The organism is Rhizobium sp. GCM10022189 (assembly GCF_042656325.1).
GTDB lineage: Bacteria > Pseudomonadota > Alphaproteobacteria > Rhizobiales > Rhizobiaceae > Rhizobium.
On record NZ_JBHSOR010000002.1, the window covers coordinates 405391 to 462076 of the forward strand.

The window sequence follows — 56686 nt, forward strand, 5'->3', positions numbered from 1 at the left end:
TGTCCTCGGAAGCCTTCTTCTTCGGAGCGGCCTTCTTCTTCGGCGCAGCTTCTTCGCCTTCGGCAGAAGCCTCGGCCTTGGCGGCAGCCTTCTTCTTGGGAGCAGCCTTCTTGGCGTCGGCCTTTTCGGAAGCTTCGCCCTCTTCGTCGGCGAGCAGCTCTTCCTTCGTCACCTTCTTGTCGGTGACGTCGATTTCGGTCAGCAGGTGATCGATGACCTTCTCTTCGAAGATCGGAGCGCGGATCGAGGCTGCGGCACCCGGCTGGCTGCGGAAGAACTCGAGGATCTGCTTTTCCTGGCCCGGATACTGGCGCAGCTGCTCATAGATGGCGCGCTGCATTTCGTCTTCGGAAACTTCGACGCCGGCCTTTTCGCCGATTTCGGAGAGAACGAGGCCGAGGCGGACGCGACGCTCAGCGAGCTTCTGATATTCTTCGCGTGCCTGCTCTTCGGTCGTGTCTTCGTCTTCGAAGGTCTTGCCGGACTGTGCGAGGTCGTTGCTGACCTGGCTCCAGATGCCGTTATATTCGGCTTCGACGAGCTTGGAGGGGGTTTCGAACTTGTACATCTCGTCGAGCTGGTCGAGAATCTGGCGCTTCAGCTTCTGACGCGTCAGCGAGCCGTACTGGGATTCGATCTGGCCGCGGACGATTTCCTTGAGGCGATCGGCGGATTCGAGGCCGAGCTTCTTGGCGAGTTCGTCGTTGATTTCGACATCAGCCGGAGCGGCAACTTCCTTGACGGTGACGTCGAAAGTCGCTTCCTGACCGGCGAGGTTCTTGGCCGGGTAGTCGGCCGGGAAGGTTACGGTGATGGTCTTCTCGTCGCCAGCCTTGACGCCGACCAGCTGGTCTTCGAAGCCCGGAATGAAGCGGCCGGAACCGAGAACCAGTTCGGCGTCCTGATCGGTGCCGCCGTCGAAGGCAACGCCGCCGACCTTGCCGACATAGTCCATCTTGACGCGATCGCCGTTGGCGGCCTTGCCCTTCTTTTCGGTGTAGTCGCGGGCGCTTTCAGCGACCTTGAGAACCTGTTCGTTGACTTCATCGTCGGAGATGTCGACGACTTCGCGCGTGACCTTGATGCCCTTGTTCGACTTCAGTTCGATCGGCGGGAGAACTTCGTAGGACAGGGTGAACTCGAAATCCTGCTCGGCAGCGAGAATCTTGTCTGCCTCGTCCTTGTCTTCCGTCATGTTGATTTCCGGCTGGGTCGCCGACTTTTCGCCACGGCTAGACAGGATCTGGGTCGGCTGGTCGCGAACGATCTCGTTGACGAGATCGGCCATGATGGACTTGCCGTAGACCTTCTTAAGGTGCGCGGCCGGAACCTTGCCCGGACGGAAGCCGTTGATGCGGACCTTGTCCTTTACGTCGGCAAGGCGCTCGTTCAGCTTGTTTTCCATGTCCTTGGCCGGGATAACGACCTTGATTTCGCGCTTCAGCCCTTCAGCGAGCGTTTCGATAACCTGCATGTCTTCCTACCTTCATTTCAGTGGCGGCCGTGCCCAGACGCCGTTCGTTTCGGTGAGCACGACGCCGGCCAACTGCCGCACGTGGCTTTTTTCTCAATTCCTGTTCGTTCCGCCTGAAGCGGAACAGCACTCGCTTTTCGGGTATCCGAGACTATGAAGTTCCCAGTCCTCCCGCGCTGCAAGGCAGTCTGGTGCGGGTAGAGAGACTTGAACTCCCACGCCTTGCGGCACCAGAACCTAAATCTGGCGTGTCTACCAATTTCACCATACCCGCGTTCGCGAAACCGCATGCATATGCCTGCGCATGAGGCCTTCCGAGCGCGGCGTCTCTATATCACCCGATTTAGAACAGGCAAAGGAAAAATGAACGGCAAATGACAGGGATTTGCGGCCCAAAGCGCGACCTTCCCGCCAGCCGCGCGGGGTCTCAATAGAGAGGCTCCTCATAGGCCGGCTTGCCGTCCACCACGAGGCTGCGGATCTGCGCGGCACCGGAGGAAGACACGCTGGCGGCAATGGAAACGTCGCCCTCGTTACGGGCCTCCTCCAGCGGCTTGCCCTCGCCTTCCGGCACGTAGTAACGCTCTATCCCGTATTCGACCCGGATGGTATCGCCGCTATCGGGACCATAGCTGTAAAAGGGCAGGCTGCGCAGCACGACCGTATCTGCGGCTGCCGGCAGCGGCCCGAACGACGATTCGACGATGCCCCAGAAGCCGTCCTGCTGGCGCCTGAGGCGTACCCAAAGGGTCTGCTCGCCGGCCTGCGCCGGAATGCCACCGGTGATCGTCGAGACCGGGACCGACGATATGTCGTAGTTCAGCACCACATAGTCGCCACGCAGGAAATCGCGCGGATCGACCGGGGCCGTCTTGAGCAGAACTTCCGTACCGTTTGCCAGGATCGAAGCCCTGCTCTGGATCACGTAACCGAGGATCAGCGTCTGCAGCCCGGCGACGAGGATCGCGGCAAGAATATAGAAGCGGCCGGGTTGCGGTCTTGCGAAGGCAAAGCTCATGCGCGTTCCTCCACGCGGCCTGCCGCGAAGCGTTTTTCAAGGCGGATGACGACCCAGGCGACGGCTGCGACCACCAGGCCCGAAAACAGGAAGAGGCTCGACGTGCCGAGGATCGTGCCGACCGTCACCGAGGCCAGATAGAGCATCTCGGCGGCGAAGGCGCCATAGGCCAGGTAGCGGACGGCGCCATTGTCGCGGCCGTGCAGCACGATCGCCGCAACAGCGGCGGCAAGCGTCAGCAGGCCGATCACGACCATGGGGGCGCCTTCGTCCAATTCCGTGTGAAGCAGGAGCAGTCCCATGATTGCGACGAGGAAACTATAGAATGCCGGCGCGGCACCCGCGGTTCCGACGAGCGCGGAAATCGGGCGGACAGGCAAGGCGGTCAGCAGGAAGGCCAGCATGCCGAGGGCCGCGAAGGCGATCGCTACGGAAATCTCGTCAACAACGACGTAGAGCCAGGCGAGCCAGCCGACCACGAGCAGATAGGCAAGATGGCGCGCCCGCTCCGCGCCGGTGAAACGCACGAGCCCGATGACGACAGCTGCCATGACAAGCGGCACATAGGGGCCGAAGCCGAACCAGCGGGTATCGAAATTCTCGAGATAGACCGCGAAGGAGGCCCAGGAAAGAAAGCCGGCGACGACGGTCACGGCCGCAGAGCGGAACAGAATTGCCGAAACGGTGGCGACGGCAAACCAGAGATACATGACCGTCTGCTCGTCGCCGGACAGGTGATACATCTGGCCGACAAGGGAGATGGCACCGCCGAAACTCAGCGCGCCGATGACGAGCAGGCCGCCGGCCGTTGCGAGCGCGCCACGCAGGAGAAGGAGCGCCGCGCCGATGTGAACGGCCCAGATCAGCGCCAGCATCAGGCCGACACGGACAAGGCGCGGGATATATTCCCAATTGGAGGCGACAAGCAGCAACAGCGCCGCGCCGAGCAGCACGGCTGCCAGCCCCATCAATACGCGGCCGAGGCTGAAACTTGCCGGACGCGCATCATATTCGGCAAGCAGAGCTTCAGCCGCCTTCGCCTCAAGAAGTCCCTTCTCCACCCAGAGCGAGAGATCCCGCTCCAACCTGCCGCGATACATGCCCACCCCCGCATCGTTCCGTCATTATCGGCTTTCGCCTTTATAGCGCAGGATCGGCCCGCGGAAACGCCAGCCTTGCAAATATGCAATTTCCTCATTGGCCTAATTCGCATCAGGCGTTAACGAAACACTAACCGCAATATTGGCAATATATAAGGGCCGGCGAAGAGGCATGCATGAACCGCATAGCCCTCATGAAGATATTGCACTGCAAAATCATCAAAAGTCATACTATTTACCTGCATGTCGAAGCACGGGGATGGCGCCCCGGCCCGGTTTTCCGGATGCCTGCGGACCATATGTCCGTGACGAGATTCGCAGACGCGCACTCCTCCTCCCAGCGCCCTGCGATAGACTGGCAACACTCCTCCTCCCAGTTGCCAGTCACCATCATGACGCCCACCGGATCCTCCCCCGGTGGGCGTTTTGCTTAACAGGTGATTAAACGATTAGCGCCCCGCCTTTCCGGGCTTTCCCGCGAGTTATGGTGAAGGCTTCGTTAAGTCGTATCGGCTGCCGGCGCGACCTTGCCGCAACCGCCGGCCCGCTCACGTTCTGCAAAACGCACCGCGAAAAGGCATGTGCAGGAAAACGCTCTTCACGGACCCGAAGCCGGCCAAATATTGCTTCGCGAAAACACCCGTTCGCGAAAAAATCATTCTGCCTATTCGTTGACCAGAAAACGGCCAAAGCGTGTAAATCGAGGGCTGAGGTTTGCGAATCACGCATAGGTGGCTTGAAATCTTGGCTCTGTTAGTTCTTCGCGCCGCAACATATATTCTGGTCATCAAATAGAGGTCAGCGCCGAAGACAGGCTGCTGGCAGGATCAAGCCCTAGGAAAGGGGATTAACATGAACTTCTCTCGCTCGTTCAACAACTGGCGCAAGTATCGTCAGACCGTTACCGAACTCGGCCGCATGACCAACCGCGAATTGCATGACCTCGGCATCGACCGCTCGGACATCCATCGCGTTGCTCGCGAAGCTGCCGCCCGCTAAGTACAGGTAATCGCTGCTCCTCCCAAGCAGATTGCCTTCCCAAAACGCCTGCTGCCCTCGCAGCGGGCGTTTTCTTTTTCCCGGTCGTCCAGATTGCCGCAAAGGTTGCGGAAACGTTAATTCTTAGCCCGCTCAAAAATCGCGCTCTGCATATTTACCGGGCATCCGATTGCACATTTGCATAGCAGACGCCTCTTATTTGCACTGCACAATTTCGGGGACCGCGACTATATAAAGGTCAACCGCAGAGACGGCGATCCTGCCGCCTGCGCAAGACATCTGAGGAAGAGACCATGAACCCGATCCGCATTGCAAAGAGCTGGATTAGCTACCGCCGCACGCTCAACGAACTTGGCAACCTGTCCAACCAGACGCTTGCCGACATCGGCGTCAGCCGCTACGACATCCGCAACATCGCATCGCGTTCGTTCCGCTAATAAACGCGAACGAGACGTTCCCCAAGACGGCGCCATCGGGCGCCGTTTTCGTTTTCGGGTCCTGATCGCACCAATCGCAACCTCGGCAAACCGGCCCGATGCCGGTTCAGTGGGCCGGGCCGATCACGTTACGGTGCCGGAAGCGCCGTTTTTGATTCTGCTGTTGGATCGTGTGGGCTGGCGTGATATCAGCCGCCAATGAGCAAGAACTCCTCCTATTCCCCTATTCATGTCATCGGCGGCGGACTGGCCGGTTCCGAAGCCGCCTGGCAGATCGCCAACGCCGGCGTGCCGGTGATCCTGCACGAAATGCGCGGCGTGCGCGGCACCGATGCCCACAAGACCGACGGGCTTGCCGAGCTCGTCTGTTCCAATTCCTTCCGCTCGGACGATGCGACCAGCAATGCCGTCGGCGTCATCCATGCGGAAATGCGCATGGCCGGCTCGCTGATCATGGCTTCGGCCGACAGACATCAGGTGCCGGCGGGCGGCGCGCTGGCCGTCGACCGCGACGGCTTCTCCGATGCCGTGACCAAGGCGATCCACGAGCATCCGCTGATCACGGTCGTGCGCGAAGAAATCTCCGGTCTGCCGCCCAAAGAGTGGGATCTCGCCATTATCGCCACCGGGCCGTTGACGGCGCCGTCGCTTGCGAGCGCCATCCAGGCGGAAACGGGCGAGGATTCGCTCGCTTTCTTCGACGCCATCGCGCCCATCGTCTATCGAGACAGCATCGACATGGATATCTGCTGGTATCAGTCGCGTTACGACAAGGTCGGCCCCGGCGGCACCGGCAAGGACTATATCAACTGCCCGATGACCGAAGAGCAGTACAACACCTTCGTCGACGCCCTCATCGCCGGCGATACGGTGGGCTTCAAGGAGTGGGAAGGCACGCCCTATTTCGACGGCTGCCTGCCGATCGAGGTGATGGCCGAGCGCGGACGCGAAACGCTGCGCCACGGGCCGATGAAGCCGATGGGCCTGACCAACGCGCATAACCCCTCCGTGAAGGCCTATGCCGTCGTGCAGCTTCGCCAGGACAATGCGCTCGGCACGCTCTACAACATGGTCGGTTTCCAGACGAAACTGAAATATGGTGCGCAGGCGGAGATCTTCCGCCTGATCCCCGGCCTGGAGAATGCCGAATTCGCCCGCCTCGGCGGCCTGCACCGCAACACCTACATCAACTCTCCGACACTTCTCGACCCGTCGCTGATGCTGAAATCGCGTCCGGGCCTGCGTTTTGCCGGTCAGATCACCGGCTGCGAAGGTTATGTGGAAAGCGCAAGCGTCGGGCTGCTGGCCGGCCGCTTTGCGGCTGCGGAGCGCAAGGGCGAGGCGGTTTCGCTTCCGCCGGCAACGACTGCGCTCGGCTCGCTGCTCGGCCACATTACCGGCGGCCATCTCGTCACCGACGAGGAGCCGGGCAAGCGTTCGTTCCAGCCCATGAACATCAATTTCGGCCTGTTTCCGGAATTGCAGCCGGGTTCGATCGTCAAGCCGGAAGGCATCAAGCGCTTCCGCGGCAAGGACAAGACGATCATGAAGCGGCAGCTGATTGCCAAGCGGGCGCTTGCCGATTGCGCCGCCTGGCTGGGTCAGGACGTCAAGCTCGCCGAAAGCGCCTGAGATTACCGCGGTTAATGCCCGTTTGCCGCCGTGCTGTTCGGCGCAGGCAATTCCTTGTCCGGCTCGGCGACATAGTTGCCGAGCAGCCAGAGCGAGACTTCCGACGCCTCCTTGGCCGAGGCGAACTCATAGGTGCCGTTGTGCGAGGGCGCATTGACAAATTCGATGCTCAGCCCCCGGCCCGTCTCGGAGGCGAGAACCCGCACCGTTCCCGGCTCGATCAGATGGCATGCGAAGTGGCGCGACATGTTGCGCATGAAGCCGGCCTTGTTGTCATGCAGACGCACGAAGACGGCCTGGCCGTCCACGGTCGCCTGTAGCTGGCGGATCGCTTCGTTGGGAAATGCACGGCCAAATTCGATGATGGCGAGGCCCGTATCGTGCAGGCCATCCTCCTTGTTCTGAGCAGCCATGCGCGTCGCCACGAAGGCGAAGAAGACGACGATGGCGAAAAGAACGCACCAGACGATAATGCCCACGCGATGTCTCCGTTTAAAATGGGGTCGTCGCAGACATAACGCGCGAGACTTGCGCGAGTTTGACCGTCATCAGATTTTCTTGCGCATGCCGGCAAAAGCCATGCGCAGCTGGCGGCGCCATTGCGGCTGCTGCAGCGAGACCTCCAGAACGGCCGCACCCCGCTTCTGCGCCTTCACCAGCACCGGTTCCGCAAGCGTTGCCGGCAGGAAGGCAGGCAGCACGGACGGCGGAATGGCAGCCGCCCTCGCCTTGGCAAGATGGTCGCGGCCAAGCCCGGCAAAGGCCTCGACGGCTGCGGAAATACGCAGCTTGTCCGCACCGGCCAGGAAGGTTTCGCGGTCGAGGCCCGTCGCCTTGAGGATTTCAAGCGGGATATAGAGCTGGCCGCGGCGGCGGTGCAGCGGCATCAGCAGCAGCATGCCGGAAATGGCCTGCGCCACGCCGGCGTGACCGGCGGCATCGGCGCAGTTCATGGCGTCCTCGGGCGAAAGGATCAGGCCCGCAAGCTGGATGAGGGCCGAAGCCGTTTCGCCCGCATAGCCTTCCAGCGAGGTTCGGCTTTCCATCGGGTCGTCGTAGAGATCGAAGATCCGCGCCTCCGTCATATTGACCAGCGTCTGGCGCGGGAGCCGATGCGCCTCGACAGTCGAAAGAAGGGCCGCGGCGAGCGGATTGGCCTCTGTCGAGCCGCGCGCATTGCCCTCCAGAAGATCGCGCCAATATTGCATGCGGATTTCGCCGGGCAGAGGTTCGTGCACGAGATCGCGGATGCGGGCAAGTTCCGCATTGAACGCATAGAGGGCGGCGAGCGCGCCGCGCTTATCCTCTGGAGACAGCAGGCACGCAAGGTAGCGGTCGCGATCGGTATCGCGCAGCGTCGCCAGGCTGATCTCCTGGTTCGTCTTCGGATCGGCCATGTTTCAGACCGCGATCAGGGCGGCGGCGACGGCACGCTGTTCGGAAAGCATGATGTTGAAGGTGCGCACGGCGGCACCCGTGCTCATCGGGTCGGAAGAGATGCCGCGCGTCTTGAGCGCCGCGCGCAGTTCTGCAGGCAGGCGGCGCAGCTCCGTGCCGGTGCCGACGAGCAGCACCTCGATATCGGCGGCTTCATCGAGCACGCGGCGGAAATTCTCCACCGACAGCGGCTTCGTCATGTCCATGTCCCAGCCGTGAATGCCCGAGGGCAGGCAGAGGATGGAGCCGCGATGCGACATGTCCGCAAAGCGGAAGCCGCCATTGCCATAGGTGTCGATGGGAGCGCGGCCCGGGAAATGGGCGTCGCGGATTTCAATGCCTTTTGCCATGTATCTATACCGCCGGCTTGCCGGATTTCATGCTGATGTCGCCCTCGTCCCCGTCACCGGTCTCCTGGCGCAGCCGGAAGATGATGAGAACGGGCGCCGCTATATAGATGGAGGAGAATGTTCCAAGCGCAACGCCGAAGAGCATGGTGAAGGTGAAGGAGCGGATGACGGCGCCGCCGAAAACGTAAAGCGCAAGCAGCGCAAGCAGGGTCGTGGCGGCCGTCAGAATAGTGCGCGACAGCGTCTGGTTGATCGCCGCGTCGATCAGGATCGGCAGCGGCATCTTCTTGTAGCGTTTCAGGTTTTCGCGCATGCGGTCGTAGACGACCACGGTATCGTTCAGCGAATAGCCGACGACGGTCAGAAGGGCTGCCACGCTCGTCAGGTTGAATTCCATGCCGGTCAGCACGAAGAGGCCGAGCATGATGATGACGTCGTGCAGCGTCGCGACGATTGCGCCGACCGCGAACTGCCATTCGAAGCGAATCCAGATATAGACGAGGATGGCAAACAGCGAGGCCAGGATGCCCGATGTCGCCAGCATCGTCAGTTCGCCGGAGACGGCCGGCCCCACCACTTCCACGCGGCGGAAATCGTAGTCGTCGGCGAGTTCGCCGCGAATGAATGTCGCAACCGACTGCTCGGCATTTTCGCCGCCGTCCTGCGAGCCGACACGGATAAGGGCGTTGGCGGCATCGCCGATCGGCTCGACACGCACCGGTCCGAGGTTCAGTTCGTTGAGGCGGGCGCTCAGATCGGCAAGATCGGCATTGCCCTGCTTCGCCGTGACCTCGATCAGCGAACCGCCGGTAAAGTCGATGCCGAGCTGGAGGCCGACCGTTGCGAAGGCAAGCATGGCGGCGATGCAAAGTGCTGCCGATGCCGTGAAGACATAGCGGCGGATGCCCATGAAGCGGATATTGGCATGCTCGAACAACCCGGTCAGCGCGCTCTTCGGCAGATGGCGCGGATGGCGCCTTGCAAGCCACGCGGCCACGAGGCCGCGCGTCGACGTGAAGGCCGTCAGGATGGTCGTGAGGATGCCGACCGCCAGCGTCACGGCAAAGCCGCGGATGGATTCGCTGCCGACGAAAAACAGAATGACCGCCGCGATGAAGATCGTGACATTGGCATCGACGATCGTCGCGAAGGCGCGCGAGAAGCCACGCCCGACCGCCTGGGCGAAGGTGGCATGCGCCACCCTCTCCTCTTCGCGGATACGCTCATAGATCAGCACATTGGAATCCACGGCCATGCCGACGATCAGCACGAGGCCGGCAATGCCCGGAAGCGTCAATATGGCGCCCGAAAGACTGAGCACGGCGACGATCAGCACCAGATTGAAGGCCAGCGACACGACGGCGATAATGCCGAGCATGCGGTAGAGCGCGATCATGAGCGCTGCGACGAGCACGACGGCGACGATGCCGGCGACGAGACCTGAGAAGACGGATTCGGAGCCGAAGACCGGGCTGACGGTGCGTTCCTCCACCGATGTCAGCGTCGCAGGCAATGCGCCGGCCCGCAGCATGACGGCCAGATCCTGAACGCCCTCTTCGGAGAAATTGGCCGATATTTCGCCGCTGCCGTCCGTGATCGGCGCCTCGATGACCGGGTCTGCCATCACCTGGTCGTCGAAGACGATGGCAAGATGTTTTCCGACATTATCTGTCGTTGCCCGCGCCAGACGCTTCGCGGCCTCGTCGTTCAGGCGATAGACGATCGCGCCGTCCTCAGTCTGCGGGTCCGTCTTCGTATCGACCTCGGCAAAATCGGCGCCTGTCGCGATCACCGTGCGATCGATGAGGTAGGGAACCGGCGGGTCGTCCAGCGAATAGAGCACCTGCGATGTCGCCGGCCAGCGGCCGGCAAGCGCCTGCTGGCCGGTCATGCTTTCATCGATAAGATGGAAGGAGAGCGCGGCGGGCTCGTTCAGCAGGTTCTTCAGCCGTTCGGCATCGACGGCGCCCAGCACCTGGACGGCGATGCGGTCGTCCCCGTCGGGACGAACGACAAAGTCCTGCTTGCCGAAACCGGCGATGCGGCGGGCGACAATATCGAGCGAGCGGGTCCGTGCAACAACGGTGTCGGCATCGATCGCCTTGTCGGAGATCTGCAGCGTCAGTTGGCCGTCATTGCTCTGCTGCAGCGAGATATTGGCCGATGTCAGCGATTTCAGGAGGCCGGCCGCGGCTTCAAGCTGCGCCGTATCCGTGATCTTCACGGTCACGGTCTGCGCGGTCCCGGTAAGGCCGGTATAGCGGATGCCGGCGCCGCGGAGCGCATCACGAACGCTGGCAACAGTTGCCTCGAGCCGATCACGGATGATGTCGGAGCGTTCGAGGCGCAGGACGATATGGGAGCCGCCCTGCAGATCGAGACCGAGGGTGACGCGGGCCTGCCGCAACCAGCCCGGCAGGGAGGAGAGCTGCGCCTGGCTGAGAAGATTGGGCGCAGCGACGATAATTGCGGCAATCGCAACCAGCCAGATCAGAAGTGTTTTCAAGCGGGAAAAATGGTGCATTCTCTCGACTATCTTCCGACCCGGCAGGTGTTGCTATCGCATGTTATGCAGCGTCTGCCTTGACCGGCTCGCCCTTCACGCGGACTTCGGAAATGCCGGTACGGACGATGCGCACACGCACGCCTTCGGCGATTTCGACTTCCACTTCCTTCTCATCGACAACCTTCGTAACCTTGCCGACAAGACCGCCGCCGGTGACGATCTGGTCGCCGCGACGGATCGCCTTCAGGGTTTCCTCGCGCTTCTTGGCCTGCGCGCGCTGCGGGCGGATCAGCAGGAAATACCAGACCACCATCAGCGGCACGAACAGGATGATCATTTCGAGGCCTGAGCCGCCGAAAGCGCTCGTGGCGTCGGTTGCGCTCTGGGCAAATGCCGGGGTGATAAACATGCTAAGCTCCTCAGGCTGTGGGCGGCGGAACCCCGCCTCTCTTTTCAAGTCGCCGGACTATAGTTGCAGCCTTGATGAATGCAACAAAAACAGCCGGAAACCGTACCGATTCCGCTGCCTCATAACCTTTCCGCTGTGGAAAGGCCATGCTACCCGGCATCAAAAACGAAAGCGGATAATCGCTGCGATCTATCAAGGAGGCACCCGATGGCCGAGGAAATCAATAGCGTTCTGCTTCAGGAGCTGAAGAGACTTGCTGATGCGGTCGAACGGCTGGCCGGCCCCGCAGCCGCCGCCAACGACTGGGACGCCGCAGACTGTTTCGTCTGGTCCCCTGCCCGGCAGTATCTGCAGCCCGTCCAGCGCCCCAATCGCGTGGCGCTGAAGCTCATCCGCGGCGTCGATCACGTACGCGACATCCTGCATGAAAACACCGTGCGTTTTGCCGAGGGCTATGCGGCCAACAACGTGCTGCTCTGGGGCGCGCGCGGCATGGGCAAGTCCTCGCTGGTCAAGGCCGTGCATGAAGACGTGCGCCGCGAGAGCGGTGTGTCGCTGAAGCTCGTCGAGGTCCATCGTGAGGATATTGCCAGCCTGCCGACGCTCCTCGACCTGCTCAAGGACACGCCGCATCGCGTCATCGTCTTCTGCGACGACCTGTCCTTCGACCATGACGATACCGCCTACAAGTCGCTGAAGGCGGCGCTCGACGGCGGTGTCGAAGGTCGCCCGGACAATGTGCTGTTCTACGCAACCTCCAACCGGCGCCACCTGCTGCCGCGCCACATGATGGAAAACGAGCAGTCGACAGCCATCAATCCGTCCGAAGCCGTCGAGGAGAAGGTGTCTCTGTCGGATCGTTTCGGCCTGTGGCTCGGCTTCCACAAGTGCAGCCAGGAAGATTATCTGACGATGATCGACGGTTATGCCGAGCACTTCAAGCTCGGCCTGGAGCGCGAGAAAATGCATGCCGAGGCGCTGGAATGGGCCACCACCCGCGGCGCCCGCTCCGGCCGTGTGGCCTGGCAGTATATCCAGGATCTCGCCGGCCGCATGCGCGTCCATCTCGACCGCGCCTGAACCGCCGCATATTTTCGCGATAGCTTCAAAACGACAAAAGCCCGGCGGCTGGCCGGGCTTTTGCATGTTCCTGGGACGCTCTACCTGCTCAGGAAATCTGCGCTCTGACTATTCCAGGAAGGTCATGGGGTTGACCGGAGAGGCATCCTTGCGAACCTCGAAGTGGACCTGCGGCTGCTTGACGTTGCCGCTCATGCCCGAGACGGCGACCGTCTGGCCGCGCTGGATCTTCTGGCCGCGGGCGACGCTCAGCGTATCGGCATTGCCGTAGACGGTGACGGTGCCATCGTCGTGGCGGACGAGAACCGTGTTGCCGAGTTCCTTCAGGCCGTTGCCGGCATAGATGACGACGCCGTTTTCGGCTGCCTTGATCGGCGTGCCCTGCGGAACCGAGATATCGATACCGTCGTTGCGGCTGCCGTTGACGTTGGCGCCGTAAGCGGCGATCACCTGACCGCGAACCGGCCAGCGATATTTGCCGATACCCGTGGCTTCCGGTGCGGCGGCGCTGACGTCGGACTTCTTCTCGACATCGTCGACCGTCTGCGTGGCGGCAGGAGCCTTGTAGGGCGCCGGCTGGGCGGAAGCCGTCTGGACCGGAGCGGCGGCAGGCTGGGCGGGCTTGGCCTGCTCGGCCTTCTGCGCCGGGATGGAGGCGGTCTTGATCGTATCGGCAGGGGCCGCGCCGTTCGGGATCTTCAGTTCCTGTCCGATGCGGATCGAGCTTGCCGACAGATTGTTGGCCGCCTTGATGTCGTCGATATCGGCGCCTGTCGCCTTGGCGATCTTGGCAAGCGAGTCACCCTGCTTGACCGTATAGGTGCCTGCAGCGCCATTCGGATTCTTGCCGCCGCCGGCCGGTGCCTTGCCCAGCGGGTCTGCGCTTGCGACGGTCTTGTCGCGGACGGAGTTGGCGCCGGGAACCACGGCAACCTTCTGCTCCTGGCCCTTCGTCGGCTGCGGCAGGTTGCCGGGCTTGGAAAGATCGGCAGACTGGGCCGCGGCCTTGGCGGCATTGTTGCCGCCATTGAAGGTCGGGATGAGGATCGACTGGCCGGGCTGGGCGGCAGACGCCGTCTTCAGATTGTTGACACGCAGGATTTCCTTTTCCGGAACACCGTAGCGGCGGGAAAGGACGGCGATATTTTCACCGGGACGCAGCGTGACGGAGGGCGCATTGGTCGCCGACCAGCCGGAAACCTTCGGCGTCGTGCCCGTCGTCAGCGTATCGGGAACGACCTTCGGCGCATTTGCACCTGCCGGAGCGATGCGATCGGGCTTCGGAGCGGCCGGGAACGGCTGGGCGAGAGCGACGTCCCTTTCCCGCTGACGGGGCGAGACGGACCCTGCGCTCGGCGGTGCAAGTTCGGAGCGCTGAATGGAAACCGGTGCGGATGCCATCCGCGCAGCGGAGCCGGAGCCGACGGCCGGATCATAGCTCGGACGACCCGGATAGGGCTGGCTCATCGCATCGTTGCGGGCGTAAGCCGGCTGCATGGCCGAGCCGCCGAGATCGGCGCGTGGCACCGGGTCGCCCTGCGGCCCGTTGAAACTCCTGCGCGGGATCGAATTCGTCGTCATCTGATCCTGCCCGGAGGAGGAAAAGAGACTGCCGAAACGTGTTACATCGGAGCTGCAGCCCGTAGCCGCACTCGCCAGCAAGGCGACGACCAGAAAATTGCCGGCCGATTTCCCGAACTTCGGCGAAAGACTGAAACGCATGACTCGACCCACTTAGAACGCAACCATTTGTGAATCTATTAAAGCGCGTTAGTGTTACCATGCGGTTAAGGCGCTGGAATCAGGGCTATATTTTTGAGAACTTGATAACCATAAGTTTGCGGGCGAAAAATCATAGCCCGCCGGGCCTTGCCGCCTGCAGATCTAAAGCTGCGAGGCAAGCCGTGGCACAATCGGCAGATAGGGAGCATCGAAAAGCTCTTCCCGCTCGAAGCGGCTGCCGGTCTTCGTCAGCCGCACCATGCGGCATTCGTTCTCGGAGATCATCAGCGGCGCGATCATGGAGCCGCCGGAGACGAGCTGATCGGCGTAGAAGCGCGGCATGGAGTTGAAGGCTGCCGTGACCAGGATGCGGTCGAACGTGCCCTCGCCCTGCATGCCGTTGCTGCCATCGGCCTGACGGATGATGACGCTGCGCAGGCTGAGGGCTTCCATGCGGCGCTGGGCCGAGAGCGTCAGCGTCTTGTAGCGATCGACCGTCAGCACGCGTTCCGCAATGCGACCGATGACCGCCGCCGTGAAGCCGCTGCCTGTGCCGATTTCGAGCACGCGCTGGCCGGGACGGACCTTCAGATGATGCAGGAGACGGACGGCGAAATCGACGCCTTCCAGAAAGGAGCCGCATTCGATCGGGATCGTGCGGCTGGAATACGCATTCTCGATAAATTGCGGTGGCACAAACAGCGAGCGCGGCGTCTGCTCGACAGCCGTCAGCAGATCGATGTCGGAAATGCCTTCCGCGCGCAGTCTGAGGACCAGCGCTGCGAAGCCTTCCTTCTCGGCCAGTTTTGCCGTCAAGCCTTTACTCCGTTTCCGAGGACCTGCGCCACGCGGTCCGTCACGGAATAATCGGTCAGATCCAGTTTCAAAGGTGTTACCGAAATCTTATTATGCTTGAGGGCGTGGATATCGCTGCCCTCGGTAAAGGCGCCGGCACGTTCGCCGAATTTCAGCCAGTAATAGGGAAAACCGCGGCCATCCGTGCGCGCATCGACCTGCAGGTTGAAGGCGAGCTTGCCCTGCGACGTCACTTCGACACCTTCAACGTCTTCGGGACGACAGTTCGGGAAGTTGAGGTTGAGGAAGGTGCCCTCGGGCAGATCGACCGTCATCAGCTTCTCGAGCAGCGCAGGCGCGTGCGCCTCGCACACTTCCCAGGGCAGAAGCCGGGCGCCATTGTCGTAAACATAGGCCTGGCTGAGCGCGAAGGAGCGTACGCCCTGCATCGTGCCTTCGATGGCACCGGCGATCGTGCCGGAATAGGTGACGTCGTCGGCAACGTTGGAACCGGAATTGACGCCTGACAGCACGAGATCCGGCTTGATGTCGAGCACCTGCTTGATGCCCATGATGACGCAATCGGTCGGCGTGCCGCGCAGCGCATAGTGCTTGTCGGAAATCTTCCGGAGCCTCAGCGGCTCCGAAAGGCTGAGCGAATGGGCAAGACCGCTCTGGTCCGTTTCAGGGGCGACGATCCAGACATCGTCGGAAAGCGCCCTTGCGATCCGTTCCAGCGCAGCCAGGCCTTCGGCATGAATACCGTCGTCATTCGTCAGCAGGATGCGCATTCTCTCAGGCCGCCCGTTCGATCTTCGTCAGGCCGCCCATATAGGGCAGCAAAACGTCCGGAATCGTGACGGAACCATCCTCGTTCAGATAATTTTCGAGAACGGCGATCAGGCAGCGGCCGACAGCCGTGCCGGAGCCGTTCAGCGTGTGAACGAACCTCGTCGCCTTGTCGTCCTTGCCGCGATAGCGGGCGTTCATGCGCCGCGCCTGGAAATCGCCGCAGACGGAGCAGGACGAAATTTCGCGGAAGGTGTTCTGACCCGGCAGCCAGACTTCGAGGTCGTAGGTCTTGCGCGAGCCGAAACCCATATCGCCCGTGCAGAGCGTCATCGTGCGGAAATGCAGGCCGAGGCGCTTCAGCACTTCCTCGGCGCAGGCCGTCATCCGCTCGTGCTCGGCGAGCGAACTCTCTGCGTCGGTGATGGAGACCAGCTCGCATTTCCAGAACTGGTGCTGGCGCAGCATGCCACGGGTATCGCGGCCGGCGGAGCCTGCCTCCGAACGGAAGGAGGGAGTGAGCGCGGTAAAGCGCAGCGGCAGCTTCTCCTGCTCGAGGATTTCCTCACGCACCAGGTTCGTCAGCGTCACTTCCGCAGTCGGAATGAGATATCGGCCATCCGTCGTCTTGAAGAGATCTTCCTCAAACTTCGGCAAGTTGCCGGTGCCGAACAGCGCCTCGCTGCGCACCATCAGCGGCGAGGAAACTTCGGTATAGCCATGCTCTTTCGTATGCAGGTCGATCATGAACTGACCGAGCGCGCGTTCCAGCCTGGCCAGAGGCCCGGTGAGGACCGTGAAGCGCGCACCGGAAAGCTTGGCGGCGCGTTCGAAATCCATATAGCCAAGCGCTTCGCCGATTTCGAAATGCTCCTTCGGCGCATGGTTCCAGCGCGGCCTTTCGCCGACGATGCGGGTCACGACATTGTCGTGCTCGTCCTTGCCGACAGGCACGTCGTCGTGCGGCACATTCGGGATACGCGAGAGCTGGTCGTTGAGCTCGGCGGACAACGCGCGCTCTTCCTCTTCGGCGGCCGGCAGCGTTTCCTTGATCTCTGCGACCTCGGCCTTCAGCTTGTCGGCAAGCTCGGTGTTCTTCTGCGCCATGGCGGCGCCGATCTCCTTGGAGGCGGCGTTGCGGCGGGAGAGCAGGTCCTGCGTCTTCTGCACGGCGGAGCGGCGCTTTTCGTCAAGGGCGATGAGAGATTGCGACAGAGGTTCCGCGCCGCGCTTTGCAAGGGCGGCATCGAGAGCCTCGGGATTCTCACGGATCCATTTGATATCGAGCATCGTCGTTCCAGATCGTTTCAACAGACATGAACCGGTCGGGAAACCCCCGACCGGATGGGAAACGGCAGAACTCGGAGAAATGTCGTGACGCGCTCAGACGCTGTCCGTCTTGGCGACCTCGGAGGATTCACTGGCCTCTTCAAGCGCCTGTTTGGAACGCTGACGCTCCACGAGTCGTGCCGCGTAGATGGAAATCTCGTAGAGAAGGATCGTCGGCAGCGCAAGACCGATCTGGGACATGGGATCGGGCGGCGTCAGCACCGCGGCGACCACGAAGGCAAGCACGATCGCGAACTTGCGCTTTTCGGCGAGCCACTGCGACGTCAGAAGGCCGACGCGGGCCAGAAGAGTGGTGATGACCGGCAGCTGGAAGACGAGGCCGAAGGAGAAGACCAGCGTCATGATGAGGCTCAGATATTCCGAAACCTTCGGCAGAAGCGAGATCGCCACTTCATCATGGCCGGGCGCCTGCTGCATGGACAGGAAGAACCACATGACCATGGGCGTGAAGAAGAAATAGACCAGCGCACCGCCCATGAGGAACAGGATCGGCGAGGCGATCAGGAACGGCAGGAAGGCCTGACGTTCGTTCTTGTAGAGGCCGGGCGCCACGAACTTGTAGATCTGCGCGGCAATGATCGGGAACGCGATGACAAGACCGCCGAACATGGCGACCTTGACCTGCGTGAAGAAGAATTCCTGCGGCGCCGTATAGATCAGCTGTGCCTTGTCGACATCGAGATGCGCCCAGCTGACAGCCAGCTTGTAGGGATAGACGAGGTAGTTGAAGATGTGCTTGGCAAAGATGAAGCACGCGATAAAGGCGAGGAAGAACGCGCCGATCGACCAGATCAGCCGCGTGCGCAGCTCCATCAGGTGCTCGATCAACGGCTGCGGCTTGTCTTCGATATCACCGCTCATGCCTCATCCTTCTTCTTTTTGGCCGCCGGCTTTTTGACTTCGGTCGGCTTCCTGGCCGCGGCGACCCGCTTCGGCTTTTCGGCCGGCGCGGCCACCAGTGCGGCGGCATCGGCCTTGTCCGCCGCCTTCACGCGCGGCTTGCGCACGGGCTTCGGCTTTTCCGCCACGGCAACGGGCGCGACGGTTGCGGCGGCGACCGGCTGCGGTGCAGGCACGACCGGCGGCGTTTCCGGCAGGCTCAGAGACGGCGCCGGCGCCGATACGTCCGCGGGCGGGACTTCCGTCTTGTTCTCCGCGGCCTGCTCTGCCGGCTTGTCGACCCTTGTCGCGTTCTGCAGATCGGCCTTGATCTCGTTGCCCATCTGGCGCAGCGGGTTCATCGCCTCGCGCAGGCTGTTGACCGGATTGAGCTGCTGGGCGTCGCTGATCGTGCGGCGCACGTCGTCAAGTGCGGCTTCGCGCAGCGCTTCGTCGAATTGCGCGCGAAACTCGCCCGCCACCTTGCGGGCACGTGCCGTCATCTTGCCGAAAGCGCGCAGCATCGGCGGCAGATCCTTCGGACCGACAACCACGATCAGAACGACCGCGATAACCAAGAGCTCGGTCCAGCCAATATCGAACATGCAAGGCTCCTGAACGGGCGGCGCGGGGGCTGCGCCCTTTCCCGTACGTGGTTATTTCGTTTCGTCGGCCTTGTGATCGACGGTCTTTGCGGCTTCCGGCGCGTCCTCGTCGTTCATGCCCTTCTTGAAGCTCTTGATGCCCTTGGCAACGTCGCCCATCAGTTCCGGGATCTTGCCGCGACCGAACAACAACAGCACGATGACCAGGACGATCAGCCAGTGCCACATGCTAAAAGAACCCATTACGCATACTCCCTGTTGCGGTGTTCCCTCGATGTAAGAATTTCCGATACGGTTTCCAACATCAATCCTTCTGGATTGAGCTTAATGTCACGGTATCGGCCTTTGTGACAAGCCATTCATCCATCGAAAAGTAGTGATTGACATTGTTTTGCGCGCGCATGGCAAAAGCAAGACCAACCTTCGCTAGTCTTCAGCGGCACCGCCGGGGGCGAGCAGTCCAAGCTCTTCAAGGTCCAGTTGTGTAATCGGATCCTCGTCCTCGGTCAGCTCGTCGTTCATGAGGGGGGACGGTATGTTGAAATTGGCGGGGATGCGGCCGGAGAGCAGGCCGGCGCCCTTGAGTTCTTCGAGGCCCGGCAGGTCACGCAGTTCCTCAAGGCCGAAATGGTCGAGGAAATCCCGCGTCGTGCCGAGCGTAACGGGCCGGCCCGGCGTGCGGCGACGGCCGCGGAAACGCACCCAGCCCGCCTCCATCAGCACGTCAAGCGTGCCGCGCGAAGTCTGGACGCCTCTGATATCCTCGATTTCGGCGCGCGTCACCGGCTGGTGATAGGCAATGATCGCCAGCACTTCGAGGGCGGCGCGGGAAAGCTTCTTCACCTCGTTTTCGTCACGGCGGATGACGAAGGAGAGATCGGCAGCCGTGCGGAAGGCCCAGGCATCGTCGACCTGCACGAGATTGACGCCGCGCGGCGCGTACTGGTCCTTCAGGCGCAGCATGACCGCGTGCGCGTCGAATCCTTTCGGCAGGCGATCGGTGATGAAAGCTTCCGATACAGGCTGGGCGGAGGCGAAAACCAAAGCTTCGGCTATGCGCTCCGCCTCTATCTCGGCCTGCAGATCGCGGACAATGCCCTCGCCCTCGCCTTCCCCGTCCTCGCCCTCAAAATCATCGTCTCGCACGTCGATCAATCCGACTGCTCCTGTTCGACCACCTGCAAGGTGGCATGTTTCGGGCCGCGACGCATATAGATCGGCTGGAAGGCGCCGTCCTGGCGGATTTCGAGCTTGCCTTCGCGCACCAGCTCAAGCGAAGCGGCAAAGGCGCTGGCGACGGCGGTAACGCGCTCGGCAGGGCTTGCAAGGTAGCGCAGCAGGTATTGTTCGAGCGCGGTCCAATCGACGATGTCGCCGATCATCTGGGTCAGCAGTTCGCGGGCATCGGTCAGCGACCAGACATTGCGCCGCTCGATCGTCACCTGCGTGATCGCATGGCGCTGGCGCAAGGCCGCGTAGGCACTCAGGAGATCGTAGAGATTGGCGTCATAATCGGACTGGTGGCGGGCCGGGATGTGCTCAGGCGCACCGCGGGCGAAAATGTCGCGTCCGAGCCGGTTGCGATTGACGAGGCCGTCGGCCACCTGACGCATCGCTTCCAGCCGCTTGAGGCGGAAGGCCAGCGTCGCGGCCATCTCCTCGCCCGAGGGGCCGTCGTCCTTGACCTGCTGCGGGATCAGCAGCCGCGATTTCAGGTAGGCAAGCCAGGCGGCCATCACGAGATAATCGGCGGCAAGCTCGATGCGGATACGCCGGGCGCTTTCGATGAACTGCAGATATTGCTCGGCAAGGGCAAGGACGGAAATGCGCGACAGATCGACCTTCTGGTTGCGGGCAAGGTAAAGCAGCAGGTCGAGGGGGCCTTCGAAGCCGGCGACATCGATCACGAGCGGGGGTTCATGGGTGGCACGCTCCGAGCCGTTCTCCTGCCACAGCTTGTCCATCGGCGTGGACGCCGCCTGTGACCGCTCTGTGCCCTTGATCGTGTTCACCCTGACCCTGCCTTTCCGGCCGCCGTCACGCCGTTGCAAACATGGCGTCGAATTCTGCCCTTATCGCCGCCTCGTCCGTCGCGTCCGGCGCCGGGAACCCGTCCTCGACGATCCGTGCCCGCTTTCGGGCAGCACCCGTGAGCGGCGGAACATTTGCCACGACCTCACGCATCTCGTCCATATGGCCGTTGCAATGCAGCACGATATCGCAGCCGCCTGCAATGATATTCGCAGCACGTTCGCCGATCGTGCCCGAAAGCGCATTCATCGACGTATCGTCGGAAAGCAGCAACCCCTGGAAGCCGATCTCGGTGCGGATCACCTGATCGATCACCTTGCGGGAGGTCGTGGCGGGATTGTCCGGATCGATGGCCGTAAAGACGACATGGCAGGTCATCGCCATCAGCTCATCCTTCATGGCGACGAAGGGCGGGAAGTCATGCGCCTGCAATTCCTCGCGAGAGACGGTGACGACGGGCAGCTCCAGATGCGAATCCGCAAAACCGCGCCCGTGGCCCGGCATGTGCTTCATGACCGGCAGCAGGCCGCCGGCTTTCAAGCCCTCCGCGGCCGCCCGTCCCATCGCCGTGACGGTTGCGGGATCGCCGCCATAGGCTCTGTTGCCAATGACATTGTTGCTGCCTTCGACCGGGACGTCGAGCACCGGCAGGCAATCGACATTGATGCCGAACCTCCGCAGATCGAAGGCATGCAGGCGCGACATCAGCCAGGCGGCGCGCAGGCCAAGGGCACGGTCGCGGCGATAGAGATCGCCGAGCGCCTGCCCCGGCGGATAGTGCTGCAGGATCGGCGGGCGGATACGCTGGACGCGGCCACCCTCCTGATCGATCAGCACCGGCGCATGCCAGCCGACGCATTCACGCAGCTCGGCAACGAGATCGGCGATCTGCTGCGCTTCGGAAATGTTTCGCCCGAAGAGAATGAAGCCCCACGGGCGCTCTGCCCTGAAGAAGGCCTTCTCTTCGTCGGTCAGCTTGAGGCCGCTGCAGCCAAGGATCATTGCTTTTGATTCGCTCATACCCGAATCATAAGGGCTGCACCGCGAATTGCGAGCGAGGTCAAGCGCGATCCCACAAAAAAGAACGGCGGGACAGGCCCGCCGCTCCGATCAGACAGTCGAAAAAGCTCAGCGCGAGATGAGGCAGCTGCCGCCGGCCGCGCGATACTGCTCGCAAAGCGCGGCAGCTTCATCCTTGGAACCGGCCGGGATACGGACGCGGTAGAACGTGCCCTTGCCGGCAATATCGGCCTTGCGGATTTCATAGGCACGGCCACCGAGCACGCCTGCGAATTTCTTCGACAGGCTGGCATAGGACTTCTTCGCCTCATCCTCCGACGGCAAGGATGCGATCTGGATGCCGTAGCCACCGCTCGCGGCGGCCGGAGCCTGCTGTGCCGGCTGGGCGGCGGCGGCCGGCGCAGAGGCAACCTGGGTCGGTTTCTGCGGGGCTGTCGGGCGAACATTGCCGTTTTCCGTTACGGTGCCGACGACATTGACGGGCTGCTCGGCCGGACGGGCGATCGGCACGGGTGCCGTATCCGTCGGCGCAGCGGATGCGGATGCGGCATCGGTGATCGCAGTCGTCGCGACTTCGCGAACCGGCGGATCGACCTGGCCGGCGTTGGCGGCGTTCACTTCGGCCGCCTTTGCCGTGGTCTGAGCCGGCTCGGCCGCAGGTGCGGTTTCGGCAGGGGGAAGCGCCGAAGACGCAGCCTGATTGCCGGCGCTGGCCGGGAAGCTTGCGGCAGACGGTGTTGCGGCAGGCTGACCTGCAGGCGCGGCCGAAGCGACTTCGTCGGCCGGTGCGGATTGCCCGGCAGGCGCCGGCTCTTCGCGGGCGACAAGCGTGCCATCCGGCTTGACGATCATCGTGCGGACCTTGCGCGGCGAAACGGACGATGCGGCACCGTCATCGGCAGAGGAGGCATCCGCGGTCGCATTATGGTCAGGCAGCAGGCGCGGATCCTGCGTCTCGCCGACGGCGGTCGGCAGAACCGGATCGGCGCCGCCCTCATCGTCATCGGGCGAGACTTCCGGCGTCAGCGTTCGCTGGACGACATCGACCGGCTGTTCGTCGGAGGAGACGAGAGCCTTCTGCTTCGGCTCTTCGGCAGCACCCGCAACGCGGTCATAGACGGCCTTGTCCTGGTTCGGCACGGTCTTACCGCCCGGATTTTCGGGCACGACCTTGACCGGGTCCTTATCGGCGGCAATGACGCGCGGCTCGCCCGAGCCGACGATGCTGAGGCCGGGACCGTTGGACAGCCAGCTGTAGACGCCGTAAGCGCCGCCGGCAAAGACGACCAGCATGGCGGCCGCCGCCAGGAGGCGGCGCATGGAGCGGGCGCGATTGAAATCCGCCGTCTGGCTTGCGGATTCGATACGGACTTCGGAAACATTCTCGCGGCGCTCGACCGGTTCACGGACGCTGCGGCGGAAATCCTCCTCCAGCGCCCGTTCGAAATCATCAAGACCGTCGGCGAAGGCGTTGCCCGCCGGCTTGGCCGCAGCGGCGGCCGTTGCAGCAGCAGCCGGGGGCGCCCAGGCAGGGGCAGCCGGCGCCTTCTCCTGCCGCTTGGCAGGCTCGAAGAAGCTTGCGATCTCGGCATCGAGATCGAAATCGAAATCGGCGGTCTTGGCGACCGGTTCCGGGTGCTCGACAGGCGGCAGCGTCGGGACATGCATGTCCTCGACCGTTTCCGGACGATCTTCCGGATCGGAGATCATCGAGGGGTCGAAGGGCAGGTCGTCGGTGGTTTCGCCTGCCGGCGCCGGCTTGGCGCGGCTCACCGGAGCAGGCTGCGGCTCCGGCGCGAAAACCGGCGCAGGCTGCGGACGCGGAGCGGGCTGCGCCGCAGCCACGGGTGCCGCAGCACGCGCGGGCTCGGGCTTCGGCTGCGGAGCCGGTTCGGAAAAGTCGAGATCGGCGAGTTCCAGCTCGATGCCGGCAAGGTCCAGCTCGAAATCATGGCCGGCAAAGGGGTCTTCGGCTTCCGGCTCCGGCTGACGCGCGACGACAGGTGCGGGCGCGATAGGCTGCGAGACCGGCTCGACCGGTTCGCGAACGACCGGCTTCGGTGCTTCCGGCTGGCGAAGAACCGGCGTCGCACGGCTCATCGGCACCGGCGCGATCACCGTCGGCTGCGCAGGCGCGCGAGCGACAGGCGCTTCGAACACGGGTGCCTCGAACACGGGGGCCTCAAAGACGGGCGCCTGGAAAACAGGCGCGGCCGGCTGCGGCGCAGCAGGCTCGGGCGCGGCGGCAACAGGCTCCGATACGATGGGGGCAGCGGAACGCTGCGGCACCGGATAACGCGATACGTCCGCCAGGAGATCGTCGAGATCGAAGGCATCCGCATCGAAGACCGGCTCCGGCGGCGCTTCCGTCAGGGCCGCATCGGCGTGAACATCGCCTTCGGCGGCAGCCGCAACCAGATCGAAACCGGCATTGTCGGGCTCGGACGGCTTCTCGAAAGCAGCGACATCATCAAGGGTTGCGACGGGCTCTTGCGGAAGGGCAATGTCTTCGTGGCGGTCAATCTCGGCCGGGAAACCGAAGGATGCCGCAGCCGGCTCGAAATCTGCCGCTTCAACCGCGGCAATAGCCGGAGCCTCTTCAGCCACATCAGGCGCAACAAGCTCGGGCTCGACCGTCAATTCCGGCTCGGCCACAAACGCGTCAGCGACGGCGAAGGTTTCCACCGCAGACTGAGCCGGCTCAACAACGGGCACCTCGGCAACCGGCAGTTCGGCGACCGGCTCCGAAAGAACCGGCTCTTCGCGACGCGGCGCATGAAAATTGGCAAGCGGCAGGCGAATGCTGGCGGCCGACCACTGCGGCGCCTTCGCCGGCGGCTGGACGACCGGAGCGGCAGGAAGAGCGCTGCCGATCGAAAGCTCAAGCTCCTCGATCAGGTCGCGAGCACCACCATAGGCCGTGAAAGTCACCGGAGGCTCCGCGGAAACGGCGACAGGCTTCGAGGGAGCCGGAGCCCAGCCGGCGGCGGCAGGCGCCTCCCATTCGGCGGCAACCGGTTCCGGTGCGGGCACCTCGGGAGCGGCAGCAACCTCTTCAGGAAATACGGGCTCGACGACAGGCGTCTCGAAATGGGCCAGAACCGAAGGAACGAGCTCTTCGCCGATGGAGGGCACATCTTCCTGAACCGGCTCGACATAGTCGTAAGCATCACCATCCTGAGCGACCTGCTCAGCCGGATGATCGAGGGCAGCCAGGGGACGCGGCGCATCGTAACGCTCGAACTCGCGCAAAAGCTCGTCCTCGAGATCGAGGGCGGGCTCCTGTCGTTCGGGATCACTTACGGTATTGGCGGCAACACGAGGCTCAAAGCCGACGATACGAGCGAGTTCTGCCAACGGATCGTCGTCGGCAAACATATCGTCTTTTCCACGCGTATCATACGCAAGTCGTTTATCAGCCATGCCCATCCCACTCAAAAACGCAAACACTTCAATGCCAGCGCATTGTGGGGAAATGGTGACGTTATCGCATTTCGTCCGGTGCGGCAGTGCCCGTAATGGCAAGTCCCGACTTCAAAACCGACGCGACGGCGTACACCAGCCCAAGTCTGGCAATACTCGATTCTCGGTTCTTATCGTTAACAAATCGTAATTCGGTCTGATCTTTACCTTTGTTCCAGTGGGCGTGGAAGGCGCTGGCAAGATCATAGAGGTAAAAAGCGATGCGATGCGGCTCCTGGGACTGGGCCGCGCTTTCGACGACACGCGGGAATTCCGCGGCCTTGGCAATGAGCTGCAATTCGGCCGAATCCGTAATGCCTGCAACGGATTGCGCCAAAAGCTCGGGCGTCGGGGCAAGATCGGGGAAGGCTTCCTTCGCCTGCCGGAAGACGGACATGCAGCGGGCATGCGCATACTGCACGTAAAAGACCGGATTATCTTTCGATTGCTCCGTTACTTTTGCGAAATCGAAGTCCAACGGCTCGGAATTCTTGCGGTAAAGCATCATGAAGCGGACCGAATCACGCCCGACCTCATCAACCACGTCGCGCAATGTGACAAAATCGCCCGAACGCTTCGACATCTTAACCGGCTCACCATTGCGGAAGAGCTTGACGAGCTGGCAGAGCAGCACGGTCAGCTTGGCCTTACCGTCGGAAACGCCGCGCGCAACAGCCTCCAGCCGCTTCACATAGCCGCCGTGATCGGCGCCGAGCACATAGATCATCTCGTCGAAGCCGCGGTCGAACTTGTTCTTGAAATAGGCGACATCGGCGGCGAAATAGGTATAGGAGCCGTCCGACTTGATGAGCGGACGATCGATGTCGTCCCCGACCTCGGTCGAGCGGAAAAGCGTCTGCTCGCGGTCTTCCCAGTCCTCGGGCAACTGGCCTTTCGGCGGCGGCAGCGTGCCCTTGTAGACATAGCCCTTGAAGGTCAGATCGTTGATGGCGGTGCGGATGGCGGCCGCGCCATTGGCATGCAGCGTACGCTCCGAGAAGAAGATGTCGTGATGGACGTTGAGGGCGGCAAGATCCTCGCGGATCATCGCCATCATCATCTCGATCGCCCGATCCTTGACGATCGGCATCCACTGCTCTTCCGGCATGTTGTGCAGGCGCACGCCATATTCGCCGGCAAGCGATTCCCCGACCGGGACCAGATAGTCGCCGGGATAGAGGCCGGACGGGATTTCGCCGATCTTTTCGCCGAGCGCTTCGCGGTAACGCAGGAAGACGGAGCGGGCGAGCACGTCGATCTGCGAACCGGCGTCGTTGATGTAATATTCCTTGACGACATCATAGCCGGCAAAGGCAAGCAGGTTCGCCAGCGCATCGCCGACGACGGCGCCACGGCAATGGCCGACATGCATGGGGCCGGTCGGATTGGCCGAGACATATTCGACATTGACCTTCCTGCCCTGCCCCAGGCCCGAGCGGCCGTAAGCGGTGCCCGACTGGATCATCGAGGCAAGCAGGCGCTGCCAGTAACCGACGGAGAGCCGGATGTTGATGAAACCGGGGCCGGCGACCGAGACTTCGGCGACATCGGCGTCTTCCTGCAGCTTGGCGATGATGATTTCGGCAAGCGCACGCGGATTGGTGCCGAGCGGCTTGGCAAGCACCATGGCGGCGTTGGTCGCGACATCGCCGTGGCTCGCATCGCGCGGCGGCTCGACGGCAATGCGGCCGAAATCGAGCTCGGATCGCTTTTCCTTGACCAGATCGAGCTGTTCAAGGGCGTTTTTAATCCTGGCTTCAAAATCGGTAAAAAGGTTCATCGCACTCTTCCATGCACAGGCTGTGCCAACAGGTTTGCCGGCGGCTGCCGGGCGCCCGCTGCCTATCGCAAATCCGGAGTGTGGTCAAACAATCGCCTGTGGGCACTGATGGCATAGGTATCCGTCATGCCGGCCAGATAATCGCCGACATGCCGCGCCTTGGGCGCATCCGAAAGGCCGGCGATATGGTCTACCCAGTAATGGCTCTGCATCTCCTTGGGATTGGCCATATAGGCGCCGAAGAGATCCTTGACGATCTGGGCGGCACCGGCGCGGATGCGCATGATATCGGCATTGCGGTAGATGCGCTTGAAGAGCATCGCCTTGATCTGCGTGTCGGTTTCGGCCATCTCATCCGAAAAGGTCGCAATCACGTGATCCGCCCTGCGGATATCGTCGGCGCTTTGCGGCTGCAGCGCCGCAAGGCGCTTCTGCGCCACACCGATCACATCCTCGACCATGCGCGTGATCTGGCGGCGCATGATCTCATGCGTGAAGCGACTCGGCTCCAGATGCGGGTAACGCTCCCTCACCTCGGCCATCAGTCCGGCGAGGAAGGGAATCTCCTCCAGCATCTCGAAATTCAGGTAGCCCGAGCGCAGGCCGTCGTCGATGTCATGGGTATTGTAGGCAATGTCATCGGCAATTGCCGCCACCTGGGCCTCCAGGCTCGCATAGCTCGCAAGCTCCAGATCGTGCAGCTCGCAATAGTCGAGAATCGGCTGCGGCACCGGTCCGCGCGTGCCCACACCATCGGCCGTCAGCAGCGGGCCGTTGTGCTTGACGAGGCCTTCCAGGCTTTCCCAGGTCAGGTTGATGCCGTCGAATTCGGCATAACGCCGCTCGAGCTTGGTGACGATGCGCAAGGATTGGGCATTGTGATCGAAGCCGCCATAGGGCAGCAGTTCCTCATGCAGCGCATCCTCGCCGGTATGGCCGAAGGGCGTGTGGCCGAAATCGTGGACGAGCGCCACACCCTCGGCGAGATCCTCATCGGCCTTCAGGGCGCGGGCGAGCGCGCGGGCGATCTGGGCCACCTCGATCGTATGTGTCAGGCGTGTGCGGTAATGGTCGCCGTCCTGGGCGATAAAAACCTGAGTCTTGTGTTTCAGCCGGCGAAAGGCCGTCGTATGGACGATGCGGTCACGGTCGCGCTGGAAATCGGAACGCGTCGGGCTGCCGCTTTCCGGATAGAGACGCCCGCGCGAGTTCCACGGATCTGCCGCATAGACCGCGCGTTCGCCATAACCGAAACCCAATGCATGCCTGTCGAAGCTCATTCTTCACCGTCACCAACGCGTTGCGGCCTTGCCCATTGACGCCGCTTTCCGCTCTTCATACCTATAGCTTACAGAAACGGCAAAGAGGCGCTTTGTCGACCGCTTCGCCAAATCCTGTCCTTTACGGAAGGATCATGATAAGTTTCTTTGATATCATGCGTTTGAACGTCAAACGTGCAAATCGGATTCTCTCCGGATCTTGACCCCGGCAGGAGGAAAAATGACTGAAGCGAATGTAACCCTTTCCGATGCCGCGGCAAAGCGTATTGCCGCCATCGTCGGCAGCGATCCCGGCAAGAGCGCCTTGCGCGTCTCCGTGGAAGGCGGCGGCTGTTCCGGCTTTTCCTACAAGTTCGATCTCGTGGACACTGCCGCCGAGGACGATGTCATCGTCGAGAAGAACGATGCCAAGGTGCTGATCGACAGCCTCTCGCTGGTCTATATGGCCGGCTCCGAGATCGATTTCGTCGATAACCTGCTCGGCCAGTCCTTCCAGATCAAGAATCCGAATGCGGTGGCAAGCTGCGGCTGCGGCACCAGCTTCGCAATCTGACGCGATACCTGCTTTCCACCGATAACCGGCCGAAGATTGCCTTCCGGCCGGTTTCCCGTCTTGTCCGCCGGCGCCGGAGCGCGATAGAAGAACATTCCGGACAGACACAGGACAGAGCCATGAAGATCGCGACCTGGAACATCAACGGCGTCAAGGCGCGCATCGATAATCTCACGCAATGGCTGAAAGATTCCAATCCTGACATCGTCTGCCTGCAGGAAATCAAGACGGTCGACGAAGGCTTTCCGCGTCTCGAAATCGAAGCACTCGGCTACCATGTGGAAACGCACGGGCAGAAAGGCTTCAACGGCGTCGCCATTCTTTCCAAGAGCTCGCCTTCCGAAGTCAATCGCGGCCTGCCGGGCGATCCGCTCGATGAGCAGGCGCGATTCCTCGAAGCCGTCTTCTCCCTCCCCGGCAACAAGGTGGCGCGCGTCTGCTGCCTTTACCTGCCGAACGGCAACCCGCCGGAAACGGAAAAATATCCCTACAAGCTCGCCTGGATGGAACGTCTGCGCAAATTCGCGACGGAACGCCTCGAATACGAGGAAATTCTTATCCTCGCCGGTGATTATAACGTCATTCCCGAGCCGCATGACTGCTTCGACCCGAAGGTCTGGGCAAGCGATGCGCTCTTCCTGCCGCAGACGCGCGCATCCTTCCGCCGCCTGGAAAACCTCGGCCTCGTCGATGCCGTGCGCTCGGCAACCGATGCGACGGCACTCTATTCCTTCTGGGATTATCAGGCCGGCGCATGGCCGAAGAACAACGGCATCCGCATCGACCATCTGATGCTATCGCCGGAGGCTGCCGACCACATGACCTCGGTGGCGATCGAAAAACATGTGCGCGCCTGGGAAAAGCCGTCCGACCACGTGCCGGTCGTGGCTTATTTCGATTTTGCCGCCTGAGCTTTAGAGATCAGTCGTCAGAACCGCTCGCAATCGTATGCGACAGGGAGACGGCCGTGCGCCGGTCCGCTTCGCTGGCGACGGAAAAGGCATCTTCCTGCAGCGATTGCATCCAGCCGCAATCCTTCGGCTTGCAGCGGTCGAGGGCGGCCGTCATCAGCGCCAGACCGCGGGCAGACTGGCCCTCATCGAAGAGGATGTTCCCGAAGACCGCCATGGCGCCGGGATGGCCACTCTTGCGGGCCTGATTGAGCCATTTCTTGGCCTGGTTGATGTTGGCGCTGCCGCCCTCGCCCGCGAGCATCATCTGCGCGAGCTGGAACTGCGCCTCGGGAACACCGAAGGTGGATGCGACCTGAAAATAGAGCTGCCGGGCCTGGTTGAGGTCGATCTTCACCGGGCTGCCGGCAATGCCGTGCTTGTAGTAGTTGGCCAGCGACAGCAGCGCGTTGATGAAGAAGCCGGTATCCTCCGAGCCAGGCTCCACGCCCTGCTGGGCAATCTCGCTGTAGATCTTGAAGGCTTCGAAATCGTCCTGCGCCACGCCGTCGCCATCGGCATACATGTTGGCGAGCGCCCAGCGCGAACCGGTGTGGCCCTTCTCGGCGGCGTATTTATAGGCCTCTACCGCCTCTTCCTTCTGACCGTTCTTGTAAGCCTTGAAACCGAACTTGAAGAGATCGAAGGGTCCCGATTCCTTCGTCACGCCCGTCTTGATGTCGAATGCCAGGACCGGACAGGCCAGGGCCAGCGAAACGGCCATCGACATGCTGAGCAGCGTGAATTTGAACAGTCTGAACTCGGACGTTACCATCTTTACCGGTTTCTTTCGTTCATCACAGACGCCTGGCGGCGGCTTTTTTTGCCGCTCTGCCCGCGTGGATGCATTCCTTCCAGGCGAGCGATCCCGCGGCGGGCTCCAAGGCCCCTTTGCCCGCGTCGCTTCCAGCCCCATGCCCCTCTTTCAAAACCAGCACACCCTTGTGAACCATCCGGCTTCCGGCACGGCCCACCTGCGATGCCTGTGGCACTCTCCTCGCGATCCGAGTCCTCACCCGACCGCCTTTATCGTCTTCGTAAACAGCAAATGTGACCAAACCGGTATCGCTACCGTCCGTGGAGGACGAAGCCTCATGCCGGCGCAGTGAAAATGATTGAAACGAGTAAATCTGCAACACTACCGAAGGGGTGGATTTCCGGCCTGAAACGCCTTTGGCGAAAAGCGAAACGGCCGCTGCCGCTGGCCTTTCGCCGCTGCTCCCGCGATATCTGGCGTTGCCGGAAAAAATTCGACCCATGCTAATGCTTACGCACACCTTACGCTTGTCATCTCCTCGCCCGCCAATAGCGCTGCGCCCTCTTTGTGGCGGGAAATGGACAAATTCGCCCCGCCGCCACCATACGCGAACCGTCGTAAAAAAGTGTTGCTGAATCGTCACAAAACGAGACGAGAAGATGGGATGATTAAGAGAGGTCAACAAAGAAGAGCCCGGCGCTGCCGGACTCCTCAATTCTTCAAAGCAGGGAATTAAAACTTGACCTTTATGCTGGTCGACAGCGCGGCAACCAGATCGTTGCCGAAAGAATAGGAAACGTCGTCTCCGAACGTGACGCCGTTCTGGGTCACGGCCCCGGACGAGCCGCTCGTCAGCAGGCCGACCGCACCGGCAACGCGCCACTCGATATGTTCGGTCGGCGTGAAGGCCGCGCCCACGCCCAGCGTCCAGCTGTCGGTCTGCGCGCCGTAGCCGTGGCTGGTGCCGCGGTCCCAGGTCAGGCTGACGGCGCCGGCCCACTGATCGTTGAACTTGTGGCCGACACCGCCGGTGATCGTCCAGCCGTCGCGATAGAGAAGGTCGAGCGAGGTCAGTTCCGTCGCCCCGCCGGAGGTGCAGGCGGCCAAGCCCTTTGTCGACGTCGGGCAGAAAGGCACCGATTGCAGGACGCTCCAGTTCGTCCACTTGACCGAACCGAAGGCGAGCCAATCCGGAGCAATGCCGCTCTGCAGTTTCAGTTCCAGAGAATCCGGCGCTTCGGCCGAACCGAAGACAGGCGTGACGCTGCCGTAGGGCGCGGCATTCAATGGCGGAACGGGTGCAGTGACCTGCGTCAGGTCCACCGTGCCGGTCAGGTTGTCGTATTTTACGCGGCTGTTATAGACGAGGCTCATGCGCATCGCATATTCCGGGATCTCGTAAGCGACACCGGCGCGCCAGCCCCAGCCACTGTCCTCGAGATCGAGGCGGCCGATGCCGGTGCCCGTACCGAAGAGAAGCGGAACCGTGGAAACCAGCCGCTCCTTGAAGCCCTCCACTTCCTGGTAGAAGGCGCCGCCAATGATGCGAAGCTGTCCGGGGCCGACATCGAAACGATAGGAGCAGGTGCCGCCGTAGTTGCGGGTCTTGATTTCCGTCTCGATATTGTTGTTGGCGCCCGCCCAGTTCAGGCCCGGATTGGAATGCCCGCCGAAGGGCTCGGAATAGTCGACAAGGCAGTCGATCGTATCGGCAAAACCGGCCTTAAAGCCAATATAAGGAATAGTGTAGTTCGCTGTTTCATCGGCAGTATCCGGGCGGTTGTTCAGATTGCCACCGCCCGGGGATGCCGACGTATCCGTGTCGCGAACGTCCGTCAGCTTGCGTTGCGGCGAGACATAGGTAACGCCCGACTGGAACGAGAAGGGCGAGGTATCGAACAGCTGATCGATATTGTAGCCGCCGCGCTCCAGACCACCCGCAAAGGAGGGTGAGGCGACTGCCGAAAGGATGATGAGCGATGTTACGCCCCTGGAAAACATACGCACTGCCATTGTGTCTCCCCCACTCAAGCAATTGAAGTAGGCACACTGTGCTAGGGAGCTTAACAAATCGCAACGAGACGCCCGGCAGCGTCGCGAAGTTGCATCATGACTAATTTACGTAAGGAATTGACGGGCACGTCAAAAAATCAGATAGATAAAATTCTATTCTTCTATCTGTTGATTTTTAGGGGTCTGTTAGATTCCCATTCCACTAAGGGTGGCAGCTGTATCAAACTGACAACAGTGTCAGTTTTCGCGCACGCCATCCCCCAAACGGGTGATATCCACAGGCGGAAACGGCAAAATGGCCCGTTTTCCGTCGAATCGTCATACTTTTTAACGCAAAAGGCGCGCTCCAACGGAACGCGCCTCCAGAAACGTTATACTCGTCAGCCGCGATTATCCCGCTTCGCTAACTCGCGCCAGAGCAGTCCTCAGGCTTGCGATCTGGCTCGTCAGTTCCGCATGGCGCTCACGCTCGGCCTCCACCACTTCCGGATTGGCGTTGGCGACAAACTTCTCGTTCGACAGCTTGCCGTCGATGCGCGCGACTTCGCCTTCGGCCTTGGCAATCGCCTTTTCGAGACGGCTCCTTTCGGCGGCAAGATCGATCAGGTTGCCGAGCGGCAGGCAGGCGGTCGCCTCTGCCACGACGATCTGGGCGGCCCCCTTGGGTGCGGATTCGACAAGCGAAATGGCCTCGACACGTGCCAGCCGCTTGATGGCCGCGTCGTGGCGGAACAGGCGCTCGCGCGTCAGGCTGTTGGCACCGACGACCACGAGCGGCGCAGTGGCCGACGGCGGAACGTTCATTTCCGAGCGGACGGAGCGGATGCCGGAAACGAGGTCGATCAGCCAGTTGATCTCATCGGCCGCCGCATTGTCGGCATAGGACGGCGACGGCCACTCGGCGTGGCAGAGCAGCCCGTCGCGTTCGGCGCCATCGCCTGCCGTGTGCGCCCACAGCTCTTCGGTCATGAAGGGCATGAAGGGATGCAGCAGCTTGTAGATCTCTTCCAGAACATAGGCGCTGCAGGCCTGGGCTTCGGCCTTGGCGCCTTCATCCTCGCCGCTGAAGACCGGCTTCAGGAGTTCGAGATACCAGTCGCAGAACTGGTTCCAGACGAAACGGTAGAGCGCGCCGGCAGCATCGTTGAAACGGTAGGCTTCGAGCGCTTCCGTTACGTCACGTTCCGCACGGGCAAGCTCCGTCAGGATCCAGCGGTTGATGGTCAGTTCAGCGGCTTCCGGCACAAAATGCGGATCGCTCTTTGCGCCGTTCATTTCGGCAAAGCGCGTGGCGTTCCAGAGCTTGGTGCCGAAATTGCGGTAGCCGGCGATGCGGGCCGGGTCGAGCTTCACGTCGCGGCCCTGCGCGGCCATGATCGCCAGGGTGAATCGCAGCGCATCCGCACCGTATTCGTCGATCAGTTCCAGCGGATCGATGACGTTGCCCTTGGACTTCGACATCTTCTGACCGTTCTTGTCGCGCACCAGGGCATGAACATAGACGGTGTGGAACGGCTCGACTGGATTGTCGTCCTCATCCTTCATGAAGTGCAGCGACATCATCATCATGCGGGCGACCCAGAAGAAGATGATATCGAAGCCGGTGACGAGAACGCTGGTCGGATAGTAGCGCTCGAGCTCCGGCGTCTTGTCCGGCCAGCCGAGCGTCGAGAACGGCCACAGCGCCGAAGAGAACCAGGTGTCGAGCACATCCTCGTCGCGTGTCAGGATCTCGCCTGGCTGGAAGTTTTCCAGCTTGTCCTGAACGAAGGCCTTCATCGGCCCTTCATGCGAAAGATAGTGCTGGACAGCCGCCTGCAGAGCCTCTTCTTCGGTCTTCTCGACGAAGACCTGCCCGTCCGGGCCGTACCAGGCCGGGATCTGATGGCCCCACCAGAGCTGGCGCGAGACACACCAGGGCTGGATGTTTTCCATCCACTCGTAGTAGGTCTTTTCCCAGTTCTTCGGGACGAAATTGGTGCGGCCTTCGCGAACGGAGGCGATCGCCGGCTCGGCCAGCGTCTTGGCATCGACATACCATTGCTCGGTCAGGCGCGGCTCGATCGGCACACCGCCGCGATCGCCATGCGGAACCATGTGCTTGTGCGGCTCGATCTTGTCGAGCAGGCCGGCTTCCTCGAAGATTTCGACGATGACCTTGCGGGCGTGAAAACGATCCTGCCCTTCGAGGCGATCCCAGGCGCCGTGGAGCGCTGCCGGATGATCGAGGCCTTCGAGGAAATCCTCGTTGTCCTTGATGGTGATCGTGCCGTCGATATTCATAATGTTGATGGCGCGCAGACCTGCCCGCTTGCCGACTTCGAAGTCATTGAAATCATGCGCCGGCGTGATCTTGACCGCGCCGGTACCGGCCGTCGGATCGGCATAGTTGTCGGCAACGATCGGAATGCGGCGGCCGACGATCGGCAGGATGACATGCTTGCCGACGATCGACTTGTAACGCTCGTCCTGCGGATTGACGGCAATGCCGGTATCGCCAAGCATGGTTTCCGGGCGGGTGGTGGCGACGACCAGATAGTCGCGGGTTTCCCATTCGGTCGGCTTGCCTTCCTCGTCGAAAGCGATCGGATACTGATAGGTGACACCCGGCTCCAGCGGATAACGCAGGTGCCAGAGATTGCCCTTGATCTCGTGCTGTTCGACTTCGAGGTCGGAGATTGCCGTCAACAGCTTCGGATCCCAGTTGACGAGGCGCTTGTCCTTGTAGATCAGGCCTTCCTTGTAGAGCGTGACGAAAACTTCGAGCACGGCCTTGGACAGGCCCTCGTCCATGGTGAAGCGCTCGCGCGACCAGTCGCAGGACGCGCCGAGACGCTTCAGCTGGTTGAAGATCAGGCCGCCCGATTCCCCCTTCCACTCCCAGACCTTTTCGATGAAGGCATCGCGGCCCATGTCGCGGCGGCCGGGAAGCTGCTGTTCCATCAGCTTGCGCTCGACAACCATCTGCGTGGCGATGCCGGCATGATCCATGCCCGGCTGCCACAGCACATCCTTGCCGCGCATGCGCTCGAACCGTACCATGATGTCCTGCAGCGTATTGTTGAGCGCGTGGCCCATGTGCAGCGAACCGGTGACATTCGGCGGCGGGATGACGATGGTGAAGCTTTCCGCACCCGGCTTGGCGTTGGCGCCGGCGCGGAAGGCATCCGCCTCATCCCATTTCGCGGCGATTTTCGGTTCGACGGCGGCGGAATCGTAGGTCTTTTCGAGCATTTTCTGACCAATTCGAGGTTCGAGGATGGGCGTTTTGTAAATAGGATGGCTACGGCCAAGTCAATAAAAAAGCCGCCCCGGAGACCGGAGCGGCTCTTGTGTAAAAAAGCGGTTCCGATCAGCGGCGCGGGCCGCGCGCCACACGTTCGATTTCTTCCCGCACGAGACGTTCGACGAGCGTCGGCAGGTTGTCGTCGAGCCATTCGCGCAGCATCGGCCGAAGCATGTCTTCGGCGATTTCGTCGAGCGAGCGACGCTCGGCAGCGCCGTCGATTGCGGCGGCAAGCTCTTCGAAGGAGCGGGCAACCTGCAGGCCGGTGTTCTGCGACAGAAGAGACGGCTGAATGTCTTCCGCAGCGCGCGCGGGCGCGGCCTCGGCAGGCTGGTGGGCGGCGGCAGAAACAGACGCCGCCTCTACGATCGCAGGCTGCTGAACCTCGGGCAGGCGCTGCTCGGCAAAGACCGGCGCGGGCTCCGGCGCATATTGGGCAACAGGGGCAATCGGGGCAACGCGGGGCGCCTGGGCCGGTTCGACCGGGCGCGACGCGGCCGCTGCACGCGGCTCGAATTGCGGCTCCGGTTCGCGGAACTGCTGTGGCATATCACGGGGCGTTTGCACCGCGCTGCGCTCGGAAGCGGCACGGACGCGGGCTGCAACGTCGGCAAGCGACATGGCGCGCGCCGGCATTTCCGGCTCGGGTGCCGTGCCGGCGGAATTGGCAGCGACGAAACGCGGATCAGGGCGCAGCGCCGGCGGCTCCGGGAACTCGACACCGGCATAGGTATCGTCAACCGTCAGATGAATTTCGGAGTCGTTTTCTTCCTCCGCACCGTAGACGGGAGGAAGCGAGGCGGAAATCGCCTTTCCGGCGCCTGGCTCATTGCTCTCGATGATCTGGCGAATGGAGGCCAGAATCTCTTCCATGGACGGTTCACGCGCTACACCTGGCTGAGCCATATCTATCCCCGTTATCCCTTAAACAACGACCGGACGGCGTGGAGCATGCATCCGAATCACCGTGACCTTAGAATACCCCATGAGGGAAAAAAATCAGCGCGAATCAAACAAATGCAGCCATGCACAGTTTTGTTACCCAAGTGTAAGCGAAGTCTGTGAAGGCTATTCGGACAGCCGGAACGAAAACGGGCGCCCGTGGCGCCCGCTCGAAAAAAACGGCAGCGGAAACGGCCTAGAATACGAATTCGCGAGCCTTGGCAAAACCGGGCAGCGGCTTGACCGAAGCGTTGAAGAAGACGTTTTCGGAAACAGCGCCGCGCTCGCTGACAAAGACCTTCGCGCGGGCAGCGTTGCCGTAGCCCTGCACGGCGACAAGACGGCCGCCTTCCTGCAGCTGGCCGAGAAGTGCGGCAGGAACCTCCTCCACCGAACCGTTGATGAAGATCAGGTCATAGGGAGCGCCGGCGGCATTGCCCTTTTCAAGCGGGCCGGTCGCCACCTGCACATTCGCATAACCGGCAAGATTTGCCTTGGCCTGAGCAGCAAGGGTCTCGTCCGATTCGAGCGCGACCACGGAGCCCGCGATCAGCGACAGCAGTGCGGACGTATAGCCCGTGCCGGCGCCGACTTCGAGAACGGCATCGTCCTTGGAGATGGCGGCAAGCTGCAGCAGCTTGGCGAGCGGCGACGGCTCCATCAGGAAACGGCCCGGATTGCCGGCGGCGGCCGGAGCAATTTCAATGTCGTAATCGACATAGGCAAGCGCCTTTGCCTTTTCCGGCACGAATGCCTCGCGCGGCACGTCCAGGAAGGCCGTCAGCACGGAATGCGAGGTAACGTCCGTGGTACGGATCTGGTTATCGACCATCTTTACGCGTGCTGCTTCGAAATCCATCATATCCTCTCGCCGATGAAAGCGGTTCTTGTCCTCCGTCTCTTAATCTCCGGCACGGATGCTTTCAAGGCTTGCCGGCAGGCGGTTTGCAGAATCCCGCCCGCCCTTCCCCGCATGCAACAGGTGAAGACCGGAAGCTGCAACTCCTGCGTGGAACAAATGAGCGTTTGGTGATATGATCGCAGGCGGAGGAAATGAGGAGGAGCAGGCGATGTCTGCCATTCTGGAATATTTGACGCTGTTCGACTTTTTCATCCTCGCAGCGCTCGTCGGCATATTCTGCTGCGGGCTGCTGGACGGCGAAAAGACCTGAACAAGATCGCCCCTCGGGCGAAAGTCTCCGGGCGCCGGCACGGTGTCCGACAACGGCTCGACGCCCCCTCGCGGATCAATAAGGCACGGCGGTCCGCGCCATTAACTCTATGTCAACCATATTGTTGCGCCGGCTGCGACTTTCGATAGGTTGGCCGCATGCAAACATTCGCCATTCAATCGCCGGATATCGAAGCGCTCCACTACAATGCGCAGGCGCGGCTGCTGCTCGTGAAATTCAAAAGCGGCGCCATCTGCAGCTTCACGCGCATTCCGGCGCAGGCGCTGCAGCGCCTGCTCGGCCCTGACGTGCGGATAGAGAACGAAACGGCAGAAGACGATGCCGACTATCTGGCGGGCCTGCGCAGCGGCGGATTGCGGGCGCTCTATGCCCTGACCGGTATCAAGCCGGCGCAGTTCGATTTCGCCGCGGTTCCCGGCATCTGGTGATGCGGAACTGCGGGCCGATTTACGTGTCGGTGGAAATATTTGGAGGCCTCGCCCGGAATTGAACCGGGGTACAAGGATTTGCAGTCCTCTGCGTCACCACTCCGCCACGAGGCCTCACAGGCTGTCATGTTAGCCGTGGCGAGCGTTTAGAATGATCGTAAGGAAATCGCAAGAGGGCTTTCCAAAAACATTTCCTGCAATTTCAAACTCCGGCCACATCGCACGCCTCCTATAGAGGCGGGACCGATCCAACCCGGAAAGGTGCTGCCACTGCAGCGGGCGCGGCTGATGTCAAAAGGCTCATTCTGCCGAAAGTTCGCGCTTGCCTGAACAACAATTAGGCTAATAGCTGCTCAGACAGGCCATCAGATCATGCCGACCGCGCAATTGGTAGATGTCAGTGTGTTTATCCCGTCGCCTATACTCACTCAATAGGTGTGTTCTGCAATCGAAGCAACGCTTTCACCGACTTTATATTAGTTATTTCGAAATATAAGACCCGATATCGGCAATGAATTCTTAACTTGACTTTCAGAATCCTCGTTCCATCCTAACCTCTGGGAGAGACAGGAGCAGACATGAATTGGGTGCCTTTGAATTCCAGACAGATTCGCGCTGTCTCCTACGATCCCGAGACCCAGGTTCTGCATGCCAAATTCGCCGGGCGCGGCACAGTCCGGCATGTCGGGGTGCCGCAGCATATTTACGACAATCTCGTCGAAACCAGCGATCCGGAATTCTACTACAAATATTATCTGGAGCCTTCGCGTATCCAGACCAGCTGGTGGCAGAAAGCCAATCTCGGCTCCCATGCGGTGAAGGTCCTGATATTGCTCATCGGCGCACTGGTGATCACGGCGACGGCGCTTGAGGAAAATGGCGAGTTGCCAATCCACCTGTCAGAGATCACCGGGGCCGGAACGGCGGCCGCAGGCTCCGGCGAAAATCCCGCCCTCTCCCAGCAGTGACGGGAGCCCGGCCCAGGCCGCAACGTGCCGGTCCCGCCTCAAGGCAATTTAACCGGCGCCCGCCGTGCCCGGCATTGCCGCCTGCAGCGTCTTTGACGATTTCAGACCGGTCGCTTTCGGCGATGCCACCAGACCGCGACACGGCGGCGCCACCTGCGGGCTACCGACAGGTCGTGAGACAGGACAAGGAAACCCAGCGGCAGCATCCAGAAGCCGAGAATGGGTAAAAAACCCAGGACGCCACCAAAAATAAGCAGCGTTCCGGTGGTCATGCGGGCGATGCGCGAACGCGGCATCGGCAGCCGCAGCGAGCCGAGAACCAGCTTGCCATCCCTGTGATCGATCCCGAAACGCGTCTCTCCGGCCTTTTTCGGCCCATTTTTCCTGCTAGTCATCCACAAGAGATGGGCGCAAGCGCCGCGAATACAAGCTGATTTCATTTTTTTGAAAAAACTGCTTGGCAAATCGGGAAAGCATTTGTATTACCCCGCTCACGCCGCGGCCAAGCGGTGATCCCTGGTAGCTCAGCGGTAGAGCATTCGACTGTTAATCGACAGGTCGCCGGTTCGAATCCGGCCCGGGGAGCCAGTTTCTCGCTAGAGCGCGCCAAAGGCGCGCTCTAGTCGTTTAAGGCCTCTTCTCAGCATAGTCGATCCCGGTTTGCCATCGTTTCGGCGCCCGATGTCCAGGCATGTCGCCGGGCCACGGCAAGATCGATGCGGGCTTGCCCCCTCCAGGCGCTGACGTCGCCAAGTCGGCGGCGATAATCCTTGAGGGTTACGGCACTTGAACTCGCCGGCGTTTTTGTCAAAATCCCGATCCCGATGCGCAGGACCCCGAAGGCAGCACGGACTGCTTCGGGAAACATTCATTGATATATCCAACAGGACTGCCGATTGGCGGCAGCGTGGTACCGGCAAGCGGCAGCCGGCACCGAACAATTCAAATTTTCAGCCCCATCTTCATGGCGAGGATGCGACATGGATTTCGAAGCATCGCAGGGGGACAGGAAATATCGCACCAGCGAGCGGGTGGGCGGGCTTGTCGAATGCTCGTCGCTGCAGGTCGAACTCAGGCGTTTCGATCCGGGCTGGCAGGTCGACCTTACGCTCGAATGCACGGAAATAGCCGTCCTGCTCTCGGGCCAGTCGAAGATCAGGTGGACAGGCGACGGCCACAGGCGGGAAGCGATTGCCCGTCCCGGCGTCGCATGGGTATGTCCGGCCGGCGTGCATGAGAGCGATGTGGAAATCGTCGGCACCATGCCCGAATCCCTGCACATCTTCCTGCCGCCCTCGCTCGTTGCCGAGAACGCGCTTTCGAACTTCGACATCGACCCGGCCAGGGTGCAGCTCGCCTATGCGGGGGCCGTTCCCGATCCGGTTGTCCTGCAGCTTGGGGAACTTTTCCGGGGGGTGCTCAATCGAAAACTGGAGCCGACGGACCGGCTGTTCCTCGACGGGATCCAGCTGGCGCTCGCGGCACATTTGCTTGGCACCTATTCGTCCGCCCGTTGGCGCCCGCCCGTGCGCAAGCCGGCCATCGATCCCAAAAGGCTGCGGCGCGTGCTCGATTTCATCGAGGCTCGCATCGCCGCGGAGATAACGCTTGAAGATCTCGCCGCCGAGGCCTGCCTCAGCCCGTTTCACTTTTCCCGCCAGTTCCGCGCGGCCACCGGTTTTGCTCCGCATCGCTACGTTACCGAACGCCGGATCGAGGCGGCCAAGGAGAAGCTTCGCTTCGCGCAGTCCTCGCTCGTGGAGATCGCCATCGATACCGGCTTCGGCTCGCAGGCAAACTTCACCCGCGTCTTCCGCAAGAGGACCGGCCTGACGCCCGGCCAGTACCGCGCACTCTTCACTGCTTGGTGACATTCGCCGGACGTGGGCGTTCGCCCTCTCCCTTTGTGCCGTCCGAGCGCAAGATCTGCACATAGTGCAGCAAGAGATGGAAATACGAAAACGCGCCTTGCGGCCTACACCTGTCTCGTCGAACGGGGAGCATTCCTCGAACGAAGAGAGGAGACAGGGACATGATCACCATTGAAGACGCTCGCAGGATCATTGCTGCCGGCGAGGCGCGGGCGAAAGAAATCGGCGTTCCGGCCAATATCGCGGTCCTCGACGCCGGCGCCCATATGAAAGCCTTTGTCCGCATGGACGGCGCGCTGCTGGGCTCCATCGATATCGCCGTCAGCAAGGCCCGGACGGCGGCGCTGTTTTCCATGCGCACAGAAGCGATCGGTGAATTCTGCAAACCCGGCGGCACCTCGTTCGGCCTGGAGCAGACCAATGGCGGCCTCGTCGTCTTTGCCGGCGGCATTCCCCTCACCGACAGCAGCAACATCGTGATCGGGGCGGTCGGCGTATCCGGAGGGGCTGTCTCCCAGGACCGCGAGATCGCCGAGGCCGCCGCGGCGGCGGCCACCACCGTTTGAACGCGTTTTTTTCAACCGCAGGCACATCGAAGGGACATTGTCATGAGCAAGACCATCCTCATCACCGGCGCAGGCTCCGGCTTCGGCAAAGCCGCCGGCATCGGCATGGCCAGGAACGGCCACAGCATCATCGCCACCACGCAGGTTTCGTCCCAGGTCACGCCCTTGCGTGAAGAGGCGGCCGCCCTTGGCCTGAAGAATTTTCGTGTCGAGCGCCTCGATCTCACCGACCCCTACGACATCAAACAGGCGCAGGGTTGGGATTTCGACGTGCTCTGGAACAATGCCGGCATGGGCGAAGCCGGTCCGGTCTGGGAAATCCCGGTCGAGCTCGTGCGCAAGAACTATGAAGTCAACGTCTTCCTGCCGCTCACGCTGACCCAGGGCGTCGTCCAGAAATGGGTCCGCGAAGGCAAGAAGGGCAAGGTGGTCTTCACCTCCTCCATGGGCGGCCTGTTCACGCCGGCCAACTGGGGCACTTACGTCTCCACCAAGCACGCACTCGAATCCATCGCCGAAGCCCTGCAGCAGGAACTCGGCCCCTACGGCATCAAGATCCAGACGATCAATCCCGGCGCCTATTACACCGGTTACAACGAGACGATGGCCGACAATCCGTTCCGCTGGCTGGACGACAGCAAGAACTTCACCAAGCGCGCCGACCTGCGCAGGGGCTTCGACGAATTCTTTGCCACACCGGAAGGCAAGATGGACCCGAAGGAAATGATCGACCGGATGATCGAGATCGTCCCTGCCGATAGCGGCCGGTTCCGCAACGTCGTTCCGAAGGTCATCGAAGACATGCTGAAGGACCATCAGCTCAAGGCCTGGGAAAACCAGATCTGACCGGCGACGAACCCGCAAACGGCACCCGCTCGGCGGGAGCCGCACCAGCACCCCACCCCTGGAGGAAGCCATGTCCATGACCGCAAGCGCGACCGTCCGCAGCCCAGCATCCCTCGCCCGCCGCATTTTCCACGCCGCCCTCGGCATTGCCGCCGCCATCCTGGCCCTCGGCGGGCTCGAAACCCGTGCCGCAGCGCAGGCGCTGACCGAAACCGAACGTCGCAACAAGGCCGCCGTCGAGGCCGGCTTCGAAGCCTGGGCGAACGGCACCGGCAGCCCCTACGACCTGCTTGCCGACGACGCCCGCTGGACGATCGAGGGCTATTCGCTGGCATCGAAGACCTATCCCAGCCGCGAGGCATTCCTGCGTGAGGTGATCCGCCCGTTCAATGCACGGATGAAGGCGCCGCTGAAGCCCACGATCCGCAACGTCTATGCCGACGGCGATACCGTGATCGTGTTTTTCGACGCCCGCGGCATTGCCCGCGACGGGAAGCCCTACGTCAATACCTATGCCTGGTTTCTCGACATGCGCGACGACCGCATCGTCCGCGCCTCGGCCTTCTTCGATTCGGTCGCGTTCAACGACTTCTGGACCCGCGTGACGCCGTCCGAATAGGCCGGCCCATTTGACTTCGCTCAAACGACCGGAACTGAAAGCACCGTAATCTCCGTCGGCAATCGACGGAGATTATCATGCCAACGGATACCATCATCATCGTAGCAGGCGTTGTCGCAGCATTTGCGTTTTTCGCAGCCGGCCTCGCCTACGCGAGCATCACGTCCAGCAAATAGAGAACATAAAGCCCATACGCTCAAAATACGGGGCTTGGCAGCAGGTCAGAAAAACGCCCCGCGGACGGGGCGCCTATTGATTCCATCACTCGGTCAGCGCCGCGGCGATTTCAGGCCGTCGGCTGCCTGGTCTTGCGCAGATACGGCAGAACCGTATCGAAGGAGCCGAAGCGGGCAATGGCGTCTTCGTTGGAGACGGCGGCGGTGATGATGACGTCGTCGCCCTGGTTCCAGTTGGCCGGCGTTGCAACCTGATGCTTGGCGGTCAGCTGGATGGAATCGATGGCGCGCAGGATCTCGTTGAAATTGCGGCCCGTCGTCATCGGGTAGGTGAGGATCAGCTTGATCTTCTTGTCCGGGCCGATGACGAAGACCGAGCGCACGGTGGCGTTATCGGCGGGCGTGCGGCCTTCGGAGCTTTCGCCGGCGCCGGCCGGCAGCATGTCGTAGAGCTTGGCGACCTTGAGATCCTTGTCGCCGATCAGCGGATATTCGACATCGAAGCCGGTTGCCGTCTTGATGTCGTTCTTCCATTTGCCGTGGCTTTCGACCGGATCGACGGAAATGCCGATGATCTTGACGCCACGCTTGGTGAACTCGCCTTCGAGACCGGCCATGGTGCCGAGCTCGGTCGTGCAGACCGGGGTGAAATTCTTCGGATGCGAGAAGAGGACGGCCCAGCCGCCACCGATCCAGTCGTGAAACTGAATGGGGCCTTGGGTCGTGTCCGCAGTGAAATCGGGAGCGATATCGTTGATACGTAGACTCATGGTCGGCCCTCCAGTTGCCAATCGTTTATTTCGAACACTTGCAGGCATGCCTGCATGCTGGTGACTATCTACAGACCTGTGCCAAGCGCGGTCAAACCAAAGCCTTCCCCGAAAAGGGCGGCGGCGAAATATTATTTCCCGCCGGCGACCTTGCGTGACAGCGAGCCGGAGACACGATGAGACATCATGCGCGCAAAAAGGCAACGGCGCGCGCGCAAATCGATGCTTTTCGCATGCCGCGTTATTGCCTACTCACTCTCCAATAACGACAAGAGGGACGCGGCGATGGCGACACCATTCTACTGGAACGAACTGAACACCTACGATTTTGCCGCGCTTTCCGCCGATACGACCATCGCCATCCTGCCGATCGCTTCGACCGAACAGCACGGCCCGCACCTGCCCATCGCAACCGATGTCGCAATCGCCAACGGCATGCTGGCGGAACTGCGCCGGCAGCGGCCCGGCGACCTCGACATCCTCGTCCTGCCGACCCAGGAAATCGGCAAGGCCAACGAGCATGTCTACGGTCCCGGCACGCTTTCCCTCGGCGCCGAACTGCTGATCCCTGTCTGGACGGCGATCGGCGCGAAAGTGGCGGAAGCCGGCCTGCGCAAGCTCGTCATCGTCAATTCGCATGGCGGCAACGTCGATATCATGAGCATCGTCGCCCGCGAGTTGCGCGTGCGCCACCAGATGGCCGTCGTTTCCACGCAATGGGGACGTTTCGGCAATCCCGACGGCATGATCAGCGAGCACGAGACGCGTTACGGCATTCATGGCGGCGAGGTGGAGACATCCCTGATGCTGCATTTCCGGCCGGACCTGGTGCGGATGGAGAAGGCCCAGAATTTTGCCTCGAAGGCCGAATGGATGCGTGAGCAATCCCGCTATATCCAGCCGCTGCCGCCGCATTCGCTGGCCTGGATCGCCCACGACCTCAATCCGAACGGTGTCGTCGGCGATGCCTCGAAGGGCACGGCCGAAAAGGGCGAAGCGATCTGCCGCCATCAGGTGAAGGGCTTTATCGAGTTGCTCCAAGACCTGAAGCGCTATCCGCTCGCCAACCTTTATTCACAGTAGTCAGGCGCCAACAGGCCGCTCCAGCGGAATATGCCCCTTGGCCTGCAGTTCCTGAACGAGGCCGGCGAGCTCGGCCAGCAGATATTCGACGAAAAGGCTGGTGGCGGAATCGAGCGGCGCACGGGCGCGGGCAAAGAGTTTCATCGGCTGATGGCGGCTGTGCGGCTCGGCAATCGGGCGGAACACCAGTTCGCCCTGCCGGCATTCGGTGATGACGTCGAGCGGGTTCAGCATGGAGAGCCCTGCCCCGCATTTGACGAGTTTCTTCAGCATTTCCGAAGCATTGCTTTCCAGAACCGGCTCGACGGAAACGTCGAGTCTCGCCATGGCAAGGTTGATGACCTCCCGCAGGCTGGTGCCCTGCTGGGCAAGCACCAGCCGTTCCTGCACGACATCGGCGAGATTGATCGGACCCGGCCCGATCAGGGGGTGGCCGGGCGGCAGGATGACGCCGATCGGGATATCGAAATTGCCGAGCGTGCGGATACCGGGTGTCGCGGGAATGTTGAAACCGAGGCCGATATCCACTTCCCCCGAAAGCACCGGGTTGACTGTCGTCGTGCCGGCATCGTTGCGCAGCTGGATGAAGACGCGCGGATGCTCCGACTGGAAGCGGGCGATGATTTCCGGCAACGGGCCGGAGGCAAGGCCGACGGTCGTGACCAGCCGCACCTTGCCGGCCTGCTGCATCTTCAGGCTTCGGATGCGCCCCTCGAGCCGCTCGTAGTTCTTCAGAACCTCGCGAATATGCTCGATGCAGAGTTCGCCGGCAGCCGTCAGGCGCAGCCCCCTCGGCAGGCGCTCGAAGAGCGGTGCGCCCATCTCCTCCTCCAGCGCCAGGATCTGGCGGTTGATGGCCGAAGACGCGACGTTGAGGCGCGCCGCGGCCTTGCGGATCGAACCCGTGCGGGCGATCTCGTTGATGTAGAGAAGCTTTCTGGAGTGCAGCATTCCGGCCTCGTTGCATTGTTTTTAAGCACGGCGCCCAATTTCGGCACAGACCGCGGATGGGATGCCAAAAAGGCATCGTTGCGCACGAATTTTGATGCTTTTCAAAGAGCGAAGCAACCGCTCAAATGAAGAAAATCGGGGGCCGAAAACGAGCTTCCGGGGCACCAGAAGGGGAACGCCGCCATGTCCAACAGATTGAAAACATCCGTCTTTTCTGCAGTCCTTGGGCTTGGCGGCATGCTTGCCGCCAGCGTACCCGGCTATGCACTCGACAAGGTCAGCTATGGCACCAACTGGCTGGCGCAGGCCGAGCATGGCGGCTTCTATCAGGCCGTGGCCGATGGGACCTATGCCAAATACGGCCTGGACGTTTCCATTGTGCAGGGCGGGCCGAACGCGGCCAACAGCGCGCTGCTGATCTCCGGCAAGATCGATTTCTACATGGGCGGGCCGCAGGGTGAACTCTCGGCCGTCGAGCAGGGCATTCCGCTCGTCGATGTCGCGGCGATCTTCCAGAAGGATCCGCAGATCCTGATCGCCCATCCCGATGCCGGCGTCGACACGTTTGCCGATCTTGCCAAGCTGAAGACGCTGTTTCTCAGCAAGGACGGCTACCTCACCTATTTCGAGTGGATGAAGGCGAATTTCCCGGGCTTCAAGGACGAGCAGTACAAGCCCTACAATTTCAATCCGGGTCCGTTCCTTGCCGACAAACAGTCCGCGCAGCAGGGCTACCTGACTTCGGAACCCTACGAGATCCAGAAGCAGACCGGCTGGGAGCCGAAGGTCTTCCTGCTCGCCGACAACGGCTACTCGCCCTATTCGACGATGATCACCACGACGCAGCAGATGATCGACAGCAAGCCTGATGTCGTCCAGCGCTTCGTCGATGCCTCGATCGAAGGCTGGTACAACTATCTCTACGGCGACAACAGCAAGGCCAACGAGCTGATCAAGAAGGACAATCCGGAAATGACGGATGGCCAGATCGCCTATTCGATCGCCAAGATGAAGGAATACGGCATCATCGAATCCGGCGAGGGCCTGGACAAGGGCATCGGCTGCATCACCGACGCGCATTACAAGAAGTTCTTCGACGAGATGGTGGCGATCAAGGTCGTCAAGGCCGACACCGATTACACCAAGGCCTTCACGACGAAATTCGTCTGCAAGAATGTCGGCGCGTCGCTGAAGAAGTAAGCCTCCCAAGGCGGGCCCGTCGCGCTTCAGCGGCGGGCCGCATCCCCTTCGATCAAAGAGCGAGAGAATGTCCCTAGCCGAAACCAAGGCGGCGCCTTCGAAGGAGACACGCAAGCGGCCGCTGGTCGTCATGCAGTCGGTCTCGAAGGTCTTTTCCAGCGGCACGATCGCGCTTTCGGGCATGTCGCTGACGGTCGAAAGCGGCGAGTTCATCAGCCTTCTCGGTCCCTCCGGCTGCGGAAAATCCACGGCCTTGCGCATCATCGCCGGTCTCGGCGATATCTCCGCGGGCAAGATCGACTGGCCGAGTTCGCGCATCAATTCGAAGGGCCTGCCGGAAGGCGATATCGGCTTCGTCTTCCAGGAACCGACACTGATGCCGTGGAAGACGGTTTTCGGCAATGTCTACCTGCCGCTGAAGCTGCGCGGCGTTTCCAAGGCGGACGCCAGGGAGCGGATCATGGAGGTGCTGGCAACGGTCGGCCTCGAGGATTTCGCCGATGCCTTCCCGCGCGAACTGTCGGGCGGCATGAAGATGCGCGTTTCGATCGCCCGTGCGCTGGTGACGAAGCCGAAGCTGCTGCTGATGGACGAACCGTTCGCGGCGCTTGACGAGATCACCCGTCAGAAGCTCAACGACGACGTGCTGCGGCTGTGGAAGGCGACGGGCATCACGGTGATTTTCGTGACGCATTCCGTCTTCGAATCCGCCTATCTCTCCAACCGCATTGTCGTCATGAAGGCGCGGCCGGGCCGCGTTCACGCCGATTTTCCGCTGACGACCAGCCTCGAGCGGGATTCGCATTACCGAACCTCGGAAGAATACCGGCAGGCCTGCGAGACGGCGTCGCGTTCGCTGATCGAGGCGATGGGCGGAGCGGAGGACCATTGATGAGCGTCGAGAGTATCGAAACGGCCGAGGTCTCGCCCCTGCCCCTTCCCAATCCGATCAATGCCGGCAGGCGCGATCTGGCGCTGCGCATCGCCGTGCCTTTTCTCGTCATCGGCGTGCTGATCGTCATCTGGGAAATCTATGTCGTGATGTCGGGCGTGCCGCCCTATATCCTGCCCGGCCCCGGCGCCGTCGCGGCCGCCTTCGTCAATGATTGGGGCACGCTTGCCCCTGCCCTCTGGGTGACGACCCAGATCACCTTCATATCGCTTGCGCTGGCGCTGATCGGCGGCGTCGGTTTTGCGATCTTCCTGGTGCAATCGCGCTGGATCGAAATCGCCTTCTATCCGCTCGCGGTCATCCTGCAGGTCACGCCGATCGTGGCGATCTCGCCGCTGATCCTGATCTATGCGCCGTCGACGCAGGTCGCGCTTCTGATCTGCGCCTTCCTCGTCGCCTTCTTTCCGATCCTGTCGAACATGGTGCAGGGCCTGAAGAGCGTCGATCACAACCTGATCAACCTCTTCGAACTCTATGGCGCCTCGCGCTGGCAGACGCTGATCTATCTGAAGATCCCCGCCGCCCAGCCCTATTTCATGACCGGGCTTCGCATCGGCGGCGGCCTGGCGCTGATTGCAGCCGTGGTTGCGGAATTCGCCGCGGGTTCGGCGGGTGCGGGTTCCGGCCTCGCCTTCCGCCTGCTGGAATCGCAATACCGCATGAATATCCCCCGCCTCTTTGCAGCGCTCTTCATGCTGTCGATGCTCGGCGTCGCGATCTTTGCCATCACCTCCTTCATTTCATGGCTCAGCCTGCATCGCTGGCATGAGAGCAGCCTGAAGCGGGAAAACTGATGACCTATTCCTTCATGTCTCCTCCCAATGCGGGCCGCTTCGTGCTGGCCAATGCGACGCTTCCGGCTGTTGCGACCGGCTACGCGGCCCCGGCAACGGAAGGGCTCGTCAAGGCCGATATCGTGATTGCGGATGGCCTCATCGCGGCAATCCTGCCGCCGGGCACGGCGCCGGCGGAATTTGCCAAGTCGGACATGAAGGAAGGCATGGTCTGGCCCTGCTTTGCCGACATCCATACGCATCTGGACAAGGGCCATATCTGGCCGCGCAAACCCAATCCGGACGGCACGTTCATGGGCGCGCTCGAAGCCGTCGGCAGGGACCGCGAGGCCAACTGGTCGGCCGCCGATGTGCGCAAGCGCATGGAATTCTCGCTGCGCTCGGCCTATGCGCACGGCACCGGCCTGATCCGCACGCATCTGGATTCGCTCGCTCCCCAGCACCGCATTTCCTTCGAGGTGTTTGCCGACATGCGCGACGAGTGGAAAGAGAAGATCGCCCTGCAGGCGGTCGCTCTGTTCCCGCTCGACAGTATGGCCGACGAAGCCTTCTTCGCCGATCTCGTCGCCGTCGTGAAGGACACGGGCGGCCTGCTCGGCGGTGTCACCAGGATGGGACCGGCACTCGACTGGCAGCTCGATACGCTTTTGCGAGCGGCAGCGGATAACGGCCTCGATATCGATCTGCATGTCGACGAGACGGACGATCCGGGTGCCGAGACATTGAAGGCGATCGCCGAGGCCGTCCTGCGCAACCAGTTCGAAGGCAAGGTGACGGCGGGCCATTGCTGCTCGCTGGCGCGGCAGGATGACGATGTTGCGCAGCGGACGGTGGAACTGGTTCAAAAGGCGGGGATCGCGGTCATCTCACTGCCGATGTGCAACATGTATCTGCAGGACCGCTATCCCGGCCGCACGCCGCGCTGGCGCGGCGTCACGCTGTTCAAGGAACTGGCGGCGGCCGGTGTCGAGACGGCCGTTTCCTCCGACAATACGCGCGACCCCTTTTATGCCTATGGCGATCTCGACCCTGTCGAAGTGTTTCGCGAGGCGGTGCGCATCCTGCATCTCGACCATCCGCTCGACACCGCGGCGCGCGTCGTCACGACGTCACCGGCCAGGATCGCCGGCAGGCCGCAGATGGGGCGCATTGCCGTCGGCAACCCCGCCGATCTCGTGCTCTTCAGCGCAAGGCGCTGGAGCGAATTCCTTTCCCGTCCGCAGTCTGACCGCGTCGTGCTTCGCCGCGGCAAGGTGATCGACCGCAGCCTGCCGGATTACCGTGAACTCGATAGCGTCGTTGGAGCCTGACATGGCCGATTATCAGAAGATCAAAAAAGAACTCGAAGGTATCGCGATCGAGGACAATCCGGCGCTCGTTCGGCAGAAGAGCCGGGATTTCTACTGGTATTCGCCGATCCTGAAGGCGCAGCTCGACAATGTGACGGCCGATATCGTCGTCACGCCGAAAAACGAGGCCGAAGTCATCCAGACGCTCAAGGTCGCCTTCGCCCATGGCGTGCCCGTCACGCCGCGTGGTGCGGGCACCGGCAATTACGGCCAGGCCATGCCTCTATCGGGCGGTATCGTGCTCAATCTGGCGGCCATGGACAGGATCAAGGAAATCCATCCGGGCCGCGTGATCTGCGAACCCGGCATCGTGATCGCCCAGCTCGACAAGCAGACCAAGGCCCATTCCGGCCAGGAACTGCGCTTCCACCCCTCGACCGCGCAGACGGCGACGGTCGGCGGTTTCATCGCCGGCGGTTCGGGCGGCGTCGGCTCGATCACCTGGGGCGGCTTGCGCGATCTCGGCAATATCCTGCGCCTGCGGGTCGTGACCATGGAGGCGGAGCCGCGGGTGCTCGACCTCACCGGCTGGGACCTGCAGAAGGTCAGCCATGCCTACGGCACCAACGGCATCATCACGGAAATCGAGATGCCGCTCGCACCCGCCTATGACTGGGTGGACGTTCTGGTCGGCTATGACGACTTCATGGATGCGGTGCGCTATTCCGATGCGCTGGCGAAGTGCAACGGCATTCTCGTCAAGGAAATCGCGCCGATCGCCGCTCCCATTCCGCATGACTATTTCACCCGCCACAAGCCCTATATCCGCCAGGGCCAGTCGATCGTCGTGCTGATGATCGCGCCGCATTCCATGGATGCCTTCCTGGCGTTCACGGCAGCGCAGAAGGGCGAGATCATGTTCCGCTCCGACAAGGTCGAGAGCATGCGCGGCATCCCGCATGCCTACGAGCTTGCCTGGAACCACACGACGCTGCGTGCGCTCAAGGTCGATCCCAATTTCACCTATCTGCAGGTGCAGTATCCGGGGCCGGATCATGTCGCCAAGGTGCAGAAGATGGTGGAGATTTTCGGTGACGAGGTGCCCGGCCATCTCGAATTCATCAAGTTCGACGGGCAGATTCAGTGCTCGGGCCTGCCGCTGGTGCGCTACACGAGCGAGGAGCGGCTGGAAGAGATCATCAGGATCCATCAGGATCACGGCTGCCCGATCTTCAACCCGCACCGCTATACGCTGGAAGAGGGCGGCATGAAGCGCACCGACAAGGTGCAGCTTGCCTTCAAGCATGAGACCGATCCGAAGGGGCTGCTCAATCCCGGCAAGATGATCGCCTGGGAAAATCCCAATTTCGATTTCAATGCCGGCAAGAATTATCTTTTCCCGGGCCTCGCCGCCGTCATGGAGGCTTCATGAGGGTTCTTGTCCTCCACTCGCACCCGGTCGAGGAAAGCTACGGCAAGGCACTCTACAGGCAGACCCTGGAGAGCCTCGCCAAGGCCGGGCACGAGGTGGATGCCTGCGATCTCTACGCGGAAAATTTCGATCCCGTTCTCTCACGGCAGGACCGGCTCGTCTATCACGACTACCCGGACAATATATCGCTGGTGAAACCTTATGTGGAAAGGCTGAAGCAGGCCGAGGCGCTGGTCATCTGTACGCCGGTGTGGAATTTCGGTTTTCCCGCCATCCTCAAGGGCTATTTCGACCGGGTCTGGCTTCCCGGCGTCTCCTTCGAGCTGGTGGACGGCAAGGTCGAATCCCGGCTGCGGCACATCAGGAAGCTCGGGGCGGTGCTGACCTATGGCGCGACACCTTTCCGCGCCTTCGTCGCCGGCAATCCGCCGAAGAAGATCGTCAAGCGGGTCTTGCGGGCGCAGATCAACCCGCTCAACCCCGTCACCTTCCTCGCCCACTACGATATGAACAATTGCACGCCGGAGACGCGCGCGGCATTTCTGGCGAAAGTGAAGCGCGCGATGGAACGCTTCTGAAGCAGATCGCCTCAGAATGCGCGCCTTTTCCGCGGCAGGCTTGTCGCGCAAGATGTGCCGCGGCCTTGAGACCACGGCATGGCGATCGCAGCAGCGCCTGAAATCAGACCTCAGAAAACCTTCGCGGCCGTCACTTCCACTTCGACCAGGAATTCCGGCCGGGTAAAGCCGTTGACGATAATGAGCGTCGAAACGGGTTTCGGCTCGAGTGTGAAGCGGTCGCGCACGGCCATATAGGCCGGGAAATCCTCCCGCTTCGTCACGAAGCCGGAAATGCGGATGACATCGGCAAAGCTCATGTCGGCCGCCGCGAGGATCGCCTTGATCGCCTCGAAGCAGAGTTCGGCCTGGGCCGTCACATCCTCGGGGACTGTTTCATCAAGGCCGATGCCGAGCTGACCGGAGGTGACGAGCAGAGAGGCGCCGGGCGGCACGAGAAGGCCGTGGCTGTAATTTCCGAAGGGGCGGCGCACGGAAGGCGGATTGAAAATCTTCTTCATGAAAAACCTCGCTGCAGACAGGGATTTATAGCGAGGAATTTCGGTGCGTTCCAAGCACCTGCCGCCGGTTTCCGGTCAAAAATCCAGAGATTGCTGGGCCGGCGCGGGCGGGCCGACATGCACGCCTTCAAGCTCCAGCATGTGCAGCTTGGCATTCGAACCGCCGGGCGCCGAAAAGCCGCCGATCTTGCCGCCTGCGGCCAACACGCGATGGCAGGGAATGATAAGCGCGACAGGGTTTTTCGCCATTGCCTGGCCGACGTCGCGGGCAGCTTCCGGCCCCGCGCCAAGCTCCCTGGCGAGCGTGCCGTAGGTGGTCGTGCGCCCCCAGCCGACACGGCGGGCGGCGGCATAGATATCGCGGAAGAATGCGTCCTGACCGTCGAGGTCAACGACCACGGTGGAGAAATCGACTTCCTCCCCTTCGAAATAGCGCTTCACCGCGGCAACGGCCTCGAGAATCTGCGGCGTCGGCCTGCCCGGTTCGGCAGCCGGCAAGCGGCGCAGCAACAGGCGTTCGGTCGCTTCGGCGCTCCTGGTCGGCAACTGGAACCGCGTCACGCCGGCATTGCTCCAGGCGATGCCGCAAAAGCCGCCGGCGGTTTCGAAGATCAGGTATTGGTGCAGTTTCTGAGCCATGGTGAAGCCCTCACATTCCGTCAGGCAGCAGAATCGTACCGCAAGGGCTCAAGTTCAACCCGTTTCTTGCGCAGTCCCGGCAAAATGTCAGGCCGATGCGGCAGTTGCCGATAGCGTGGGCATCTGCGGCCGCTTCGCTTTCGCCTTGCCTTTGACCGCATCGAACAACGCATAGCCCCCGGTCCAGCGGCCGAAGCCGCTGGCGATGTTGATATGGCCCGCCAGCCCTATGTTGCGGACCTCGGTTTTCCAGAGGCGGGCGTAGAAACTCAGGCGGTCGAGCGACATGTATTTGTCGTCGAGGCTGCCGACGGTAAGGCTCGGAAAGGGAAACGGGCTCGTCGGCATGGGGCCGAAGGCGAGCGAACCGGGATGCAGCCTTTCCGTTGCCGGCAAATCGCACGGCGCGACCAGAAGCGCTCCCTTCACCCGGCGGGCCAGCGGCCGGTCGGCGAGCCTCGCCGTCAGGATGCAGCCGAGGCTATGGGCAACGATATAGGCTTCCCCCGCCTCCTGAAGCGCCTGCTCCAGCCGTTCCATCCAGTGGTCAAGGCGGGCGTGATTCCACTCGGCCTGGGCGACCAGCCGGCTCTGCGGCACATCATCAAGCCAATAGTGCTGCCAATGCCCCTCGCCGGAGCCGAACAGGCCCGGCACGATCAGGATTTTCGTCATCGCTGCCTCCTGGCGCACGCGCAGCAGATTGCCGCGGCGCATGCCCGCCAGAATTATTCATAAATTTTATGGACTAAAGGAACGAAGCTCCAAAACCCGCAGGAAAGCTGGAAAATCCATCGCTGGGACCAAAGGCTGCCACTCGGCGAAGCATGCCGCAACAGGACAGCGGACCGGGCAAAGACCCTTCACCGAGACAGATCGGCTCGACCGGCCTTTTTCATGCGCGCCGAGCGAAACTGTTGATCCGGTTGCCTCGTACTTCCGTAACAAGCCCAGAGGCAAGACAGGGAGCAGCCAGTGGCACGCGAGACTGTTGAAAGAGCGGTAATCGTCTGGTTTCGTAAGGATCTGCGCCTTGACGACAACAGGGCTCTCCATGCGGCATGCGCATCGGGGCGGCCGGTCATTCCGCTCTACATCCGGGAACCCGGCGAAGACGGCACCGGGCCGCTTGGCGCCGCTCAAGCCTGGTGGCTGCACCATTCGCTGCATGGGCTCGATGCCACCATCAGGAGACATGGCGGCAAGCTCGTCCTTGCCAGCGGCCATGCCCGAAACGTGCTCGCCGACATCATCAGGCGAAGCGGTGCGGAGGCGATATTCTGGAACCGCCGCTACGATCCGCCGGGGACCGCAATCGATACGCGCCTCAGGCACGAACTGGAAAAACAGGCAATCGAGGTGCGCAGCTTTAGCGGCCAGCTGCTGCACGAGCCGACGATACTGAAGACAACGAGCGGCACGTCCTATCGCGTCTATGGGCCGTTCTGGCGCGCCCTCGAAGAAAGCGGGGAGCCGGAGGCGCCCGTCGATCCGCCCCAGCGCTTCCGCTTCCCCCAACAGTTTCCCGCATCCGAAACGCTCGCCTCCTGGAAGCTTCTGCCGCAGAAACCGGACTGGGCGAAATCCTTTCCCGACATGTGGACGCCGGGCGAAGCGGCCGCCCACGAAAAGCTCCGGGATTTCATCGAAAACGGGCTTCATGGCTATTCGAGCGACCGGGATTTCCCCGGCAAGACGGCAACCTCCCTGCTCTCCCCGCATCTGGCGTTCGGCGAGATTTCGCCGGCGCGCGTCTGGGAGGCGACAAAGGGTCTTTCCCGCCGCATCCCATCCGACGATCTCGTGCGCTTCCGCAGGGAACTGGCATGGCGGGAATTCTCCTACCACCTGCTCTTCCATTTTCCGGAACTTGCCAGGGCCAACTGGAACGACAGTTTCGACGGCTTCGGCTGGCGCAAGGATGAAGACGGATTCCATGCCTGGTGCAACGGCCAGACGGGCTATCCCATTGTCGACGCCGGCATGCGCCAGCTGTGGCGCCATGGCTGGATGCACAATCGCGTGCGGATGATAACGGCCTCGTTTCTCGTCAAGGACCTGCTGATCGACTGGCGGCGAGGCGAGGCCTGGTTCCGCGACACGCTGGTCGATGCGGACCCGGCCAACAATGCCGCCGGCTGGCAGTGGGTGGCCGGTTCGGGCGCCGATGCCTCGCCCTTTTTCCGCATCTTCAATCCCGTGCTGCAAGGCGAGAAATTCGATGCCGCCGGCGGCTATATCAGGCAATTCGTGCCGGAGATCGCAAAGCTCGAGGACAGATATATCCACCGCCCCTTCGATGCCCCCGAAAGCGTGCTGGAAAGAGCCGGCATCAGGCTCGGCGAAACCTACCCCAACCCGATCGTCGATCACGCCATGGCGCGCCGGCGGGCGCTCAAGGTCTTCAACGCCATAAAGGATGCAGCATGAACGCGCATGTTCCTTGCCTGCCGCGCCGCCTCAAGGTCGCCGTCATAGGGTCGGGCATATCGGGCGCATCCGCGGCCTGGGCGCTGAACCCCGTCCATGACGTGACACTCTACGAGAAGGATGCCCGGCCGGGCGGCCATACGGCAACGGTCGATGTCGATTATGACGGGCTGAATATTGCCGTCGATACCGGCTTCATCGTCTATAACGAGCACAATTATCCCAATCTGACCGCGCTCTTTGCCGAACTTGGCGTGTCCACGCATGCCAGCGACATGAGTTTTTCGCTGTCGCTCGATCAGGGCCGGCTGGAATGGAGCGGCGGCGGGCTGTCGGCTATATTCGCGCAGAAACGCAACCTGCTCAGCCCCTCCTTTCTCTGGATGATCCGCGAGATCCTTCGCTTCAACCGCACCTGCCTGGAAGATCGCGCGGCAGGGCATCTCGCCTCGCGCTCGATCGGCAATTATCTCGACTGGCGCGGCTTCTCGCCGGGTTTCACCAACAACTATCTGATGCCGATGGCCGCGGCGATCTGGTCGACGCCGTCAGCGCGGATGCTGCAGTTTCCCGCCGAACATTTCGTCAATTTCTTCGACAATCACCGGCTGATCTATCGCCGGCAGCATCAATGGCGCACCGTCAGCGGCGGCAGCCGCAACTATCTGAAAAGGCTTCTGTCTCCACTCGGTGATAGAGTGAAGCTCGGCTGCGGCGTGCGCGGCGTGATCCGCAGCGACAAGGG

General features: G+C 61.9%; 53 protein-coding genes and 3 tRNA genes (1 of these 56 cut by a window edge). 22 read left to right on the plus strand and 34 right to left on the minus strand.

From position 1 onward, the window contains the following. The 4 genes from tig to ACFPWW_RS02235 all read right to left on the minus strand — a co-directional run. On the minus strand, positions 1-1474 hold a 1474-nt coding region (tig, locus tag ACFPWW_RS02220; RefSeq protein ID WP_377310126.1), incomplete at its 3' end, for a trigger factor. A 189-nt stretch (positions 1475-1663) separates the two neighbouring features. Further along, positions 1664-1748 (minus strand) — tRNA-Leu (locus ACFPWW_RS02225). Positions 1749-1901: 153 nt separating this feature from the next. Further along, positions 1902-2492 carry a GDYXXLXY domain-containing protein gene (locus ACFPWW_RS02230; protein WP_377310128.1) on the minus strand — a complete coding sequence of 197 codons (591 nt, stop codon included), beginning with the start codon at positions 2490-2492 and terminating at the stop codon, positions 1902-1904. Continuing rightward, a complete protein-coding gene (locus tag ACFPWW_RS02235) occupies positions 2489-3592 on the minus strand; it encodes a DUF2157 domain-containing protein (RefSeq protein ID WP_113499592.1) in 1104 nt (367 codons plus the stop codon). Before ACFPWW_RS02235 ends, ACFPWW_RS02230 begins: the two co-directional genes overlap by 4 nt. Positions 3593-4444: 852 nt before the next feature. On the opposite strand from ACFPWW_RS02235, the gene ACFPWW_RS02240 reads away from it, so the two are divergent. The 3 genes from ACFPWW_RS02240 to trmFO all read left to right on the plus strand — a co-directional run bounded on the left by ACFPWW_RS02240 (position 4445) and on the right by trmFO (position 6660). Further along, complete coding sequence (locus tag ACFPWW_RS02240) at positions 4445-4591, plus strand: DUF1127 domain-containing protein (RefSeq protein WP_112568189.1); 147 nt, start codon at positions 4445-4447, stop codon at positions 4589-4591. Positions 4592-4884: 293 nt separating this feature from the next. Then, positions 4885-5028, plus strand: coding sequence for a DUF1127 domain-containing protein (locus ACFPWW_RS02245; protein WP_112568191.1), 144 nt, complete (start codon positions 4885-4887; stop codon positions 5026-5028). 198 nt (positions 5029-5226) lie between these two features. Continuing rightward, positions 5227-6660, plus strand: a complete 1434-nt coding sequence (trmFO, locus tag ACFPWW_RS02250; protein WP_112568193.1) for a methylenetetrahydrofolate--tRNA-(uracil(54)-C(5))-methyltransferase (FADH(2)-oxidizing) TrmFO — start codon at positions 5227-5229, stop codon at positions 6658-6660. Between the two features lie 11 nt (positions 6661-6671). Here the strand turns inward: trmFO and ACFPWW_RS02255 are convergent, their stop codons facing one another. The 5 genes from ACFPWW_RS02255 to yajC all read right to left on the minus strand — a co-directional run bounded on the left by ACFPWW_RS02255 (position 6672) and on the right by yajC (position 11362). Beyond that, positions 6672-7139 carry a hypothetical protein gene (locus ACFPWW_RS02255; RefSeq protein WP_112568195.1) on the minus strand — a complete coding sequence of 156 codons (468 nt, stop codon included), beginning with the start codon at positions 7137-7139 and terminating at the stop codon, positions 6672-6674. A gap of 69 nt (positions 7140-7208) precedes the next feature. Next, the gene (locus tag ACFPWW_RS02260) at positions 7209-8057 is read right to left on the minus strand and encodes a phytoene/squalene synthase family protein (protein ID WP_377310131.1); all 849 of its coding nucleotides are present in this window, start codon (positions 8055-8057) and stop codon (positions 7209-7211) included. Positions 8058-8060: 3 nt separating this feature from the next. Next, complete coding sequence (locus ACFPWW_RS02265) at positions 8061-8447, minus strand: Mth938-like domain-containing protein (RefSeq protein ID WP_377310132.1); 387 nt, start codon at positions 8445-8447, stop codon at positions 8061-8063. Positions 8448-8451: 4 nt separating this feature from the next. Then, positions 8452-10971, minus strand: coding sequence for a protein translocase subunit SecDF (gene secDF / locus ACFPWW_RS02270; protein ID WP_377310134.1), 2520 nt, complete (start codon positions 10969-10971; stop codon positions 8452-8454). A 43-nt stretch (positions 10972-11014) separates the two neighbouring features. Beyond that, the gene (gene yajC, locus ACFPWW_RS02275) at positions 11015-11362 is read right to left on the minus strand and encodes a preprotein translocase subunit YajC (RefSeq protein WP_007813582.1); all 348 of its coding nucleotides are present in this window, start codon (positions 11360-11362) and stop codon (positions 11015-11017) included. 207 nt (positions 11363-11569) lie between these two features. On the opposite strand from yajC, the gene ACFPWW_RS02280 reads away from it, so the two are divergent. Then, complete coding sequence (locus tag ACFPWW_RS02280; RefSeq protein ID WP_112704891.1) at positions 11570-12442, plus strand: ATP-binding protein; 873 nt, start codon at positions 11570-11572, stop codon at positions 12440-12442. 108 nt (positions 12443-12550) lie between these two features. Here ACFPWW_RS02280 and ACFPWW_RS02285 read toward each other — a convergent pair whose 3' ends face one another. From ACFPWW_RS02285 to ACFPWW_RS02345, 13 genes are all read right to left on the minus strand, one after another. Next, entirely contained in the window at positions 12551-14164 is a 1614-nt protein-coding gene (locus tag ACFPWW_RS02285) for a peptidoglycan DD-metalloendopeptidase family protein (RefSeq protein WP_377310137.1), read from the minus strand. Between the two features lie 162 nt (positions 14165-14326). After that, on the minus strand, positions 14327-14980 hold the full coding sequence (locus ACFPWW_RS02290) for a protein-L-isoaspartate(D-aspartate) O-methyltransferase (RefSeq protein ID WP_112568207.1): 654 nt from the start codon (positions 14978-14980) through the stop codon (positions 14327-14329). Then, complete coding sequence (gene surE, locus ACFPWW_RS02295) at positions 14977-15750, minus strand: 5'/3'-nucleotidase SurE (protein WP_112568209.1); 774 nt, start codon at positions 15748-15750, stop codon at positions 14977-14979. The genes ACFPWW_RS02290 and surE overlap by 4 nt, the downstream gene beginning before the upstream one ends. Positions 15751-15754: 4 nt before the next feature. Next, entirely contained in the window at positions 15755-17038 is a 1284-nt protein-coding gene (gene serS / locus ACFPWW_RS02300; RefSeq protein ID WP_377310138.1) for a serine--tRNA ligase, read from the minus strand. A 93-nt stretch (positions 17039-17131) separates the two neighbouring features. Beyond that, positions 17132-17959, minus strand: a complete 828-nt coding sequence (gene tatC / locus ACFPWW_RS02305; protein WP_112568213.1) for a twin-arginine translocase subunit TatC — start codon at positions 17957-17959, stop codon at positions 17132-17134. Then, the gene (gene tatB / locus ACFPWW_RS02310) at positions 17956-18582 is read right to left on the minus strand and encodes a Sec-independent protein translocase protein TatB (RefSeq protein WP_377310142.1); all 627 of its coding nucleotides are present in this window, start codon (positions 18580-18582) and stop codon (positions 17956-17958) included. Before tatB ends, tatC begins: the two co-directional genes overlap by 4 nt. A gap of 51 nt (positions 18583-18633) precedes the next feature. Beyond that, the gene (locus ACFPWW_RS02315) at positions 18634-18825 is read right to left on the minus strand and encodes a twin-arginine translocase TatA/TatE family subunit (RefSeq protein ID WP_112568217.1); all 192 of its coding nucleotides are present in this window, start codon (positions 18823-18825) and stop codon (positions 18634-18636) included. 183 nt (positions 18826-19008) lie between these two features. Then, entirely contained in the window at positions 19009-19728 is a 720-nt protein-coding gene (gene scpB / locus ACFPWW_RS02320; protein ID WP_377310418.1) for an SMC-Scp complex subunit ScpB, read from the minus strand. 5 nt (positions 19729-19733) lie between these two features. After that, positions 19734-20594, minus strand: a complete 861-nt coding sequence (locus tag ACFPWW_RS02325) for a segregation and condensation protein A (RefSeq protein ID WP_377310144.1) — start codon at positions 20592-20594, stop codon at positions 19734-19736. 25 nt (positions 20595-20619) lie between these two features. Next, positions 20620-21633: a beta-N-acetylhexosaminidase gene (nagZ, locus tag ACFPWW_RS02330; RefSeq protein WP_377310145.1), complete on the minus strand. Its 1014-nt coding sequence runs from the start codon at positions 21631-21633 to the stop codon at positions 20620-20622. Positions 21634-21741: 108 nt separating this feature from the next. Further along, positions 21742-25056 (minus strand): SPOR domain-containing protein, encoded by a 3315-nt coding sequence (locus ACFPWW_RS02335; RefSeq protein ID WP_377310149.1) that lies wholly within the window; start codon positions 25054-25056, stop codon positions 21742-21744. Between the two features lie 61 nt (positions 25057-25117). Further along, positions 25118-26875 (minus strand): arginine--tRNA ligase, encoded by a 1758-nt coding sequence (argS, locus tag ACFPWW_RS02340; RefSeq protein WP_112568223.1) that lies wholly within the window; start codon positions 26873-26875, stop codon positions 25118-25120. A 62-nt stretch (positions 26876-26937) separates the two neighbouring features. Beyond that, positions 26938-28155, minus strand: coding sequence for a deoxyguanosinetriphosphate triphosphohydrolase (locus ACFPWW_RS02345; RefSeq protein WP_112568225.1), 1218 nt, complete (start codon positions 28153-28155; stop codon positions 26938-26940). A 220-nt stretch (positions 28156-28375) separates the two neighbouring features. Between ACFPWW_RS02345 and erpA the strand changes: the two genes are divergently transcribed. Both erpA and xth read left to right on the plus strand, forming a co-directional pair. Beyond that, on the plus strand, positions 28376-28708 hold the full coding sequence (gene erpA, locus ACFPWW_RS02350; RefSeq protein WP_377310152.1) for an iron-sulfur cluster insertion protein ErpA: 333 nt from the start codon (positions 28376-28378) through the stop codon (positions 28706-28708). Between the two features lie 119 nt (positions 28709-28827). Further along, positions 28828-29619 (plus strand): exodeoxyribonuclease III, encoded by a 792-nt coding sequence (gene xth / locus ACFPWW_RS02355; protein WP_112568229.1) that lies wholly within the window; start codon positions 28828-28830, stop codon positions 29617-29619. A gap of 10 nt (positions 29620-29629) precedes the next feature. On the opposite strand, the gene exoR is transcribed toward xth, so the two are convergent. The 5 genes from exoR to ACFPWW_RS02380 all read right to left on the minus strand — a co-directional run bounded on the left by exoR (position 29630) and on the right by ACFPWW_RS02380 (position 37518). Then, positions 29630-30433, minus strand: a complete 804-nt coding sequence (gene exoR, locus ACFPWW_RS02360) for an exopolysaccharide production regulator ExoR (RefSeq protein WP_112568231.1) — start codon at positions 30431-30433, stop codon at positions 29630-29632. Between the two features lie 714 nt (positions 30434-31147). Continuing rightward, complete coding sequence (locus ACFPWW_RS02365) at positions 31148-32428, minus strand: outer membrane protein transport protein (RefSeq protein ID WP_377310155.1); 1281 nt, start codon at positions 32426-32428, stop codon at positions 31148-31150. A 390-nt stretch (positions 32429-32818) separates the two neighbouring features. Continuing rightward, positions 32819-35662 (minus strand): valine--tRNA ligase, encoded by a 2844-nt coding sequence (locus ACFPWW_RS02370; RefSeq protein ID WP_377310157.1) that lies wholly within the window; start codon positions 35660-35662, stop codon positions 32819-32821. Between the two features lie 118 nt (positions 35663-35780). Then, positions 35781-36620, minus strand: a complete 840-nt coding sequence (locus ACFPWW_RS02375; RefSeq protein ID WP_112758191.1) for a PopZ family protein — start codon at positions 36618-36620, stop codon at positions 35781-35783. Between the two features lie 232 nt (positions 36621-36852). Next, positions 36853-37518, minus strand: a complete 666-nt coding sequence (locus tag ACFPWW_RS02380; RefSeq protein WP_377310158.1) for a protein-L-isoaspartate O-methyltransferase family protein — start codon at positions 37516-37518, stop codon at positions 36853-36855. A gap of 468 nt (positions 37519-37986) precedes the next feature. On the opposite strand from ACFPWW_RS02380, the gene ACFPWW_RS02385 reads away from it, so the two are divergent. Further along, on the plus strand, positions 37987-38277 hold the full coding sequence (locus tag ACFPWW_RS02385; protein ID WP_112568239.1) for a hypothetical protein: 291 nt from the start codon (positions 37987-37989) through the stop codon (positions 38275-38277). Between the two features lie 40 nt (positions 38278-38317). Here ACFPWW_RS02385 and ACFPWW_RS02390 read toward each other — a convergent pair. Then, a tRNA-Cys gene (locus tag ACFPWW_RS02390) sits at positions 38318-38391 on the minus strand. A gap of 464 nt (positions 38392-38855) precedes the next feature. Here ACFPWW_RS02390 and ACFPWW_RS02395 point away from each other — a divergent pair. Continuing rightward, the gene (locus tag ACFPWW_RS02395; protein ID WP_377310160.1) at positions 38856-39245 is read left to right on the plus strand and encodes a KTSC domain-containing protein; all 390 of its coding nucleotides are present in this window, start codon (positions 38856-38858) and stop codon (positions 39243-39245) included. Positions 39246-39346: 101 nt separating this feature from the next. On the opposite strand, the gene ACFPWW_RS02400 is transcribed toward ACFPWW_RS02395, so the two are convergent. After that, positions 39347-39640 (minus strand): hypothetical protein, encoded by a 294-nt coding sequence (locus ACFPWW_RS02400; RefSeq protein WP_112704967.1) that lies wholly within the window; start codon positions 39638-39640, stop codon positions 39347-39349. Between the two features lie 118 nt (positions 39641-39758). On the opposite strand from ACFPWW_RS02400, the gene ACFPWW_RS02405 reads away from it, so the two are divergent. The 5 genes from ACFPWW_RS02405 (at position 39759) to ACFPWW_RS02425 (ending at position 43147) form a co-directional block, all read left to right on the plus strand. After that, positions 39759-39833 (plus strand) — tRNA-Asn (locus tag ACFPWW_RS02405). 392 nt (positions 39834-40225) lie between these two features. Further along, positions 40226-41116 (plus strand): helix-turn-helix domain-containing protein, encoded by an 891-nt coding sequence (locus ACFPWW_RS02410; protein WP_112758688.1) that lies wholly within the window; start codon positions 40226-40228, stop codon positions 41114-41116. 161 nt (positions 41117-41277) lie between these two features. Continuing rightward, on the plus strand, positions 41278-41682 hold the full coding sequence (locus tag ACFPWW_RS02415; protein ID WP_377310161.1) for a GlcG/HbpS family heme-binding protein: 405 nt from the start codon (positions 41278-41280) through the stop codon (positions 41680-41682). Positions 41683-41724: 42 nt separating this feature from the next. Further along, positions 41725-42528, plus strand: coding sequence for an SDR family oxidoreductase (locus ACFPWW_RS02420; RefSeq protein WP_112568247.1), 804 nt, complete (start codon positions 41725-41727; stop codon positions 42526-42528). 70 nt (positions 42529-42598) lie between these two features. After that, a complete protein-coding gene (locus ACFPWW_RS02425) occupies positions 42599-43147 on the plus strand; it encodes a nuclear transport factor 2 family protein (RefSeq protein ID WP_377310163.1) in 549 nt (182 codons plus the stop codon). 286 nt (positions 43148-43433) lie between these two features. On the opposite strand, the gene ACFPWW_RS02430 is transcribed toward ACFPWW_RS02425, so the two are convergent. Beyond that, on the minus strand, positions 43434-44093 hold the full coding sequence (locus ACFPWW_RS02430; protein ID WP_112572161.1) for a peroxiredoxin: 660 nt from the start codon (positions 44091-44093) through the stop codon (positions 43434-43436). 285 nt (positions 44094-44378) lie between these two features. Between ACFPWW_RS02430 and ACFPWW_RS02435 the strand changes: the two genes are divergently transcribed. Beyond that, positions 44379-45176, plus strand: coding sequence for a creatininase family protein (locus ACFPWW_RS02435; RefSeq protein ID WP_112572315.1), 798 nt, complete (start codon positions 44379-44381; stop codon positions 45174-45176). On the opposite strand, the gene ACFPWW_RS02440 is transcribed toward ACFPWW_RS02435, so the two are convergent. Continuing rightward, entirely contained in the window at positions 45177-46127 is a 951-nt protein-coding gene (locus tag ACFPWW_RS02440) for a LysR substrate-binding domain-containing protein (RefSeq protein ID WP_377310166.1), read from the minus strand. 183 nt (positions 46128-46310) lie between these two features. On the opposite strand from ACFPWW_RS02440, the gene ACFPWW_RS02445 reads away from it, so the two are divergent. From ACFPWW_RS02445 to ACFPWW_RS02470, 6 genes are all read left to right on the plus strand, one after another. Further along, positions 46311-47327 (plus strand): ABC transporter substrate-binding protein, encoded by a 1017-nt coding sequence (locus ACFPWW_RS02445; RefSeq protein ID WP_112572165.1) that lies wholly within the window; start codon positions 46311-46313, stop codon positions 47325-47327. Between the two features lie 67 nt (positions 47328-47394). Beyond that, a complete protein-coding gene (locus ACFPWW_RS02450; protein WP_112754291.1) occupies positions 47395-48219 on the plus strand; it encodes an ABC transporter ATP-binding protein in 825 nt (274 codons plus the stop codon). Then, the gene (locus tag ACFPWW_RS02455) at positions 48219-49073 is read left to right on the plus strand and encodes an ABC transporter permease (protein ID WP_112572169.1); all 855 of its coding nucleotides are present in this window, start codon (positions 48219-48221) and stop codon (positions 49071-49073) included. The genes ACFPWW_RS02450 and ACFPWW_RS02455 overlap by 1 nt, the downstream gene beginning before the upstream one ends. Beyond that, a complete protein-coding gene (locus ACFPWW_RS02460) occupies positions 49073-50383 on the plus strand; it encodes a cytosine deaminase (protein ID WP_377310168.1) in 1311 nt (436 codons plus the stop codon). Before ACFPWW_RS02455 ends, ACFPWW_RS02460 begins: the two co-directional genes overlap by 1 nt. Position 50384: 1 nt before the next feature. Next, positions 50385-51794 (plus strand): FAD-binding oxidoreductase, encoded by a 1410-nt coding sequence (locus tag ACFPWW_RS02465; protein ID WP_112704918.1) that lies wholly within the window; start codon positions 50385-50387, stop codon positions 51792-51794. Then, complete coding sequence (locus ACFPWW_RS02470; RefSeq protein WP_377310170.1) at positions 51791-52372, plus strand: NAD(P)H-dependent oxidoreductase; 582 nt, start codon at positions 51791-51793, stop codon at positions 52370-52372. Before ACFPWW_RS02465 ends, ACFPWW_RS02470 begins: the two co-directional genes overlap by 4 nt. Positions 52373-52482: 110 nt before the next feature. Here the strand turns inward: ACFPWW_RS02470 and ACFPWW_RS02475 are convergent, their stop codons facing one another. The 3 genes from ACFPWW_RS02475 to ACFPWW_RS02485 all read right to left on the minus strand — a co-directional run bounded on the left by ACFPWW_RS02475 (position 52483) and on the right by ACFPWW_RS02485 (position 54186). Then, positions 52483-52872 (minus strand): RidA family protein, encoded by a 390-nt coding sequence (locus ACFPWW_RS02475; RefSeq protein ID WP_377310172.1) that lies wholly within the window; start codon positions 52870-52872, stop codon positions 52483-52485. Positions 52873-52947: 75 nt separating this feature from the next. Then, entirely contained in the window at positions 52948-53511 is a 564-nt protein-coding gene (locus ACFPWW_RS02480) for a methylated-DNA--[protein]-cysteine S-methyltransferase (RefSeq protein WP_112572179.1), read from the minus strand. 87 nt (positions 53512-53598) lie between these two features. Further along, complete coding sequence (locus ACFPWW_RS02485) at positions 53599-54186, minus strand: RBBP9/YdeN family alpha/beta hydrolase (protein WP_112572317.1); 588 nt, start codon at positions 54184-54186, stop codon at positions 53599-53601. Positions 54187-54486: 300 nt separating this feature from the next. Here ACFPWW_RS02485 and ACFPWW_RS02490 point away from each other — a divergent pair, with 300 nt between their 5' ends. Beyond that, complete coding sequence (locus ACFPWW_RS02490) at positions 54487-55941, plus strand: cryptochrome/photolyase family protein (protein ID WP_377310175.1); 1455 nt, start codon at positions 54487-54489, stop codon at positions 55939-55941. Further along, on the plus strand, positions 55938-56686 hold the 5' portion of the coding sequence (locus tag ACFPWW_RS02495; protein ID WP_377310177.1) for an NAD(P)/FAD-dependent oxidoreductase. The gene runs 583 nt beyond the window's last position; only the first 749 of its 1332 coding nucleotides appear in the window; its start codon is at positions 55938-55940; the stop codon falls past the right edge of the window. Before ACFPWW_RS02490 ends, ACFPWW_RS02495 begins: the two co-directional genes overlap by 4 nt.

Coding starts and splice junctions, on each gene's coding strand:
- ACFPWW_RS02380 (WP_377310158.1), bottom strand. CDS start 37,518: ATGATGGATTTCGAAGCAGCACGCGTAAAGATGGTCGATAACCAGATC.
- tatC (WP_112568213.1), bottom strand. CDS start 17,959: ATGAGCGGTGATATCGAAGACAAGCCGCAGCCGTTGATCGAGCACCTG.
- ACFPWW_RS02240 (WP_112568189.1), top strand. CDS start 4,445: ATGAACTTCTCTCGCTCGTTCAACAACTGGCGCAAGTATCGTCAGACC.
- ACFPWW_RS02415 (WP_377310161.1), top strand. CDS start 41,278: ATGATCACCATTGAAGACGCTCGCAGGATCATTGCTGCCGGCGAGGCG.
- argS (WP_112568223.1), bottom strand. CDS start 26,875: ATGAACCTTTTTACCGATTTTGAAGCCAGGATTAAAAACGCCCTTGAA.
- ACFPWW_RS02470 (WP_377310170.1), top strand. CDS start 51,791: ATGAGGGTTCTTGTCCTCCACTCGCACCCGGTCGAGGAAAGCTACGGC.
- ACFPWW_RS02235 (WP_113499592.1), bottom strand. CDS start 3,592: ATGTATCGCGGCAGGTTGGAGCGGGATCTCTCGCTCTGGGTGGAGAAG.
- ACFPWW_RS02480 (WP_112572179.1), bottom strand. CDS start 53,511: ATGGCTCAGAAACTGCACCAATACCTGATCTTCGAAACCGCCGGCGGC.
- ACFPWW_RS02365 (WP_377310155.1), bottom strand. CDS start 32,428: ATGGCAGTGCGTATGTTTTCCAGGGGCGTAACATCGCTCATCATCCTT.
- ACFPWW_RS02370 (WP_377310157.1), bottom strand. CDS start 35,662: ATGCTCGAAAAGACCTACGATTCCGCCGCCGTCGAACCGAAAATCGCC.
- ACFPWW_RS02335 (WP_377310149.1), bottom strand. CDS start 25,056: ATGGCTGATAAACGACTTGCGTATGATACGCGTGGAAAAGACGATATG.
- surE (WP_112568209.1), bottom strand. CDS start 15,750: ATGCGCATCCTGCTGACGAATGACGACGGTATTCATGCCGAAGGCCTG.
- ACFPWW_RS02440 (WP_377310166.1), bottom strand. CDS start 46,127: ATGCTGCACTCCAGAAAGCTTCTCTACATCAACGAGATCGCCCGCACG.
- serS (WP_377310138.1), bottom strand. CDS start 17,038: ATGCTCGATATCAAATGGATCCGTGAGAATCCCGAGGCTCTCGATGCC.
- ACFPWW_RS02385 (WP_112568239.1), top strand. CDS start 37,987: ATGCAAACATTCGCCATTCAATCGCCGGATATCGAAGCGCTCCACTAC.
- tatB (WP_377310142.1), bottom strand. CDS start 18,582: ATGTTCGATATTGGCTGGACCGAGCTCTTGGTTATCGCGGTCGTTCTG.
- ACFPWW_RS02450 (WP_112754291.1), top strand. CDS start 47,395: ATGTCCCTAGCCGAAACCAAGGCGGCGCCTTCGAAGGAGACACGCAAG.
- ACFPWW_RS02445 (WP_112572165.1), top strand. CDS start 46,311: ATGTCCAACAGATTGAAAACATCCGTCTTTTCTGCAGTCCTTGGGCTT.
- ACFPWW_RS02465 (WP_112704918.1), top strand. CDS start 50,385: ATGGCCGATTATCAGAAGATCAAAAAAGAACTCGAAGGTATCGCGATC.
- ACFPWW_RS02260 (WP_377310131.1), bottom strand. CDS start 8,057: ATGGCCGATCCGAAGACGAACCAGGAGATCAGCCTGGCGACGCTGCGC.
- ACFPWW_RS02280 (WP_112704891.1), top strand. CDS start 11,570: ATGGCCGAGGAAATCAATAGCGTTCTGCTTCAGGAGCTGAAGAGACTT.
- ACFPWW_RS02315 (WP_112568217.1), bottom strand. CDS start 18,825: ATGGGTTCTTTTAGCATGTGGCACTGGCTGATCGTCCTGGTCATCGTG.
- yajC (WP_007813582.1), bottom strand. CDS start 11,362: ATGTTTATCACCCCGGCATTTGCCCAGAGCGCAACCGACGCCACGAGC.
- ACFPWW_RS02285 (WP_377310137.1), bottom strand. CDS start 14,164: ATGCGTTTCAGTCTTTCGCCGAAGTTCGGGAAATCGGCCGGCAATTTT.
- secDF (WP_377310134.1), bottom strand. CDS start 10,971: ATGCACCATTTTTCCCGCTTGAAAACACTTCTGATCTGGCTGGTTGCG.
- xth (WP_112568229.1), top strand. CDS start 28,828: ATGAAGATCGCGACCTGGAACATCAACGGCGTCAAGGCGCGCATCGAT.
- ACFPWW_RS02475 (WP_377310172.1), bottom strand. CDS start 52,872: ATGAAGAAGATTTTCAATCCGCCTTCCGTGCGCCGCCCCTTCGGAAAT.
- erpA (WP_377310152.1), top strand. CDS start 28,376: ATGACTGAAGCGAATGTAACCCTTTCCGATGCCGCGGCAAAGCGTATT.
- ACFPWW_RS02435 (WP_112572315.1), top strand. CDS start 44,379: ATGGCGACACCATTCTACTGGAACGAACTGAACACCTACGATTTTGCC.
- exoR (WP_112568231.1), bottom strand. CDS start 30,433: ATGGTAACGTCCGAGTTCAGACTGTTCAAATTCACGCTGCTCAGCATG.
- ACFPWW_RS02400 (WP_112704967.1), bottom strand. CDS start 39,640: ATGACTAGCAGGAAAAATGGGCCGAAAAAGGCCGGAGAGACGCGTTTC.
- ACFPWW_RS02230 (WP_377310128.1), bottom strand. CDS start 2,492: ATGAGCTTTGCCTTCGCAAGACCGCAACCCGGCCGCTTCTATATTCTT.
- trmFO (WP_112568193.1), top strand. CDS start 5,227: ATGAGCAAGAACTCCTCCTATTCCCCTATTCATGTCATCGGCGGCGGA.
- ACFPWW_RS02245 (WP_112568191.1), top strand. CDS start 4,885: ATGAACCCGATCCGCATTGCAAAGAGCTGGATTAGCTACCGCCGCACG.
- ACFPWW_RS02430 (WP_112572161.1), bottom strand. CDS start 44,093: ATGAGTCTACGTATCAACGATATCGCTCCCGATTTCACTGCGGACACG.
- ACFPWW_RS02460 (WP_377310168.1), top strand. CDS start 49,073: ATGACCTATTCCTTCATGTCTCCTCCCAATGCGGGCCGCTTCGTGCTG.
- ACFPWW_RS02345 (WP_112568225.1), bottom strand. CDS start 28,155: ATGAGCTTCGACAGGCATGCATTGGGTTTCGGTTATGGCGAACGCGCG.
- ACFPWW_RS02420 (WP_112568247.1), top strand. CDS start 41,725: ATGAGCAAGACCATCCTCATCACCGGCGCAGGCTCCGGCTTCGGCAAA.
- ACFPWW_RS02485 (WP_112572317.1), bottom strand. CDS start 54,186: ATGACGAAAATCCTGATCGTGCCGGGCCTGTTCGGCTCCGGCGAGGGG.
- ACFPWW_RS02375 (WP_112758191.1), bottom strand. CDS start 36,620: ATGGCTCAGCCAGGTGTAGCGCGTGAACCGTCCATGGAAGAGATTCTG.
- ACFPWW_RS02425 (WP_377310163.1), top strand. CDS start 42,599: ATGTCCATGACCGCAAGCGCGACCGTCCGCAGCCCAGCATCCCTCGCC.
- ACFPWW_RS02455 (WP_112572169.1), top strand. CDS start 48,219: ATGAGCGTCGAGAGTATCGAAACGGCCGAGGTCTCGCCCCTGCCCCTT.
- ACFPWW_RS02410 (WP_112758688.1), top strand. CDS start 40,226: ATGGATTTCGAAGCATCGCAGGGGGACAGGAAATATCGCACCAGCGAG.
- nagZ (WP_377310145.1), bottom strand. CDS start 21,633: ATGAGCGAATCAAAAGCAATGATCCTTGGCTGCAGCGGCCTCAAGCTG.
- ACFPWW_RS02395 (WP_377310160.1), top strand. CDS start 38,856: ATGAATTGGGTGCCTTTGAATTCCAGACAGATTCGCGCTGTCTCCTAC.
- ACFPWW_RS02265 (WP_377310132.1), bottom strand. CDS start 8,447: ATGGCAAAAGGCATTGAAATCCGCGACGCCCATTTCCCGGGCCGCGCT.